Consider the following 56,443-nt stretch of genomic DNA (forward strand, 5'->3'; position numbering starts at 1 on the left):
ACACTACGCCCGAAATGCCGTCTATTTTCTCCCGCATTGTTGCCGGCGAGTTGCCCGCCTACAAAGTAGCCGAGGACGAACACCACCTGGCTTTTCTCGACATCACACCCCTGGTTGAAGGCCACACGTTGGTAATTCCCAAGCGCGAAGTCGACTACATCTTCGATTTGCCGGCCGATGAGCTGGCGGCCCTGCACCAGTTTGCGCAGCGCGTGGCCAAAGGGATGAAGGAAGTTGTGCCCTGCCGCCGCGTTGGCGTGGCGGTAATCGGCCTGGAGGTGCCGCACGCCCACATCCACCTGATTCCGATGAACCGGGTGTCGGACATGAACTTTGCCAACGAGAAAATCAAAGTGCGCGAAGAGCGCATGAAGGAGTTGGCCACGGCTATTTCGGCCAAGGTGGCCGAGGTGGGCGGCGGCCAAGCCCTAGGTGCGCAGCCAGCTTCGGCCGCTACGGGCCAAGCCCCGCAAGCGGCCCAAGCCGATGGCGCATCCGATGCGGTAGTGCAGCAGTTGCATGCCCTTACCGAGGGGCTCTACTTCATGAGCGAGTCGGAATCGGCGCTGACGCCCGTGAGCTACAACCTGCCCGCTGGCTTCGAGCTGAGCCCCGAGAGTGTGCTGCCGCTGCTGGGCCACTCGCCCGCTGGCGCCAAGGTAGAAACCCAGGAACTGACGTATTTCCTGCGCAACCACACCGCCGACCAAGGCGTGCTCGGCAACGTGGAGCTGGCCAACCGCTTCAAGGCCCTGCAGATGTTTATGATGCAGGAATTGGAGGATACCCAAGTGTACCGCGTAGGCAGCGGCCCACAAGTTGAGGCGTACGCCCTAGGTAAAACCTCGGAGGGTAAGCTGGCAGGCTTCAAAGCAACGCTCATCGAAACCTAAGCCCCTCACGAAAGGAAAACTGCACCACCCTCGGGCGCTTCGTGCTGCCTTCGCCTGAACAACTGCCCCGGTTGAAACACCTGCTTGCTTCTGCGTTCCGTCAGCTATTTGCCATACCTTATTTCAAGGACAAATACTTCGGCCTGTATAAGCGCGTGTTCCGGCCGTGGCAGTTGTTTAATGGGGTGCACAAAACGGTACGTTACCGCCACGGCCTGTTGCTGCGCTTGCATTTGGCCGACTGGATACCACAACACCTTTACTTTTTAGGCGACTACGAGGAGCGCGGCATCCTGTTTCTGGAGCAGCACTTACGCCCCGGCCACGTAGTGCTTGATGTGGGCGCCAACATGGGGTTGTACAGCCTCGTGGCCTCCAAGATGGTGGGCGGTACAGGGCAGGTGTATGCCTTTGAGCCGCTGCCGGCCAATGCCGATTTGCTCCGTGAGCACATAGCCATTAACCGGCTCAGCAACGTGCAGCTCGAGCAAAAAGCAGTGAGCAATGTGGCGGGGCTGATGCCGCTCTACACGCCGCCGCCCAACAACTCCGGCATGGCGTCGTTGCGGCGCTACTCCGATGAGCTGGGCGCACCCGTTCAGGTAGAGGTGGTTACGCTTGATGCGTATGCCGAAAGCTTACCGGCGGTGCACCTGATTAAGCTCGATATTGAAGGTGGTGAGTACCAAGCACTGCTGGGCATGCAACGCCTGTTGGCCCGGCACAAGCCCTTGCTGATGCTCGAGCTGCAGCCTAACATCCTAGGTGCGGCATCACAAACCGAGTTCGACATCCGCCAGTTGCTTTCGGCCTTAGGCTACCGGCAGTATTTCGTTGACAAACAAGGCCGACTAACGCACGATACTGCAGCCGGTGTGGGCTTCCACAATGTGGTGTTTGTGCCTGCCTAACCACTTCCACTCTATTTACACAGTTGATATTCTTTTTAGCTAACGCCTTACAATATGCTTCGAAGCTTTGTGCCTTTGTTGGTGCTGTTGCTGTTCAGCCACTTGGCGTTTGCTATTAAGCCCCTCCGCAAGTACTACCAAACTCCCGATTCGGTGGGTATGGCCTACCAGCCAACCCGCATCAGCACCCCCGATAAGCTGCACCTGCAGGCGTGGGACTGCAGTCCCGATGCCAAGCTCGATAAGCGTACCACCATTGTGCTGGCCAACGGCGACGCCGGCAACATGGGTGGCTGGGTGCACATGGCCAAGGAGCTAACTACCCAGGGGTACCGGGTGCTGCTATTCGATTACCGCGGCTTCGGCCAAAGCGACGATTTCGCCATGGATCAAGAGCGATTGTACTACAATGAGTTTGCCGACGACCTAGGTACCGCGTTGGCTTACGCCCGGCGGCAGTACCCGCGCAACCGGACCGGGGTGCTGGCCTTCTCCATGGGTACCATCTTGGCTACCAAAGTAGCTGCGCGCGAAAAGCTCGATTTCTTAATTGGAGAGGGCTACGTAGCCGATCCAACTTTGCATGTGGAGATTATAAAGCAGCTGAAGAACAAGACGATTAGCTTGCCAGCCGACGCCGATCAGTACAAACAGCTGCTGCCGCGCATTAGCTGCCCCGTGCTGTTGGTGGCCGGCACTACCGATGCGTTTACCCCATTGGCTCACTCGGAGCAGGTGGTAAACGCGGCTACCGGCAAGCAAGTGCGCCGCTTGGTGAAGTTTGAAGGCGGCCATCTCCAAGGCTCGGCCAAGCTAAGCCAGCAGCGATACGCCGATGCCTACGTGCAGATGATCAGTGATTTCATAACAGAAACAAGCTCCAGAGCCAAGCGGCGCAAAGCCTAAGCCCGCTTCTGCGTATGCTATCGGAAGCTAACCAAAGCCTAGGTGGGCTTATTGCATGTGCGCGTGCAGCAACCCATGGCTACCCCGGCGTTTACCGATGAGCAACGTGCCCAACAACCCCAATGAGCTTGACCTGCAGGTGCCGCATGGACTGTTGGGCATGCCGCGGCATTTGCGCATCAGCGGCAATACGCTCAGCTACACCGGGGCAAAATGGTTTAGCGGTATGGCGTACGAGTGGTTGCTGAGCGAGGTGGCGGGGGTGCGCTACAGCCACCAGTTGCTGGTGTTCTACCGGTTTAGGTTTGGCAACAGCTATACCATTGAGCTGCGGCACCAAACGGGCGAGTTGCTACGCATCCGGATGTACTCGTTTGATGCCGACGAGGACGACGAAGACTGGAACCGGTACGAGCAGATACTCGCTGCGCTGGAAGCGCCCGTGTTCGAGCGGCTCGAAGAGCAGGCCATGCGCAGCATCGAGGCCGGCGAAACGGTGTTGCTGGCCGGCGTGGCCGTAAACCACCTAGGGCTTAGCTGGGCCGTGGATCAACAGCTAACCTGGACCGATTGCGACCTGCTGCAAACGCCGCAGTCCTTTACGCTCAACTCGCGCCATAACAGCCGGCTGTTTACCACCATCAGCTACCAGCGCGAGTGGAATGCGGGGGTACTTTTGTCGGTAATTCAGACGATGTTGAAAAATCAAGCTGCCTGATACTCTTGAGCTTAAATAATTTTTATAATATAGCACTTTCATTAGCGTTCGGTTGTAATCATTAAGCACACTGTTCTTCTCCGTTTTATGTTCAAAGTATTACTTGTGCTGTTGAGCCTAGGTGCCATTAGCACTACCGGCCTTGCGCAGTCCACCAGTGGCTCGGTGCCCACGGCTACGGCTGCTGCCAACCCCAGCCCGGCTGATGTGGAGGCGTACATCAAGGCACAAACGGTGAAGGGCGGTGAACTCGACTTTAGCCAAATGTTGGCCACCCGCAAGCAAAGCATGTTCTTGCACCAGGGGGCCATGTACAATAAGCAGGAGTACGCCTTGGTGCTGTGGGGCATGCGCGCCAAAGCCTTAGGTGTACCCACCGCCGATAAAGCCTGTGCGCTGTTTGCCGCGGCCAACAATCGGCCCATCAGCAACGCCGAAAAGCAAGCCCTGACGAGCGGTTTCGATAGCGGCACCCGCGAATAACTGCAGCTGCCAGCACAAACAAAAAGCCCGAAACAACTGGTGTTTCGGGCTTTTTGTTTGCCGGATACCTAGGGCGGCTACCGGGTTGGGCCGCTGTCTACTTGCGCCTCTAGGCGGTCTTGCACCTCGGTGGGTAGTTTGCTGAGCAAATCGAGGCCGGTGGCGTTTTCGATGGCATCGACGCTCACGCGGTAGCGGCTCCAGTCGGGGTCGACGGAGTTGTCGTTGGGCGTGTCAATGGCCACAATGCGGATTTGGCCGCTGGCCATGCGCTGTAAGTCGTTGTCGCCCTCGGGCAGCACCACCAGCACTTTCCACACGCGCTTGGGCACGGTTACGCGGCCTTGGTCGAGAGTGGTGGCGGGACCGTTGGTGCCGGTGCCGCCTTTGCCGTAGCTGCCCATGAGCACGTACACCTCGTTGCCGGCTTTTACTAAGTCGCGCGAGTATTCCTCCAGGCTGTTCCAAGTGCGCTGGTTATTCATCGGCGCCTGCGGAATCATGTTCGTCATCAGGAAGGTAGCCGAGTTGTCGTCGAGGTCGTAGCTGCGGTCGGCTGAGGGGCAGTTGTGGCCGCGGTCGAAGCCCGAGCCGGAGTAGGAGCGGGGCGTAACCTGGTACCAGCCGCGGGGCAGGGCCGGGTCGGGGCGGAAATCATCCTGGCGCGGAGCCGAGCCCATCCAGGCTTTGCTCAGGTGCCACATTACCCAGTTCGGAATGCCCCGGTCGCGCGAGTAGCTCAGCACAAACTGCGGCTTCTGCATCAGGTAGTTATTGGGCGAAGCCGTGGGGTTGGCGGTGGCACCGCTGGGGTTGCCGAGGGTCAGCGGATCGTCGCGGCGGGTGGTGCCGGTGATGCCTGAGCGGTTTGGGGCCGGCGTAGCAGCCGGCGTGCGGCTCGGTTGGGCCGGGCTGCTGGGCGTGGTGGCCACGCTGGGTGCGCTGCCGCCGCGGTAAGGCTCCACGGTAAAGTCGTCGATGTTCAGGCGGTCGTCACCACCGTCTACTTTCCGAATTTCGAGGCGCAGCGGGCCGGGGCGGTTTACCGCCACATCGGTGGTGATGCCGGCGCCTTCAACTTTCACCTCGGTGCCGGCGGGTTGCCAGGAGCGGCCGCGGTCGGTGCTGAGCCACAGCTGCCAGCGCACCGAGCCATCGCGCCCGTAGCTGGCATTGAACACGCGCACCCGGCCTGCGCCGCTGCCTAGGTCAAAACGCATTTGGGCGCGGCCTTTGCCGCGGAGGCGCAGGGCTTTGTCGCCGCGTTTGTGGTCTTGCTCGGAGGTGCCAATCAGGGCATCATCGAGCAGCCAAGTACCCGAGGGCAGCTGCTCTTGCCCCGAGGCATACGAGCCTTTGCTGCCGACCTCAAAGTTTTCAGTGAGGGCGCGGGTTGTGCTCTGCACCGGTGAGGCGCCGGTTTCGGTGCCGACATCAGCATTGGAATTAGCTTGCACAACGGCCGTGTTCGAGGCCGAGTCATCGGACTTTTGCAAGCACGCGGCCAAAGCTCCGGTGAGCAACAAGCCGGAAAGGAGAGGGGAAGCGGAAAGACGCATGAGCGAAGGTATCAAGGGAAAACAACCCGGCAACCAGCCCAAGGTAGGGTTTGTGGCAGCCCAACCATAATACGCTAGGGCTGCGGCTACCGATTGCCTAATTTGCGGCTTGGAGCAACGGGGTTATGGCAGTTTTATTTACAAGTCCGGTTCGTACAGCGCGGGTAGCTGTGGCGCATTTGTTCGCCACCGGCGCCTACCGCCCCGATACCAAACACGGCTTGTTGCACCTAGGGGTACTGCCGCTTGAGCCCGGCGCCAAGGTGCAGCAGTGGCTGCTGAACCCCGAGCGCGACTACTCCGCCGCCGTAAGTACCGCCAGCGGGGTAGCCAACGCCCGCGCCAAAGAAGCGCCTACCTGGCCCGAAGTGGCCGAAGAGGCGCAAGCCGCCCTGGGTGCTTTCGATGCCTTACTGATTATGGACCGCGCCGGGCAGCCCTCGCCCGAACGGCTATGGCTGGAGCAGCACGTGCTGGCCGGCATGACCAAGCCGCCCATGTGCGTGGGGCTCGATGAGCTGCTGGCGTTCTTCCTGCCCAACGAAGTGCTCGACGATGCCGATGAGCTGCTCGAGAAACTGGTGGTGCAGGATAAAGCCGTCAGCGAAAAGCTCGGCTATGCCAAGCGCAACGACGATGGCGCCGTGCCCCAGCTGCCCTTTCTGCTGCACGCCATGCGCCGGGCCGTGCGCCGCGTGCTCGAGAGCTTGCTGCAGCCCCAGGGCCAAAACGGGCAACAGTGGCTGCCTGGCTACACCTTACTCGATGCGGTAATCAGCCTGGCGCCGCGCCGCCCCGAGTTGCGCGCCTTCCGGTTGCTGAAGGCCCTGGCCCAGCAACCCGATTGCTGCGACGATACCGCCCGCCGCGCCAACCCCAATGCGCCCAACCGCTTACCGCTGCCGCCTCCGCAACCCGCCTGGCCGCAGCTCGAGCAAATGGCGCTGCTCCTCAACAACTACCTGGCCCGTTGGCGCGACAAAGCCGACGACAGCGCCGCGCCCGAGTTGGGCCTAGGTGATGTATCGGAGCAGCAGGTAGAGGAGGCATTTGAGCAGCTGGCCAAGCGCATGAGCAGCGGCAAAAGCACCTTTCAGCCGCGCCCGCAGCAGCTGGAGTACGCCCGTTTTATAGCGCGTGCGGTGGGCAGCCACGGCGCTTACACTATCGAGGCCGGCACGGGTACGGGCAAAACGTTTGGCTACCTGGTGCCGTCGTTGGAGTACCTGCGCCACGCGCCCGAGGCCTTGGTGGTGGTGGCTACCTCCACCAAAAACCTGCAGGAGCAAATGCGCCAAGGCGAACTGCCGGCCCTGCTGCGCGAGGCCGATGGCCGCCGTACCGCCCGGTACAAAGCCATTCGGACGGCTACGCTCAAGGGCAAAAACTGCTACTTGTGCGTGGAGGCGCTCGGCCGCGCGTTCGACGACTGCCTGGGCCGCGGCGCCGAGTGGCCGGCGGCGTTGGCGTGGTTTTACCTGGCCCTGCGCCTGCGCGATACCGAAGGCGAAATCGAAGGCATTGCCCGCCCACTGAGCGCCCACCCGCAGCTCGGCCCGGCGTTGCGCCAGCTGCTGCGGCGCGTTACCGCCGACCGCGCCTGCCGCCACGGCGCCTTGCCCGGCCGCAAAGCCTGCGTGTACCCGGCCCACCGCCTGCGGGCCGAGCAGGCCAACTTGCTGATCGTCAACCACCACAAGCTGGCTTTGCTGCCGCCGAAAGTGGTGGAGCGGGCCACGGTGTGTATTATTGATGAGGCTGATCGCTTTCCGGATAACTTCCGCTCGGCGCTGGCCCGCAGCCTCGATGCCCGCGAGCTGCACGACGAGCTATTGGAGCCGTTGCTGCACGGCCAGCCTATGGCCAACCGCAATGCCCGCCAAACTGCTGAAGAATCCGAGGCCCCAGCCAAAGCCCTGCGCCGCTCCGAGCCCTTCCTGAACCAGTTGCGCGAGCGGCTGCGCGACGAGGAAGAAGCCCTGTGGCGGCAAGTGCCCGTGGCCGATCAGCCCGGCCCCGACGATGCCAGCCGCGCCGCTTACGAGGCCATCGAAGAAGCCCGCCTGGAAGAGCTGGGTGCTAAAGTGGCGCTGCTCGAGCAAGTAGCCGAGCTGATGCGCGAAACTCCTGCTGCTCTCGACGCCCGCCAAACCGCCGATGCTGCCTGGATGCGCTACGCCATTGAGGCCGCGCCCTACCGCCGCCGCCAAGCCGTGCGCACCGCGCTGCACGCCCTCACCGAGGCCGCCGTGCCGCTGCACGAATCATTAGCGGCCCTAGGTGCCGTGAGCAGCCAGTTCCAGAGCAAGGGTGGGCGGGCGGCTGCATTGCCATTCCCGCTCGGCGAGACGCACTGGCACGACAACGTGCGCGTGGAGCAGCCCGGCCGCGCGCCGTTGGCGCGCCCCTTTCACCGGGAGCTGGTGGCCGCGCTGCCCCCGCTGAGTGCCCCGCTCAAAACCTCGGCCAAGCACCTAGGGCAAGTGCGCCGGCACCTGGCAGTGGCCCTGAACATCAACCTAACCGAAGACGAAGACGGCGCGCCCATCAGCGATGACGAAGACAGCGGCGCCAGAAACTACGACGAACGCCTGTGCCGCCGCACCGAGCGTTTTGCCGAAATAGCCGAGGGCCAGGCCGATGTGCTGGAGCGGTTGCTCGAGGAGTTTCCGTGCCGCGAGTTTGTGCCCGTGGTAGTGCGCGAGGCCGAGGCCAACGGCCTAGGTTGGCAGCTGGTGCGGCAGCCCTACGCGCTGTGGCCCTACCTAGGCGCCACACCCGACCCCGAAACCGGCGAGCCGCTGCAACAAGCCCCCGACGAAACTTCCGAAGAGTACACCAAGCGCCTGCTGGCCGCCCGCGCCGCCTTGCGCCGCATGAGCGGGGAGCCGGCCACGACGCTGTTCGATCAGTTTCGGACGGTGGTGTTTACCTCGGCCACGCTTTACGTCGACAACCACCTGGGCTACTTCCGGCAGCTGCTCGATATGCGCGTACCCTTCGCGGCCGAGCAGCGCATTTTGCCCATTTTCGACTACGACAACCCCAAAGCCGAGCCGGTACTGGGCGGCGTGCCTACGTACCTGCCCATGTTCAGGGCCAGCGCGCCGCCACAGGAGCGCCGCGCCTGGTGCGAGGCGCAATTGCGCACTTTGTTGCCGCTGCTGATTACCCTGGAAGGCCGCACGCTGGTGCTGTTTACCTCAAACGAGGAAATGCGCTACGCCGCCGATTGGCTGGAGCCCCGCCTGGCCGAGCACGACATTGAGCTGCTGATGCAAAACGGCGCCAGCCAGTGGGAAATCCGCCGTTTCCGGCGCGTGGAGCAAACCGTGCTCCTGGGTGTCGACCGCATGTGGACGGGCGTGGACTTTGCTGGGCCTACGTTGTCGCAAGTGGTGGTGTGGCGGCTGCCGTTTCCGTCGTTGGGCGAGCCGCTTATCAGCCACCGCAAACGCTACGAAGCCGACGAAACTTTCTGGGGGCAGTTTTACCGGCCCGCCGCGCGGCTCAAGCTGCGCCAAGGGTTTGGCCGCCTGGTGCGCCGCCAGCGCGACCGGGGCGCGTTTATCATCCTCGACCGCCGCGTGGCCGCGGCTTTTTATGCTGATGTGCTATCGGAATTTGAGCTGAAGGACTTCCAACACTTCAGCTCGCCCGAACGGCTGCTCGAGCAAACCACCGGCCCCTTGCTGCACCTCCTCCGGCTGGGCGAAGATTTCAAGCGGCGCGAGCTAAGCGTGGAGCAGTTGCTGGAGCTGAGCCGCGGCTGGTACCCCGAGCTGGCGTAGGAGTGAGGCAACGCAACGGAATCGGTAAAACCGACGTCGTTGCTGCCATTGCCGAGCTTGCTGCTCGAAATCTACCTAGGGGCCACTACCTTGCTGCCTGCAATTCTACTCCCCCCACCGCACATGACCCCTCGTTACTCCTTGGCGCTGCTGAGCCTTGCCACGGCCGGCACGCTCGCCATGGCCAGCTGCCAAAGCAGCTCCGACAAACCCAACGGCGAAGCCAGCACCGCCGATGTGGGCTTCGACCGCTACAAGCAGCGCTTTGTCGATTCGCTGTGGTACTACAATCCCGGCTGGGCCTCGTCGGTTGGCTACCACAAGTACGACTCGTTGCTGGTGATACCCAACGCCGGCCGCCGGCAGCAAGAAGCCCAAGCTTATAATCGTTGGCAGAAGGAGCTGCGGGAGTTTGAGTTCGGGAAGCTGTCGGTGAACAACCAAACCGACTACCAACTGATGATGAACCTGCTGCAGTCGTCGCGTTGGTACGCCGATACGCTGCGCAACTGGGAGTGGAACCCGGCGCAGTACAACCTCAGCGAACCGGTAGCCGAAATCCTGAACGGCCGCTACCAGCCCCTCGACCGCCGTTTGCGCAGCGTATCGCTGAAAATCAGCCGCGCCGCCGAGTTTTACGAAGCAGCCAAGAGCAACCTGAAGAATCCAACCAAGGAGCACCTCGAGTTGGCCATTTTGCAGAACCGCGGCGGGCTGGAGGTATTCGGCAAGGCGCTGCAAGATTCCATTAACCGCTCGGGCCTGAGCGAGCAGGAGAAAACGCAGCTGCGCACCCGCGTGAACACCACGCGCATGGCCATCGAGAGCTACGTCAGCTTCTTGAACAAGGATGTACGCCCGCAGGCCACGCGCAGCTTCCGCATCGGCAAGCCTTTGTTTGACCGTAAGTTCTACTACGATATTCAGTCGAGCTCCACGGCCGACCAAGTCTACCAGAAAGCCCAAGCCCACAAAAAGGAGCTGCTGCGCGACATGGGCGTGCGGGCTACCCGCCTGTGGCCGAAGTACTTCGCGGGCAAGCCCATGCCCGCCGATACGCTCACGCGCATTCGGGAGGTAATCGGCAAGCTGTCGTCGGTGCACACCACGCAACAGGGCTTTGTAGATGCCGTGAAGCAGCAGATTCCGCAGCTCGTGAAGTTTGTGGACGAGCACAAGCTGCTGACGCAGGACCCCAGCAAGCCGCTGGTGGTGCGCGAAACGCCCTTGTACATGCGCGGCAGCGGTGCCGGTGCATCAGTTTCGGCTCCTGGGCCCTACGACAAAGGTGCCGACACCTACTACAACGTGGAGCCGATTGTGGACTGGAAACCCGAGCAGGCCGAAAGCTACCTGCGCGAGTACAACCAATACACGCTGCAAATCCTGAACATCCACGAGGCCATTCCGGGCCACTACACGCAGCTGGTATACGCCAACCAGTCGCCCAGCATCATCAAAGCGGTGCTCGGCAACGGCGCCATGATTGAGGGGTGGGCCGTGTACTCGGAGCGCATGATGCTGGAAAGCGGCTACGGCAACAACTCCGACGAAATCTGGCTGATGTGGGACAAATGGAACATGCGCGTAACGCTCAACACCATTCTCGACCACTTGGTACACGTGGGCAACATTTCGGAGCAAGACGCCGTGCAGATGCTCGTGCGCGACGGATTTCAGGAGCAAGCCGAAGCCACCAACAAGTGGCGCCGCGCCACGCTTAGCCAGGTGCAGCTCAGCTCGTATTTCACGGGCTACACCGAGATTTACGACCTGCGCGAAGAGCTCAAGCAGAAGCAAGGCAAAGACTTCGACCTGAAAGCCTTCAACGAGCAGTTCCTGAGCTACGGCAGCGCGCCGGTGAAGTACATCCGCGAGATGATGCTGAAAAAGTAAGCCGCCCTAGGTGCGGAATTGGCCCGGCGTCGGTAGCAGTAGCCACCGGCGCCGGGCTTTTTTGCTGCCCTAGGTGGCAAATGCGCATCAGCAGGAGGGGGCAGCCCGCTTTTGGTTGAGTGCACTTTGATTAGCCGAATAGTCCGGCGCGTGCGTATAGGATTGTCTATTGCATGCGCCGCGACCAACCAACCACCTAGGGCTACACCATGAATGTATTCGATACTGACGACACCGGGCTGCGCACCCTTATTCACGATCATCTGAAGGTTTTTGCCAAGTTTACCTCCTCGAGCGACTGCGAAGTATGCGAGTTGTTGTCGCCGCACTTCGAGCGGTTTGCCAACGACTCGGCTTACAAGGGTATCTACTTCCTGCGGCTCGACTCCGACCAGAATCCCGTGGCGCGGAAACTAATGAACGAACGCGTGGCGCCTTTTTTCGTGTCGTACTGCCAAGGCCGCATGATAGAGTGCGACACCCGGATCAGCGACGAAGAAGTGCAGCAACAGCTCGATCGGTTGCGGGCCTACATGCCGATACCAGGCGTGTAACCCCCTTCGGATAGCCTTGGCAACACAGTAGCCCAACTTTCGGCTAGCTTCGCGGCCGTGTTCTTCGTCCTTTCCAAGCTTCTCGATTTTGTTTTAGAGCCCGCCTTGTGGCTCGTGGGGCTGCCAGTTGCTGCGCTGGTGGCGCGTTCGGCCAAGTGGCGCTACCGGTTATTGCTGGCCGCAGTTGTCCTTGGCGTCGTGTTAACCAACCCTGGCCTGAGCAACGAGTTGCTGCGGCAGTGGGAGTTGCCGCCCATGCGCCTTTCGCAGCTGCAGCCGCAACCCTACGATGCGGCCGTGCTGCTCACCGGCATTACCGACTCGCGGCGTGGCCCCGCCGACCGCGTGTACCTAGACCGCGGCGCCGACCGATTCACGAATGCACTTTGGCTGTACCGCGCCGGTCGCGCCAAGCGCATCATCATCAGCGGTGGCTCGGGCAGCCTGCAGCCCAAGCCCGGTGTGCGCACCGAAGCGCAAGACCTAACCGTGCTGCTTCGCCTAGCGGGCGTACCTACCCAGCACATTTGGCTGGAAACGCAAAGCCGCAACACGCGCGAAAACGCCCAGAATACCAAAGCCTTGTTGCAACAGCGCTTGCCTAGTACCAAACCGCGCCTGCTGCTGGTTACATCAGCTTTCCACCAGCGCCGCGCCGTGGGGTGCTTCAACAAAGCCGGGCTGCAGGTAACGCCATTTCCGGCGGGTTACCTCACGGTGCAGCGGCAAACCACGCCTGCTTATTGGTTGCTGCCCAGCTCCGAGGCCTTACAGCAATGGAGCGTTTTGCTCCACGAAGTTGCAGGGTACATTGTGTATCGGCTATTGGGCTATGCCTGATGTGATGTAGCTAGGCGTAGCAATGCCAAGCCCCGCCGGAGTTATAGCCAATGTTGCAGTGGCTATAACTCCGGCGGGGCTAGTTTCAGCGGGCAGCTTATAAGCCTACTCCGCCAGGTTCTTTGGTGCTTCGGGCTTTTCGCCGGCTACCCAAATGCTCTTCTGGTTCACAAACTCTTTAATGCCCAGGTGCGAAAGCTCGCGGCCATAGCCCGACTTCTTCACACCGCCAAATGGCATTTCGGGCGACGACTTCACCAAGGCATTCACGAACACGGCGCCGGCCTCAAGCTCGCGGGCTACGCGTTGGCCGCGCTCCTCGTCGCGCGTCCACACGGCGGCACCTAGGCCGAAGCGCGAATCGTTGGCAAGGCGAATGGCCTGCTGCTCGTCGCGGGCTACCAGGATGCTGGCCACCGGGCCGAAGGTTTCTTCGTCGTAGGCGGGCATGCCGGGCTTTACGTTGGTGAGCATAACTGGCGCAAAACGGGCCGAGCCGGCTTTCGGTTGGCCGCCCTGCAACACCACTTTCGCTCCAGCAGCTACCGATTTCTGCACCTGCTGGGCTAGGTCGTCGGCGAGGTCGGGGCGGGCGAGGGGGCCGTATTGGGTTTGCTCCTCAAGCGGGTCGCCGGCCTGAAACGCCTTCAGGTGCTCCCGCATGCGGTCGATGAACTCGGCCGACACGGATTTTTCTACCACAAAGCGCTTGGCCGCAATGCAGCTCTGGCCCGCGTTGATCATGCGCGCTTGCGCGGCCGTTTTGGCAGCTAGCTCCAGGTCGGCGTCGGCCAGTACCACAAAGGCATCGGAGCCGCCCAGTTCCAGTACCGTTTTCTTGATGTAGCGGCCGGCCGCGGCGGCCACTTGGCTGCCTGCCCCTTCGCTGCCCGTAAGCGTAACGGCCCGCACGCGGTCGTCGGCAATCAGCGGCTCCACGGCTTTCGACTCGAGCAACAGCGTCCGGAAGCCCCCTTGCGGCAAGCCGGCATCCTGAAAGATCTTCTCCAGCGCCAGGGCGCATTGCGGCACGTTGGAGGCGTGTTTCAGCAGGCCCACGTTACCGGCCATCAGGGCCGGAGCGGCAAAGCGCACCACCTGCCACAGCGGGAAGTTCCAGGGCATTACGGCCAGTACGGCACCTAGGGGCTGGTGCGCAATGTAGCTACGGCGGGCTTCGGTTTGCACCGGCTCGTCGCGCAGCATTTGCTCGGCGTGCTCGGCGTAAAAGTCGCAGGTAAGGGCGCACTTCTGCGCTTCGGCGCGGCCATCGATTACGGGCTTACCCATTTCGAGGGCCATGATGCGGGCCAGCTCGTCCTGCCGCTCGCGCAGCAGCTCGGCGGCGCGGTGCAGCACCTGGGCCCGTTCCTGAAATGTGGTGCGGCGCCACTCCTGAAAGGTTTTATCGGCTTGGGCCAGCATGCGCTCTACTTGGGCGGCGCTGTGCGGCTTAAAGCGCCGCAACACTTTACCAGTATATGGGTTGTACGACTCGATGGGCATAAAACGAACGTTTGAGGGCCGAACCGGGGCAAAGTAAGCACGCAGCCCGGCAAGCAATGTTCCGTATAACTGCTGCCGACTACCTAGGGTTGGCCGCGGGCATGCCGCAGTGTCCGTTTTGTCATTACTTTTGACCGCCGTGCTACGCGCTTAAACTTGCGTTGCCCAGGGCATTCCACACCACACCGTGACCAATTTGCTACCCGAGCCGCCTTCCGTCGCCGAAGAACAGCTTATCGCCCGGCTTAAAGCCCAGGATGAATCGGCCATGGCGGAGTTCTACGACAAGTACTCGTCGGCCCTTTACGGCGTAATCCTGCGCATCGTGCGGCGCGAGGAAGAAGCCGAAGACGTGCTGCAGGAGAGTATGGTGAAAATCTGGCATTCCTTTCACAGCTACGACGCCTCCAAGGGGCGACTTTTTACGTGGGTGATGAACGTTTGCCGAAATCTTGCCATCGACAAAATCCGCTCGCGACAGTACCGCGTAGGTACTCGCACTCAGCCACTCGACGATAGCCCCGCTGAACGCCAGCCAGCCGTAGCCACCTTCCGCCCCGAGCACATCGGGCTGCAAGAGCTTACGCACCAGCTCACGCCCGATCAGCGCCAAGTTGTCGATAAGCTGTATTTCGAAGGCTATACCCAAAGCGAGGTAGCCGAAGAGTTGAATTTGCCGCTAGGAACCGTGAAAACCCGCGCCCGCGCCGCCCTTAAAGTCCTTTCCAAACTGATTCGGTAAGCCAAAGCAGTGAACATCGAGGAGTACATCGAATCAGGACAGCTGGAGCTGTATGTGCTGCAGCAGCTTACCCCGGCCGAAGCCGCCGAGGTGGAGCAGCTTGCCGCCCAACACCCGGCTATTCGTGCCGAGCTTAGCCGCATCGAGCTAACGCTTGGCGCCTACGCCGAAGCCCACGCCGTAACGCCACCTACTGGCATGCGCGAGCGGGTGCTAGGTGGTTGGCAGCAAGCCATTAGGCAGCAGGCCGAGCCTGGCGCCGCGGTGCCGCCGACTGCCCCTGCCCAACCCACCATGACGGTTTCGTCGGCGCCGCAAGAGCCTGCTTACCGCCCCGCATCCGCTACGGCCGAGCCCGTAGTGCGCACCATGCCCGCCGCCGAAAGCGGCCGTGGCTACCGCTGGTTAGCCGCCGCAGCCGCCGTGCTGCTGCTGCTAAGCATTGGCACCAACTGGCTGTTTTACAACCGTTGGCAGGAGGCGCAGTCGCAGTTGGTAATTGCCCAAAGCGAGCAGGCGCGCTATGCCGCTGCTACGCAGGCGGTGGAGAAGCGCTTGGCTACCCGCACCAACGAGCTGGCCATGATGCGCGACGAATCGTACCGCACCGTGGTGATGACCGGTACGCAAATCGCGCCCGGAGCCCGGGCCCGCGTGCACTTCAACCCCGCTACCAAGGCCGTATATGTTGATGTAAACAACCTGCCGCCCGCCCCCGAAGGCAAGCAATACCAACTGTGGGCCCTCGATAAGGGCAAGCCCGTGGATGCCGGTATGCTGGCCCAGCACACCGCCGCCGGCGACAGCCTGCAACGCATGAAAGACATTGTCAGCGCTCAGGCCTTTGCCGTAACACTGGAGCCTGCCGGTGGCCGCCCCGAGCCTACGCTCGCTGCCCTTACCGTAATGGGACAGATGCAATAACTAAACCGTTGAGGTTGCGTACTTTCCAGCCCCTGGCTCAAGCAGCCAGGGGCTTTTTGCTTATGCACGGCTCCATTTTCGCCCTCCTGAGGCGGTTTGTACAAACTCAGTACGACCACAGCATGTGGGTGCGCGTGCTCGAAGCCTCGGGGCTACCGGGGCCGACTTTGACCACAAAGAGGTGTACCCCGACCAACACATTAATGTGGTGTGGAGTACGTGTCGGAGCGCCGCATGGGGCCTTTGTGGGTATTGTGCGGGGCTTGGCGGCGTACTCCGACGAGGCCGAGCGCATCGATATTAAACCCACTACCCGCGACGACGGGCAGCACGTGCACATTCGGGTGCGCCGGTTACCGTAGTTTGCCCATTGCGACTAACTTGCCCGCCGCGGCTCCGGCCAAACTCTTAGTAGCATCCTTTGTTTTCTGCAGATATGGAAAAGACCTACTACAACCCCGCCGACCTTGCCAAGTTTGGCAACATCACCGAGTGGCAATCCGAAATGGGCCGCAAATTCTTCGACTACTACGGCGAAGTATTTAAGGAGGGAGCCCTCACCGAGCGCGAAAAGTCGCTCATCGCCTTGGCCGTAGCGCACGCCGTGCAGTGCCCGTATTGCATCGATGCCTACACCACCGACTCGCTCCAAAAAGGCGCCGACGAGGCCCAGATGATGGAAGCCGTGCACGTGGCAGCTGCCATTAAGGGCGGTGCCGCCTTGGTGCACGGCGTGCAAATGATGAACAAAGCCAAAGAGCTAACCATGTAGTTGGCCCCCGGTATGCTATGCCGCGACCAGGAACTGAGTGCAATGACTTGTTGTACTTAACTAACTATCAAATAGCATACTTGTCTAGCTCTATTTCGCGCAGCTCATGAAGTCCTTACACGCCCAGCACCACCCGCTCGCCGATACGAGCTACCAGCTTACCGTACTCAACTCGGCGCAGCAGGTGGGGAAGGCGTGGCCTGCTTTTGCCAGCAAGCTGCGCGAAACCGGTCTGTTGCCGCTGCGGCCAACGGGCATCAGCACTTTGCAGCTAAACGTGGGCAAAATGTGCAACCAAACCTGCAAGCACTGCCACGTGGATGCCGGCCCCGACCGCACCGAAATTATGACGCGCGAAACCATGGAGCTGTGCCTTGCAGCCCTGCGCCAAGCGCCCGACATGCAAGTGGTGGATATTACCGGCGGCGCCCCCGAAATGAACCCCGACTTCAGGTGGTTGGTGGAGCAGGTAGCGGCCCTAGGTAGGCAGCTGATTGTGCGCTGCAACCTCACAATTGTGGTGGCCAACAAAAAGTACCACGACTTGCCCGCCTTTTACCGTCAGCACGGCGTGCGGGTGGTGTCGTCGTTACCGCACTTTTCGGCGGCCCGCACCGATGCCCAGCGCGGCGAAGGTGTTTTCGAGCGCAGCATTCGGGCTCTGAAAATGCTGAACGCCGAGGGGTACGGGCAGGAGGAAAGCGGCTTGGTGCTCGACTTGGTGTATAACCCATCGGGTGCGTTTATGCCTGGTAGTCAGATGGCTTTGGAGCGCGACTTCAAGCAGCGCTTACGGCGCGAGCACGGCATCGAGTTCAACCATCTGCTAACCATAACCAACCTGCCGGTCAGCCGTTTTCTGGATTACCTCATGGAAAGCGGCAACTACGCGGCCTACATGGACAAGCTGGTGCAGAGTTACAACCCCGTGGCCGCCGCCAACGTGATGTGCCGCAGCACGCTCTCCGTAGGGTGGGACGGATACCTGTACGATTGCGACTTCAACCAAATGCTGGAGCTGCCCGTTGAGGCCGCTGCCCCGCAGCACATCCGCGACTTCGACCTAGGGCAGCTCAATGCCCGTAGCATTGTGCTCAACCAGCACTGCTACGGCTGCACAGCGGGGGCGGGCTCGAGCTGCGGCGGGGCAACAGCGTAAGTGTTCAGCCAAACAAATAACCCTTTGAAAAAGCTGATGTGGTCGGCACTGCTGGCATTGGTGGGGTGTGGGTCGTCGAACTCACCCACCTCGGAAGTGGCGCCTGCCTATGCCACCTTGCTCAAAACCATGTACAAGGGTACGGTGCCGCTCGTTACGGGTGAGGAACTTGTGGCGCTGCAGCACGTGCAACCCAAGGTCGTGTTGCTCGATGCGCGCAGCCCGGCCGAGTACAACGTAAGCCACTTGCCCGGCGCGCGGTTTGTCGATTACGACAGCTTCCGGCCCGAAACGTTGGCCGACGTACCTAGGGAACAGCCGGTAGTGGTGTATTGCTCGGTGGGGGTGCGCAGCGAGCGAGTTGGCGAACAGCTGAAAGCCCAGGGGTATACCAATGTACGCAACCTCTACGGCGGCATCTTTCAGTGGGTAAACGAGGCCCGGCCGGTGGTTAATACCCAAGGGCAGATTACCGAACGTGTGCACCCGTATTCAGCTCTGTGGGGCGCCTGGCTTACGCGGGGCGAAAAAACCTACCAGCCCTGATGGCGCCGCCCGCCGACCACCTGCTGGTGTTTGCCCGCTACCCCGAGCTGGGCAAAGTAAAAACCCGCCTTGCCGCCGGCCTGGGCGAGCCAGCCGCCCTTGCGGCTTACGAGCAGCTTCTCGTGCACACCCAAACCGCGGCCGCGCCCTTGGTGTGCAACCGCACGCTGTGGCTCGCTGCCGCGCCGCCCACCCACGCTGCGCCTTTGTGGCCGGGTTGGCCCCAACGGCTGCAGCCGCCCAACCCCGACCTAGGGCAGCGCATGCTGCATGCCTTTGAGCAGGCGTTTGCCGCGGGTGCCGCGCGGGTAGTTATCATCGGTACCGATTGCCCCGCGCTTAGCACCAGCCATTTGCAGCAAGCCTTTACCGAGCTGCAAACCCACGAGGTAGTGCTTGGCCCGGCGCACGATGGCGGTTATTACCTATTGGGCATGCGCAAACTGTACCCCGAGCTGTTCAGTGGCATTACGTGGAGCACCGATACCGTGCTTCGCGACACCTTGCGTATAGCCCACAACGGGCAACTGCAAGTAGCTCAGCTGCCAACCCTGCGCGACGTAGATACCGCCGCCGATTGGCAAGCCTGGCAACGCGCAAAGCACCTGGGCGTGCCGTACTTTTAGGCGACTTTCTAGGTGTTGTTCATGCGTAAGCCGCGTACCGTATTGTTTAGCTGCATGTTGGCAGCACTACCTGTGCTGTTGGGTGCTTGCTCCGCCGATGCGCCCCAAGAGCAAAAGCCGCAGGCGCCGGCTTCGAGCCTCGGCAACCTGCACAAGCATTTCAACCTGAACTGGGCCCAACACAAGCTCTGGGACGATGGCCTGGCTGAAGTAGCTACCTACTCCGCCGAACGGGTTGTATACAAAAAGCCAAGGCAGTACGAGCTGACGCTCATCACGGTTAAGGAAGATTTTAACGCCGAGTTCAACGTAAAAACCGACGACTACCAGCGCCCCGACTTGTTTGCCGTGATGAAGGTGAATCAGTTCGCCCGCATCCCAACGGATAACTATCCTTACCACTACCTCACCTCGGTGTTTTTCCGGCGCGAGCAGCCCTTGCAGGTGCACAAGCTCACCTCGTCGTCGCAGGAGTGGTGCGGCAATACCTTCAAGGCCCTCACCGACCTAGGCACGGCCTATCAGCTCAGCTACAACTCCTACTGGGATGGGCAGGGTACCGGGCAGCGCGAACTACAGCGCGACATACTACTTGAAGATGCCCTGCCGTACACGTTGCGGGCCTTGCGCTTTAACGATGAGCCGCTGTTCGAAGCCAACGTGCTAGAGTCGCAGCAAAGCAACAAGTCCGGCGAGCCGATGCTTTACCGTGCCGAGTTCAGGGTAGCACGCGCCCCGCTCAACGAGGCGCCCCGGCCGGCTTGGCGAGTAACGATGCGGCTGGAGCGCGGCAAGGAAAATGTGTACTGGTTTGATCAGCAGTACCCCCACTTGTTGGTTCGACAAGCCAATTGGGATGGCCGCTCGATGCGCCTGAAAGACGTGCGCCGCTACGCTTATTGGCAGCACTGATGCGCTAGGTGATTGGTTGTACCACACCGGCGGCTGCGGTGCCAATCAAGCCAGGCGAAAAGCAGCACCACCGCGTACTCCAATGCTACCAGCCCTAGGTGCTCGTGGTAAGCAGCCGTGCGGTAAGTGGCGTACGACAATACCGCTGCACCGGCCCAGGCAGCAGGGTAGCGCCACGTAGTAAAGCAGCTTAGCGCAACCAGCGGAGCCAGATACCAAGGGTGCACAGTGGTTGCAAAGGCATAATACAGCGTCAAGACTAGCAAGAATGTTTTGGGCAGGGTGGCAAGCCTAGGCGTTGTTTCGGTGGCGGCAATAGCTAAAATGCCCAGAAATGCGGCTGCGGCCAGCCAAGTACCAAGTAGGGCAATCTGGTTGTAGCCTGATAGCCAGTACCCAATGGTTCGCAGCAAATAATACACGCTGGCGTTGAACTCGAAAGAGTGAAAGTACAGATCGAGGCTGCGGCTGATATTGCTAACCAATACTGCCGAAGCGAAAGGAGCAAAGCTTAAGCCCAGCACTAAGGCTACCACGCTGCCAAAGCCAAATGCGTGCGCCCAACCCAGGCGCTTTATCAGCAACGGCAACAGCAACAGCGGGGTAAGTTTGGTAGCCGCAGCTAGGCCCAAGGCGGCTGCAGCCAAGCCCCAGCGGCCTTTTACGAGCAGCCACAAAACCAGCAGCACGCCAGTGATTACCAATGCCTCGAAGTGCAGGTTGCCCGCCAACTCGGTTATTACCAGCGGATGCAGCAAATACACGATGCAGTTGCTGGTGGGTATTTGCCAACGCCGGAGCAGCAAGCACAGCAGCACGGCCGTTGCCGCCTCGGCCAGTAGTAATACCATGCGCATAGCTACTACTTGCCCGAACTCGGAGCTCGGAAAAAGCCACACGGCCGCACCAAATACCGCTTGGCTAATTGGTGGATACACCGAGTAGTAGCGCGGCGAATTCAGCTTGCCGTACAGTTCCCGGGTAATGCCGGGCGGGTTAGCTAACATGCCACCACCAGCGCGGTACTCGTGGGGGCGGTGCTGGTAAGGGTTTTCGCCGGCAACGAGCAAAGCGCCATCCCAGCGAAACCGGTGGTAATCGTCGGAAAGGTTGGGCAAAACCGGGAGCCACAGCAAGCGCAGCAGCACTGCCAAAAGCAAGCCCGCGCGCAGCGGCAGGCGCCCGTGCAGCAGGCCTGCGTAAGCAACGGTAGCGGCACCAAACAACAGCAGCAGCTGGGCGGTATGCTGCCGCGGTGTAGCGTAGGCCAAAGCACCTAGGGCCAAGCACAGCACAATCACCGCCCCGCTTTGTAACCATGTGCGCAATGGCAGCCTCATGAGCGGCAGGTGTGCAACACGCTGTAGTACACCACGGCTCCGTAGCCTACCAGCAGCATCAGGTGAAACGGCATCAGGCCAAAAATTTCGTAATGAATACCTAAAGCCAAACCAGCGCCGAAGTACACTGCAAGCAAACCCTCGAGTACTAGCGGTTCGGCTGCAGAGTTTCGAACGAGGTAGCGCTGCCGGGCCATGTTGTTGCGATGAACCAAGCCAAGCTTGGGGGTGCGCACAAAAGGGGTACGGCGGCCGCCCCAACCCGCTAACACGGCCCAAGCATTGTGCCACGACAACCCCATTGACACGGTGAGGAATAGCAGAAACTTCGGCCCAAAGAGCAGGTCAGTGCCGCGCCCTCCGTTGTGCCGCCACGCTACATAGTAAAAGCCGGCCAACGGCAGCAAGCTCAGCACCGAAAAACCAGCTACCCAAAATGGCCACTGTAGCGCAGGGTTGCGGGCGCGCACCCACAGCAGGGGTACGCTCAGTAATGCCATCAGCAACACCGCCACAAATACCGAGCTATTGAGCAAGTGCACCGTAGCGTGCAGCTTGGTGCCAATGCTTAAACCAGGGTGCTGCCATACTCGGGCTAGGTGCTTGCGGGCGTTTTCGGCGGCGCCCTTGTTCCAGCGGTATTGCTGCGAGCGTAGGGCGGGCATTTCGGCGGGTAGCTCGGCAGGGGCTACTACCGTGGGCAAGTACCGGAACTGCCAGCCACGCAATTGGGCGCGGTAGCTTAGGTCTAGGTCTTCGGTGAGGGTATCGGCTTGCCAGCCGCCTGCATCGGCAATGCAACTGCGGCGCCAAATGCCGCCAGTGCCGTTGAAGTTGATGAAGTGGTGGCCCGCTAAGCGGCCCGTTTGCTCCACCAGAAAATGGGCGTTCAGGCCAAAGGCTTGCAGCTCAGTAAGCAGGGAGTATTCCTCGTTGAGGTGGCCCCAGCGCGTTTGCACCATGCCAACCTGGGCATCGGTAAAATAGGGAACGGTGCGGAGCAGAAAGTCAGCCGGGGGCACAAAATCGGCATCGAAAATGGCAACCAGCTCGCCGGTGGCGGTTTGCAGGCCGTGGGCCAAGGCCCCCGCTTTGTAACCGCTGCGGGTAGCGCGGCGCACATGCTCGATGCACATACCTTGGCTTAAGTAGGAAGCCACGCGCGCCGCAGCCAGGGCTACGCTTTCGTCGGTTGAGTCGTCGAGCACCTGAATTTGCAGCCGTGCGGGAGGGTACTGCAGCGCCGCAGCCGCGTCGATTATGCGCTCTACCACGTTGATTTCGTTATAGATGGGCAGCTGCACCGTTACCCTAGGCCACTCATCGGGGCTGGTGGGCAGGGCGGGGGCCGCAGGTTCGGGCTGGCGCAAGGCATGCCGCGCCAGGAGCGTGAGGGCAAGTTGGGCAAGGCTGAACCCAAACACCAGCAGCAGGCATAGCCCGTATAGCGCCAGTACGGCAACTTCCAGCCCGTTCATAAGCGCGAATGGCGGCAAACCCTAGCTGCGCGCATAGCGGAAAATCGTCCAGAGGATTTTGTAGCCGGCCCCAAGCGTACCCTTCACCGTACCCGAAACCTTCGAAACGCCAATGCGCCGGCGGTAGCGCACGGGCACCTCGGTGCTGCGCAGGCCGTGGCGGGCCGCTTTCAGCTGCATTTCAACCGTCCAGCCGTAGGTTTTGTCTTGCATCTGCAGGCGGTGCAAAGCGTCGGCCCGGATGGCCCGAAACGGACCTAGGTCGGTGAAGTGCGCCCCGTAGAGGCGGCGGAGCAGGGTAGTGGCCAGCCAGTTGCCGAAAATCTGCTGCGGCAGCATGGCGCCTTTTTCGCGCTGGCCCAGTGCACGCGAGCCAATTACCATATCGGCGGCGCCGCTCAAAATGGGCTGTACCAGCGCGGGCAGCTCTTCGGGGTAGTCGGAGTAGTCGCCATCCAAAAACACGATAATGCCGGGCTGCTCGTGCGCGTGCCGGGCGTAACAATGGGCCATGCCGCGCAGGCAGGCCCAGCCGTAGCCGGGGCGGTTTTCGCGCAGCACGGTGGCGCCGCCGGCTTGCGCCGCGGCGGCGGTATCGTCGGTCGAGGCGTTGTCAACCACAATTACCTCGCGCACCCAACCTGCAGGTATTTCGGCCAGCACGCGGCCAATGCTGCGGGCTTCGTTGTGGGCCGGAATAATAACGTCGACGAGGGGGAGCGAAGCAGGAGGAGGAAAGGACATGCGGGCGCGGAACTGAGCGCAAAAATGGCGATTAGCGCCGAAGCTAGCCCTAGGTGCCCTAAACGCTGCGCGAGCTGCGGCGCTGCAACACCCGCTTATGCCAGCGGCCGGAGCGGTTGCTGGTGTGCATGGCTGCTTCCTCATCCATCACCAGAAACAGGCAGTAGCCGAATACGGCGGCCGTAACGGCGCTCAGCAGCCAGCCCCAGCCGGCCGTAAAAGCCATATACACATCGTAGCCGGTAACCAAAGCCGGTACCGCCGCTGCCAGCAAGGCCACTCGCCGCGTAGGGCGCGGGTGCTCAAACAACAGCGTGAACAAGAACGCCGCGAGCAACACCGTTTGGTGAATGGCCTCGCCCATCCAAGGAGGGAGCAGCGTGTTCAGGCCAATAAAGCGCGACAACGCGCGGAGCACGTAGCCAATGGCGCCGGCCTCCAATGCGGCAAGTAGCAGCGGTAGGTAAGGACGCAGTACAAGTCGGGCCATAGGCACAGCTTTGGGCTGAAAATAACGACAATCGGCAGGGCACTATGCAAAACCTACCGCGCGGCCGGTAGGTTTGAACGCTGCTGCACTTACGCAATTGTTCAGCCCAACGGATGCTTCGGCGGGGCAGTTGTGGGCTAAGCAGCGTACCTTGTTGCCCTAATTTACTGATTTTGCCCATGTTGCAAGTTGGCGATGCTGCTCCCGATTTTACCCTGAAAACCACTGCTGGCGAGGCGTTTACCTTAAGCGCCCAGCGCGGCCGCGCCGTGGTATTGTACTTCTACCCCAAAGATGATACGCCTGGTTGCACCGCGCAGGCCTGCTCGTTTCGCGACCAGTACCAGGACTTTCAGGACCTAGGGGCCGAAGTGGTAGGTGTTAGTTCCGACTCCGAAGCTTCGCACCAGAAGTTCACCCAAAAACACCGCTTGCCTTTCCCGCTGCTCGCCGATGCCGGTGGGCGCGTACGTAAGCTCTACGAGGTGCCGCGCGCCATGCTGGGTCTGTTGCCCGGCCGCGTAACGTTTGTAATCGACGCCGAAGGCAAGGTTCGTTACATCTTCAATTCGATGAGCCGCGCCACCGACCACGTGGCCGAAGCCAAACGCGTGTTGCAAGAGCTGCAACCCTTAGGCTAATCAAACATCAACACGGGGTTCTCAACTTTGCGCTGAACTACACTGTCAAGCCTGCGTGTTGTAGTGAATCTTAATTCTTCCCGATGGCTTACGTTCAACCTACCTCACTGATACCTGATAATGAGCTCGACCGTTTGCGGACGCTGTATCATTATCAGATATTGAATACTACGCCCGAGAGGATTTTTGACGACTACGTAGCCTTAACTGCTCAGCTTTTCAACCTTCCGATTTCGCTGATTTCGTTGGTTGATAACGACGAAGTGTACTTCAAGGCCAACAGCGGCATGGACGGATTGCCGGCCACGCTGCCCCGCACCGACAGCCTGTGCTCGGCGGCCGTGCTCGAAGAAAACCCCGTCGTTTTCCCCAACCTCAGCCAGGAAAGCTGCAACCTCGTGAACCCGGCCGTGGCCGAATCGGCGGGCTTGCAGTGCTACGCCGGAGCGCCCCTGCGCATGCCCAACGGGCACAACATTGGTACGCTGTGCGTAATCGGGCGCGCAGCACGGCCGTTTACACTAGGCGAGGAAGACTTGCTGATGCGCTTAGCTAATCTGGTAAGCCTTTCCATTGAAGTGCGCGCGGCCTTTTTGCTGCACGAGCAAACCGAGAAGTGGCATGATGCGCAAACGCAATTGCAAAACCACTTGCTCGAGGCCTCTACGCTGGCCCGTTACTTGGCCGCCCGCACCAACGGAGCCGCTTACTTCAGCGAAGACGTGCAGCAAACCGTGGTGCGCCGCCTCGACGACATCGAGCTGGTACTGCGCCGGCACCTGGGCGCTGCGCAACACCATGCAAGCAACGTGCAGCTGTAGCCTTATGCAAAGCACCTAGCAGAACGTAGCGGTATATTCGACATTTTTGTCGCCTCAATTGTGTCGAGCCCCGGTGTGCCTGTTTCGAACCAGGCCACTGAGGCGGCTTGTCCGGTTGGGGTACCACCAACACTACTACTGCTGGCCCTTTCACTATGGGAGCTTTATTGGTTGATTTACTGCAGCGCGCCCAGCGCAACCGCCGGATGGTATCGGTGCAAACCGGTGGCGGAACGTTTCTGGGGTACGTACTCAGCTATAATCCCGAACTACTAATGATGCGCACCGTTACGCGGCAAGGCATGCTCACAAGCGTGCGCAGCATCAATCTGGGAGAAGTGTCGCAGGTGCACTTCGACGATAAGTACGTGCGCCTCATCGAGTTTAAAGAGCACAACCCCGATGCTGTGTTTGGCTTAGCCGCCGCCCCCGATGGCTTGGAGCATCAGTACCTAACCGTACCCGCGCTACTGCAAAGGGCCATGGAGGTGCGGCAGTTGGTGCAGCTCATTACCTCCTCCGATAACGACCCCTACGGCTACATCGTGCGCCTCACCGACGATGAGCTGCTGTTGGAGGCCTACACCACCTACGGCGACGCCGACGGCCACTCCGTGCTGCAAGTTGACGACGTGCGCAACGTGGTGTGGAGCGACGAAGACACCCGTACCATCGAGCTGCTGCTAAAGCAACGCGCTGCGGCAAGCCAGTAAGCTTCGTTGCGCCAGGTGTCAGCCAAGCTGGTTCGGGCCTTGGGTAGGTCGGCCATTGGGGCTGCCGGGCCGTAATGAGAGGGCAGGGGTTTAAAAGCCCCGCCCAACTCTCCATGAAGTACCTGCTCATATTGATGGCATGCTGGTTGGCCGTTGCGGCAAAGCCAGCGCTTGGCCAACCTGCGGCCACCATACCCAACGCACTCAATGCTACCCTCGAGGGTTACGAGTACCCGTACCCGGTTAAGTACCTGCCGTTGCGGCTTGAGGAGCAAGCGGTGCGTATGGCGTACATGGATGTGTCTCCTACCGGCAAAGCCAACGGGCGCACCGTGGTGCTGCTGCACGGCAAAAACTTCTTTGGGGCGTATTGGCGCGCTACCGTAGAGGCACTCAGCAAAGCCGGCTTCAGGGTGGTAGTGCCCGATCAGGTCGGTTTTGGCAAATCCGACAAGCCCAACATTCACTATTCCTTTCATCAGCTGGCCCGCAATACCAAGCGCCTGCTCGATACCCTAGGTGTTCAGCGGGCCGCGGTGGTGGGCCACAGCATGGGCGGCATGCTGGCCACACGCTTTGCTCTGGAGTATCCAAGCACCACCGAACGGCTGGTGCTCGAAAACCCCATTGGCCTCGAAGATTACCGCCGCGGGGTGCCCTTTCAGAGCGTAGATCAGGCCACGGCTACGGAGCTAAAAGCCACCGAAGAAAGCATCCGGAAGTACCATGCCACGTACTACCCGGCTGGCTACCCCAAGGCCCATGACCAATGGTTGTTGCCGCTGGCTGCCCAAACGCGCCACCCCGATTTTCCGCAGGTAGCCCTCGCAAGCGCCCTCACCTACGACATGATCTTTCAGCAGCCCGTTGCCTACGAGTTCGACCGCATACAGGTGCCCACGTTGCTGATCATCGGTCAGCAAGACCGCACCGTGGTTGGCAAAGGGCTGGTGAAAGACCCCAAGGTGCTGGTAACCCTAGGGCAGTACCCTGCATTAGGCAAACGCACTGCCGCCCAAATCAAAGGCAGCAAGTTGGTTGAGCTGCAGAAAGTTGGGCACATCCCTCACCTCGAGGCTCCGCAGCAGTTTCATGCAGCATTACTCGGGTTTTTGAAGTAGCAAAATTTGCTCGTGGTGCTGATCAATTGCTTCGGGCTAACTCGCCACCACCCTAGGTTAACCAATAAAAGCCCATTTGCCCCCGGTTAGGCATATCGTGAATGCGTAAGGGCGGAGCTGTTGGGCAAACATTAGCGCCCATGTATTCACGAATACACGTCTGTAGGGTAACTAGATGCTGGAATTCTGCCCTATTAAAAGCGTAGTCCCAGTAGGCATAGTATTGCAGCATAGTCACTAGTTCTGCATCGGCCGTACCGGTTTGCAACAAGGCGTCGAGCTGAGTAAGTACTAGCAATTCAGCCTCTGCGTCTAGCAAACCGATGCCTGTGAAGCATGACGGTTCAGCTAAGCTGTACCATTGAATAAATAAGGCTCGCTTCAGGGCTTCCTGATCGGTTTGGGCTGATGAGAGTTGCGCGTAAGCCTGATGGATAGCGCGGTAGTGGTCGAAAATGCCTCGTTGCTCAAGCTGAGCACCCATATCTTCCATGCGGCCGGTTAGGCAGTACACAAGCGTTAGCAGGTGCCTTTCGAGCAACGTCAGGTCGTCAAGGGTTAGCATGTCACGAAAGAATTCGCAGGCTCTCGGCTTGGATTAGTTGCGATGCTTGGTAACGGCCTTGGCGCGGTCCGTTCTCCAAGTTCAGCACGCCGCGGGGGCAAGCCGTGGCGCACATGCCGCAACCCACGCAAGCCGCCCGGATAATTGGCTCGCCGCGTTGGGCGTATTGCTTCACGTCGATGCCCATTTCGCACACGTTGGAGCAGTTGCCGCACGAAACGCACTGACCGCCGTTGGTGGTAATGCGGAAGCGCGAAAAATGCTTTTGCAGCAGCCCTAGGTAGGCGGCCATGGGGCAACCATAACGGCACCACACGCGGTTGCCCAAAATAGGGTAAAAGCCTACCCCCACCACTCCCGAGAACACCGAGCCGATAACGAAGCCATAAGTGCGCGAAAACTCATCGGAGAGCCGGCCCAGCAACGTCCCGCCTAGGTAGGTGTTCAGCCAAAGCAAGGCAGTCGTTACCACCACAAACCCCAGCACGGTATACACAATGCTCACCTCGTAGCGCCAGGCCCCACGGCGTTTGTCGCTGAGGTGGCGGTATGCGTCGCCGGCGGTTTCGGCAAGGCCGCCACAGCCGCACACCCACGAGCAGTACCAGCGCTTCCCGAAAAAGTAAGTGAGTACCGGAGTGGCCACTAGCGCCATTGCGGCGCCCCAAAACACCATGAATACACCTAGGGCCTGGCCATCGCGCACGAGGTACTCCACAGTGCCCGGAAACAAGTAGTCGTACTTTAGGGGCCAGAAGTAGCTGAAATAAAACTCCGGTTTTTGCAGGGCCAGCAGCAAGCCTGGCAGCAGCCAGGCAAAGCCCAGCTGAAAGAACACTACCGACAGCGTACGCACCCGGTGGTAGGGCGAGTGGCGGTACTTCAAGTAGGCCCGCGCCCCCATCAGCAGTACTGCTAGGGTGTAGAAAGTGCCGTACAGAAACCACTGATCGGCGGGCTTGCGGCGCAACGTTTGGCTGAGCCCATCGAGCGGGCGAATCAGGTTTTCGAGGTACTGCGGCCACCAGTAAAGCACAATGTAAAAACCCGTGAGGGCAACAGCGGTAAGCCAGGCCACCACACCGCGCGACGTGCTGCCGCGCTGCCACAAGTAGTTGTGGCGCACGCCTGCCGGGCCGCGGCCAAACTTAAGCCAGCTCCAACCTAGGGTGCCGGCACTCAGCAGCAGCAGCCCAAGCCAGAAAGCAGTGTCGCGCAGCAAGGTTGGGGCCACGGCAGCTACCGACAACCCCACCAAACCCAACGAAACAACGCTCAGCCACAGGCGCTCGGCCAGCGAGGTATCGGGCACGGGCGTAGCCAACGGTTGGGCAGATGTGGTGGCCAGATGAAGCATGTGATGTGGTAAAAAGCCGAGCAAGCGGTGTACGAACCAGCAACCAGGCCGGATTGCTAGCTGCCATCAGCCTGATGGGCAATGGCACCAGCTGCCGCTCGAGCAACCGATGATTAGCACCTAGGAACAGCAACCTGCAGCCTAACCTACCCAGCGGCGCCGTAAGGATTAGTGATGGTGATGGTCGTCGGGCTTGCCGTAGAGGTTGCTGAGCGAACCAAGCACGAAAAGCACCGCCCAGCACACGTAGAGCCAATAAAAACCTTGGGGGCGAGGCTGGTCGATCAGCATCAGAATTAGTTGGGCCGCTACACTCATCACTGCCCCCGTGAAGGCGATGTACTGCCACGCGTTGAACGCGGCTGGGTGATACAGCTTGCGGTAATCGGGTTTGTCGCTCATGAATGGGTTATACGGAAAGCAGGCGGGCAAGCAGGCCTTTGCGGCGTCGCAGGCGCAGTGGCGGTTGCTCGGGGTGCCGGGCGTTGTAAGCCGCAACGATGGCAGCTTCGTGTTCGGGATAAAATTCGGGGTCGAAGTTAGCTTGCCCTAGGTGCTCGAGCACGTACCGCACCGAAACACCTTGGCGCAACCAGGCGTCGCACGTCTCGTGGCGCAAGCGCAGCCCCATGCTGCTGATGCCAAGTAAAGTTTGGGTAGCATCGAGGCGGTAGTGCAGCCGCAAGGCGCAAGGAGCCGTAGCGTGCTGCCACCAAAAGCTGACTTCGCCGGGCACGGGTTGGGGCGGTACCCGGCCGTAAACCTGGTATTCCAAGGCAAAGAACTTCGCCGAGTTAAACCACGGTCCGCGGCGATAAGGCGTAGGCTGGCCACAGATGGTGTGGGCTACGGTTTCGCCCTGCATGCGGCCCGTGTACCACAACGGCTCAATGGCTGCTTCGCCGGCGGGTGGGTTGCGGCGCTGCGCGCAGTCGCCGGCGGCGTACACGTTGGCGGCCGATGTTTGCAGCAGCTCATCTACCAAAATGCCTCGCTCCGTGGCCAAACCGGCACCTAGGGCCAGCTCGATTTTGGGCTGCACCCCAGTGGCAATGCCAACCCACTGGCAAGGCAGCTCGGCCCCCGTGCTGGTGCGTACGGCCCGCACCTGTTCGGCCTCGTCGCCCAGCACCTCTGCCAGCTCAGTGTTATAAAGTACCTCAACACCATGGCGTTGCAATTGCTTGTGCACCATGGCGGCCTCCTCGGCGGGCAGCACCGAGCCCCAGTAGTGGGCGTCGCGCACGAGCATGGTTACGGCAATGCCACGGCTACGCAGCATTTCGGCCAGCTCAATGCCAATCAGCCCGCCGCCTACTACCACCGCTTGCCGCACCTTGGCGGTGGTGCGGGTCATGAGCTCTACATCCGGCAATGATACCAAGCCTTGCACGCCGCTCAAGTGCTGGCCGGGCCAGTTGTAGTACTGGGTGCCCGAGCCGGTAGCCAGCAGCAGCGAATTGTAGCGGAGCGGTGGGTGCCGCAATAAGTGCACCTGTTGGGCCAGTACATCAACGTGCGTAGCGCGGTCCTGCACAAGCTCCAGGCGGTTTTCAGCCCAATACCAATCTTCGTAAGGCTTGATGTCGATGGTGCGCAGGTGGCCCATGTAAAGGTACATCAGGGCCGGGCGCGAAATGTGGTGGGCGGTTTCGGCCGAAACAAGGGTGATGCGTGCATCAGGGCGCAGGCGCCGCACGGTTTGGGCGCAAGTAACGCCCGCAATGCCGTTGCCGATGATGACAAGGTGCATAAACGAAGGGGAGAAGTTCGAGCCGGAAAGTGTTGCCGGGCTTCGGCATGAACAGAAGCCGCAAGGCCCGGCTTTGGTTTGGCAAGGCAGTGCCGCAAACATACTCCGCTGCTGCCGTTAGCGAAGACGTGCAGCGGGTTTTGGCCGGGCTGCCAGCCTTGGCAAGCCAACGCGAATGCCGCCAGCGCGTAGAAGCTACCAGAACCTAACCGCTAAACCATATGCCTAATCCATTGAATTTTAACGTCGAGGGCACCGAAGGCGACGAAAACGAGCGCATCAAGCGCCAAAAAGACCAACCCAAGCGCGACGAGCAGCAAGAGCAGGAGCGCGACTTTGAGCAGGTTGTCAACAACAACACCGACGTTGATAAAGACCCCACGGCTTACCGCAACGCCGGCGCCCACGGCTACAGCCAGCGCACCGGCCAAATGGACCAGCTCGAAAACTTGCACATCGGCGGCAGCGATACCACTCCCTACGGCGGCAACGACCACGAAACCGACCCCGGCAAGCAGCAAGGGCCGGGCCACGAGGTGGAGGGCAGCTACGAGCTCGACTACGAAGCCAACCTGCGCACCCGCGAGCAAAAGTTTGGCGACAAAGAGCCCAGCGGCCCCAGCAACCCCGCACAGGATTAACCGCTCAGAACGTGTTAAATAGCAAGCCCCGGTGCCCTTGTGGCAGCGGGGCTTTTTTGTGGCCGAAATTCTTGTAGGAGTATTGCGGTATAATAGTATTTGCGCAATAAATTTAGGACGAGGACATGCTGGCCAAACCACAGTGCTGCTCGTATCTCATTGGTTTCTGCATTCTATTTCCCATCCTTCTTACCACCTACAGCTCAACTGCCTATGAAAGTTGATTACGAACCTACTAATACCGACGAGCAGAGCGAAATCGACGAGGAATCCTCGTTGGATTCGGGCAACCGCAAGCTTGGTATCATTGCTGGTGCAGTAGTGCTGCTGATTGGCGCCGCCATTGCCTTTGTGCCAGCCGAAAACCGCGAGCGGATTGCCAATGGCCAAATGCCCTCGTTTGAGCTAATGGGTGCCAGCGTGGTGGGCACGCGCGAGGCCGATGCGCCTACCGAGACCCCAGCTGCAACAGAAGCTCCGGCTACCGACGCGGCCGAAGCCGTAACGCCCAAAACGCCACCGAAACCAACCGCTAAGGGCAAACTAACTGCCGCGCCCGAAGCGAGCAGCTCGCAAGCGGTTGCGGAGGTTGCTACGGTTGCAGAGCCTGAGCCCGTTGCGGCGCCCGAACCTGCCGCCCCGGTTGTGGAGGAAGCCCCCCGCACGATTACGCTGGCTGGCCGCGTGCTCGATGAAAACGGCCGCCCCTTGGCCGGTGCTACGGTGTTTGTAAAAGGTACCCGCAAGTTTGTAAGCACCGACCAAAACGGGAAATACGCCGTGGAGGTACCTGCTGGCGACAATACGCTGGTGTACGGCTACGGTGGCTACGAAGACCAAGAGTTGCGCAGCCGCTCCGAGCAACCCATGAACGTTACGCTGATTCCGAGCGAAAACGCGGGCCGTCGTCGGCGCTAAGGTTTTAACAGCCTCCTAGGTACACGCCGCCCGCGCAACGCCAGTTTTGGCCGCGTGTGGGTGGCGTTCGGCTTCATAGGGTACGGCTGGCTGCCATCATCTGCCCGAGGCCTTGCTCACCTAGGGCAACAATCCCGCGAGGACCCATTAAAACGCCACGGCCGCTTACCCCAACTGGGGAAAGCGGCCGTGGCGTTTTATGCTTTGCTGCAGCTACCTAGGCGTGAGTTTCCTTGGAGGTTTTCTCAGCGGTATTGTTGGCAAAGCGGTGCCCAAAGAAGAAATACACCGGTACACCTAGGGCCACCAACAGCAGACCGCGGCGCGAAAACTCGGCGGTGGGCTCGGCAAACAACAGAATCAGACAGAACATGCTGGCCAGCAGCACATAAATAGCCGGCAGCACCGGGTAACCCCAAGCGCGGTAGGGGCGCGGCGCCTCGGGGCGCGTGCGGCGCAGCACGAAAATGCCCACGATGGTGATGACGTAGAACAGAATCACCGAGAACATTACGTAGTTCAGCAACTGCCCGTACGAGCCGCTCAGGCACAATAGGCAGGCCCACAGACACTGTGCCCACAGCGCCCGTGCCGGTACGCCAGCCGAGTTCAGCCGGGCCAGTCCCGGGAAGAAAAGGCCATCCTTGGCCATGGCAAAGTAGGCGCGGGCCCCCGAGAGAATGATGCCATTGTTGGCGCCAAACGTGCTGAGCATAATCAGCACGGCCAACACTACCGCGCCCGACGGCCCAAGCACGTGCTCGGCTACGGCGGTGGCTACGCGGTCGTCGGTGGCGTACATAATGCCGCGGCCGGCAATGGTAGTAGCGTCGGGCGAGCCACCTAGGGGCAGCACCAGCAGGTACACCACGTTGGAGAGGATGTACAGCGCCGTTACGATAGCCGTGCCGATGGCCATGCTGCGTACCAGCGTACGCTCGGGGTTTTTAATTTCTTCGCCGGCAAAACCGATGTTGTTCCAGGAATCAGACGAGAACAGAGAGCCCGTCATGGCCATGCCAATGGCCACTACCAGCCCACCCGTCGTGAGCGACTTGGGCAACCAACTCTCGCCGGGGGGCGGGAAGCTTAGCGACTGCCACATGTTTGAGAAGTTGGCTTGCACGGCTTCGGCATTGAGCCCGAGGGTAAGGCCACCCAGGATAAGCAGCGCCAGCGCCACCAGCTTGGTGCTGCCCAGCACGTTTTGGATGAGCTTGCCTGCGCGCACGCCACGGGCGTTGATGGCCGTAATGCCCACAATCAGCAGAATGGCGAGCAGCTGCACACTGCTGAACTCGAACGTGTACTCGCCGATGAAGGGCAGCGACATCGGCCCGGCGCTGAACAATACGTTCTTCACGCTAAACCACGGCACCAGCACCCCCGTGAACTTGGCAAACGCCACGGCTACCGCGGCAATTACCCCGGTTTGGATTACCAGAAACAGCGACCAGCCATACAAAAACGCGATGAGCTTGCTGTACGCCTCCTTCAGATACACATATTGCCCGCCTACTTTCGGGAACATGGAGGCCAGCTCGCCGTAGCTCACGGCCCCGGCCAACGTGATGACGCCTGTAAGCAGCCACACCACCAGCAGCCAGCCGCTCGAGCCTACCTGCCGGCCAATGTCGGCCGAGACGATAAAAATACCGGAGCCGATCATGCTGCCGGTTACAATCATAATGGCGTCAAACAGCCCGATGGCCCGTTGAAAGTGGCCTTGTTGTTCGCTCATGCAAATGGAGGAAGGTAGAAATGGGGCAGGAATATAGAGGTTTGGGTACAAAACCTTGCGTTGCTTGCTCCTAGGTTACGCCCAGCGCCAATTAACTATTTGGCAAGCGGAGCCTGAAAGCCGGCGCTGATGCGCTCGGCCGCTTCAGTATTGCCTAGGTCGGCGGCGCGCTGCCAATCGGCAGTAGCACCGGCAATGTTGCCGGTTTGCATGTGTAAGTCGCCGCGCTCGAGGTACAGCCAACCTTTGCTGGTTGCTTTAGCGGCCAGCTCGTCGTAGCGTTGCTGCGCTTGCGCCTGCTTGCCGCTCTTTTCGGCTACAAAGGCGCTAATCAGCTGCAGTTGCTCGTCGGCTGGCTTGAGCTTAAGCGCCTGTTCCGCATCCTGTTTCGCTTGGGTGGTGTTGTTGGCAATCAGCTGCAACAGGGCCCGGTTGGCATAGCCGTATGGGTCTTTGGGATGGCGCCGAATTTGCTCGGCGCTGCTGAACTTGGCCTCGGTGTACCGGCCAGCAACCATCTGCACAATGCAGCGGTACGTCCAAACTTCATCCTCGTTGGGGCCAAATTCAACGGCTTTGTTTAAGTCGAGCAATGCACCGGGCAGGTCGTTGGTGTACAGCCGGCACACCCCGCGGCATAGAAAGACAAGCGGCTGCCTCGGATGCGTGGTGGCAGCCTGGTTTAAATCGGTTAGGGCTTCGGGAAAGCGCCTCAACTGCATGTAAGCCGCCCCGCGCGAGGCCAGCAGCAGCCCGTCGTTTGGGGCGAAACGCTCGGCCTTGTTGTAGTCGAGCAGGGCTGCCTCGTGTTCCTTGAAGAACATTCGGCACTCGGCTCGCAAATACAAATAGTTGGGGTTTAGGCTATCGGTTTGCAGCAACCGATTTAGCTCGGGCAGGGCCTCGGCGTATTCTTCCTTAATCAGCTTGCGTTGCAACGCTGGCTTGACCGCTGACAGAGGATTAGAAAAGCGTTGAGCGGCGGCGGGCAACGCAAGTCCTAGGCCGATCATCAGCACCAACAGCCTGCTTAGGGTAAAACGCAGCAAATAATTGGGCGTAACATTCCAACGCATAGTCAACGGGTAGGGGAGGCGGTAGTGTATTCCTGCAAAGGTATGCCGCAGGCGTAGCGGCTACATGGGCTACGCTCAACTTTCGGCTACCGTGCCCCGAATACCTACCTTTGCCGCCGTTGTTCCTGATTGTTACTGCATGTCGCAACGCCTACTGGTATTGTTTTCGGGATTATTGCTGCTGTCGGCGTTGGCATCGTACGTGTACTACCGCCGCGCCGTAGCCAGTACTCCCGTCGACTTGTGGGCGCTTGTACCCGAGGATGCCGTGCTGGTAACCGCCACGCACGACCACCGCACACTGGTGCGCCACCTCAAGGAAACGCAGCTCTGGGACAACCTGGCCACGCTCAGCTACTTTCAGCAGGTAGAGGAGCACGTTGCCTTGCTCGATAGCCTCGGCGGCACACGCAATTCGGTGCTCGGCTTTCTGGGCTCCAAAACGGTGCTTACTTCAGTGCACGTAACGGGGCCACGGAGTTTCGATTTGCTGTTTGTGGTGCCCGTGCGCAGCGTGCGGGAGCACCGGCAGGTGCGCACCCTAGTGGAGGGCCTAGGTCGCGATGCGCGGTTTCAGGTAAGCCAACGCAATTACGAGGGTGCCCAACTCACGCAAATTCGGCAGCGCAGCACCGGCGAGGGTATCACCTATTTTAACTACCGCAACACCTTGGTGATGAGTGCCAATGGTGCTTTGGTTGAGGCCGTGGTACGCCGCACCGAGCAGGCGGAGCAACCCACGGTGGCCGCCGAGTTTGGCGACACCGACTACCTGAAAATCAAAGGAGTGGATGCGACGCTGCTCGTAAACTACCGGCAGCTGCCACCGTTTTTGGAAGTGTTTTTCCGGCCCGAGCTACGCTCCGAGTTTGAGGCCGTAGCCAGCCTCTGCGACAAAGGCATGCTGCAGATGAAGCTGACGAGCAACCGCGTGTTGTTCAACGGTTTCTCCAACCCCGAGCGGGCGGCAGGCTCCTTGCACCAGCAGCTCCGTACCCAGCCAGCGGGGCGTTTGCGCATGGCCGATGTGCTAAGCAACCGCACGGCCGTGTTGCTGCACATGGCCGCCACGCCGCAAGCCTTGCGCACCGCAAGGGCGCGTGCCAACGCCGATACGTTGGCTGCTGCGCTGGTAGATAGCACCACCGCTACCCTCGACGCGGAAGCCGCCCTATTCTACCTGGCTACACCCTCGGCCCGCGTTACGCCCGGCCGGTTGGTGCTGGTGCGCAGCCGCAACGCTGCCCGCACCGCCCAGTGGCTGGGCTTGCTACGGCGGCGCACTGGCACTAGCCCCAGCTTTGAGCGGGTAGGGCAGTACCAGCTGCACCAAGCGCCCATGCCGCAATTAGCGCAGCGGCTCCTAGGGCCGATGATCGGGGCTGGCGCACCTGGTGCTGGTACGGGTGCTACTGCGATGGTGGGCGACTACCTGGTGCTGTCGGAAGATGCGGCTGCGCTGCGCACGTACTTGGCCGACGTAGCCGCCGACCAGGTCTGGAGCCGCTCGCCTTCGCAAGTGGCTTTGCTGCAGGAAAATACCCCGCTGGCCCGCCTTAGCTTGCTGCTTGATACGCGCAACACCTGGAACCTGCTGCTGCGGGCCCTGGTGGAGGAGCGCCGCGCTGGCCTACTCCGCAACGAAACCCTGTTCAAGCGCTTCCCGCAAGTGGCGCTGCAGTTTGCCCCTGCCGATAACGGGCAGTACTACACGCAGTTGGTGCTGCGCCACCCGCCCGTAGGCCCGGCTATAGCCTCGCCGCAATCAAAGGATGGCAGCACCAGTAGCCTGAGCTTCGAGGCCGGCCTTACCGACCTAGGGCCGGTGCTGGTACCAACCACGGGCACCCGCTCGCCGGCTACCGTGGTGCAAGACCGCAACGGCGCCCTGCACTATATCACCCCCGATAACACGGTTGCCTGGTCCGACTCGCTTGGCGCCCCACTGGTGACCCCGCCGGGTTTGCTGCCAAGCGCGTTTGGCCCGCGCCCAGGGCTGCTGTTTGCTACGCCCAACCGTTTGCACCTGCTCGACGAGCGAGGTCAATCGGCGGCGCTTTTCCCCTTCAACCTACCCGATACCGTGCAGTTGGCCGGGCTTAGCAGTTTGCCCGCCGCCGAAGGGCAACCCACATACCTGCTGGCCGCCGACCGCTACGCCAACTTATTTCTCTTTAATACCCGCGGCAATGCCCCTGCGGCTTGGCAGCCCAAGCGGCTCGATTTTGCCCTGGCAGCCGCCCCGCAATTGCTACGGGTAGGGGGGCGCGTGGTGGTGGTAGCTCCGCTCGAAAACGGCTATATTTTCGCCTACGACCTCGAAGGCAATACCTTGCCCGGCTTCCCGATCAGCCTGGGGGCACGCCTGCACACGGCTGGCTTTGTGGAAAGCGGCCCCACCTTGCGGCGCACGCGCATTACGCTTGTCAACCAACACGGCGAGCTAATCAGCTTCAATCTTAGCGGCGAGATTACCCAGCGCCGCCGCCTTACTACCTGGAGCCGCACCAGTACCTTCCAAGTAATACCCGATCAGGATAAAACGCGCTTTGTGGTGCTGCGCGATGATGGCATGGGCCGCGTAACAGTGTTCGACGCCAACGGCCAGCGCCTGGTAGAGAAGCGCTTTGTTACCTCAGCCCCAAAGAGCTGCCAGGTCTTTAGTTTCGAGGAAGGCCGACGCGTTCTGGTGCTTTCCGAAAGCGGCCCTGGCAAGGCTTATATTTATGACACCCAGTACAAACTGGTAGGCGGGCAGCCCTTCGATAGCAATGCCGCCAATGTGGGCCTCACGTACGATGCCAGCGTTGGTATTTACCAGCTCTACCGCATAGTGGGCAACGAGCTGCGCCGCACCGCCCTACGCATGAACTGACCTAAAAGCATAGCACATGCGCCGGGGGCTGGTTGTAGGTAAGTTTGCACCTTTTCATCGCGGGCACCAGTACCTGCTGGAGGCCGCCGCCGCGCACTGCGACGAGCTACACGTGTGGGTGTACTCCAACCCCGACCCGAAAAGCATGCCCGCCCCGGTGCGTGCCCGTTGGATAGAGCTCATTTACGCCCAACCCCAGGGCCCAGCCATCGGCCGTACGCCGCTCCGGGTTCGTAGCTTCTTGCCGGAGCTCGATAACCTGCCGCCTAACTCAGCCCCCGATTACGCGCACCGCGAGTTTGTGCGCCAACAGCTGTTAGACTCAGGCATTTCCATTGACGTGGTATTCACCAGCGAAGCCTACGGCCCGGGCTTTGCCGAGCACCTAGGCGCCGAGCACGTGCTGGTTGATGCCAAGCGCCTGCGGGTGCCCATCTCGGGCACCCAGGTGCGGGCCGATGTGTACGGGCTGGCTAACTGGCTGCACCCGGTGGTGCAAGCGCACTTTACCTCGCCCGAGTACGTGCAGCGCGCGGTACTGCTCGGGGCCGAAAGCACCGGCAAATCAACGCTTGCAGCAGCCCTAGGTCGGCAGTATGGTACCAGCTGGGTGCCCGAGTACGGCCGCACTTTGTGGGAAGCACAACAGGGCCAATTGGCCTACCCCGATTTGCTGCGCATTGCGCATAGGCACCGCGAGCTGGAGGACGAGGCCCTAGCGAAGGCCCGCCACTGGCTGTTCGTCGACACCAACGCCGTTACCACGCTCTTCTATTCGTACGCCTACTACGGCCGCGCCGAAACCGAGCTGCACGCCTTGGCTCAGGAGTGCCGTACGCGTTACCAGCACACCTTTGTGTGCGCGCCCGATTTCCCGTTCGAGCAGGATGGTACCCGCGCTCCGGCCGCTGCCCAGGGCTTTCATCAGGCTGCCGTACTTATGCAGTTGGGCATGCTGAATATTCCTTACACTTTGCTTACGGGAAGCTTGGAGGAGCGCCTAAGGCAGGTATCGGCGGTGCTTGAAGTTGATCAGGATTCTAAATTATAGCTGCTTATTTGTCAGTTTGTTAGCCAACCTTTCTTATAGAAATAAACGAGCTGCCCCGTTACAATAACCAGCAGCACGCCCAGCAAAACAGGGTAACCCAGGGGGTGGTACAGCTCGGGCATATTTAGTGGGTTGATGCCGCCTTGCGGGTTCTCGCGCTGGAAGTTCATGCCGTACAAGCCCACCACAAAGCTCAGCGGAATAAAGATGCTGCTGATGATGGTGAGCACCTTCATTACCTCGTTCATGCGGTTGCTCTGGTCCGACATGTACAGGTCGATCAGGCTCGATACCGATTCGCGGTAGCTTTCCGTGAGGTCGAGGGCTTGGATGGCGTGGTCGTAACAGTCGCGGAAAAAAACCTTCATTTCTTCCGACACCACCTCATCGGGCATGCGCAGCAGTTCGGCAATCTTTTCGCGCTCGGGGTAAACCAGGCGGCGGAAGCGCACGATGTCCTTTTTAATCTGCAGAATGCGGGCAAGCAGGCGCTTGTTGGGGCGGCCGCGCAAAATCACGTTTTCTAGCTCCTCAATGTAGTCGCCAATGGCCGCCATGGTGGGGTAGTAGTGGTCGAGCACCACATCGGTGAGGGCGTAGGCGAGGTAGAGGGGTGGGCGTTGCTTGATTTGGCTGTAACCCGAGCGAATGCGCTGGCGCACAGTGTCGAGGCAGTCCTCGTAGTCGTCCTGAAACGAAAGCACGTAATTACTTCCCGTAAACAAGCTTAGCTGATCGTCGTCAATCTCGAGCTGGGAGGTAAACTCCGTCATGCGCGATACCAGGAACAGCTGCCCGTCATCGTTTAGCTCCACCTTGGCGCGTTGGTAGTCGCCTAGCACGTCTTCCATCTGCAGGGGGTGCAACCCAAAATCCTGCATGAAGCGCCGCATCAGCTCCACGTCGCCGTAGCCGCGTACATCAATCCAATGACGGCGTTCGGGCTGCCCCCGAAAGCGCTGCATCAGTTCGTCGTAGCTCGAGCATTCGCATTCGTCAAAGCCGTTGGCATCGTAGCTAAACAGAAACAGCTTGGGCGGCAGGGCATCGTCGGGGATGATGAGCGTGCCCGGACGCGCGCCAACGCCTTGGCTGTGTGCCTGCCGGGTGGCGTCGCGGTCCGAAACGCTGGTCGAGCGCATTTTGTCGTCGTCCTCATCGTCGTCGGCAACCGTTGGCGCAGCCGATGCAGCAGTAGGGGGAGTGGAAGTAGCAGGTTGCGGATTGCCCGCATTCAAATCAGACATACAAGCGGTAAGCTAAGGGCCCAGGGGCCATCCTTGGCGTAATGCTACGCAGCGGCGGCCATAAATGTGCTGCCCGATGCCGGCAAGTCTGACTTATCGACCTAGGGCCACAGGGGCTGGCAACCACTTACGGGCGTTTTTTACGTTACCTTCGCAGCCTTACAGTTTTGCCCGCGTGACTCATTTGCCTTCTTCCGACGTGTCTGCCGCTGCCGTTGCTGGCGAAGTGTGCGCGTTGCAGAGCGGCCACGGGCGCTACCAACTCCGCTGGCAGCACGAGTTTACGCCTGCCTACCCGCTGGCCGAGGAGCTGTACTTGTACCTGCAGCCCGACCAACTGGCCCACGCCAATGTGCCTGGCCAACGCCTACTGGTGCTGCTCGAAGATTTGCACCTAGGGCAAACTGTTGGCTGGTGGCCGGTGCTCATCGCCCCCAATGCCGAAGCGCGCAGCCCGTGGCAAGCACCGTTTGGAGGCCCGCAGCTGTTGCGCCCCGATGTGCCCGCCGGCGTGCTCGATGAGTGGCTTACGCAAGTGCACCTAGGGTTGGCCGCGCGGGGCGCCCAGCGGCTGGTGCAGCGCTTGGCTCCTTTTGCCTACGAGCCCCGCACCATGGGGCCGCTGGTAGCGGCCTTGCAACGTACCGGGCACACCATCAGCTTGGCCGAAATCGACAGCTACTTGCCATTGGAGCATGCCTATGATGCGCGCCTGCACCCCTCGGAGCGGCGGCGGCTACACAAGTGCCTGCGCCACGGCTTTCGGGTAGAGCAGGAGCCGCCCTTGCTGTTGCCGCTGGCTTACGAGTTTCTGAGGCGCTGCCGTGAAGAAAAGGGACAAACCCTTTCGCTTACGCAGGAGCAGCTGATGGACTTGTTCCGGCGGTTTCCGCGCGAGTACCTGCTGTTTTCGGTGCGCGATGCCGCGGGCGAGTGGGTAGCCCTAACCGTGGCCGTGCTGGCGGGCCGGGGCGTGCTCTACAACTTTTTTCCGGCTAGCCCGCTGCAATACAACTCGTTCAGCCCCGTGGTGCTGCTAAATGCCGGTTTGCACGCGTTTGCCCAGGCCAGCGGCTTGCGCTTGCTGGATTTGGGCACCTCCACACTGCCCACAGGCCACAACGAATCGTTGCTGCGGTTTAAGCGCCACCTAGGTGGCGTGTTCAGCCTGAAACTTACGCTGGAGCGCCCACTGTAACGAGGGCTTAGCGGCTTGCCTGCGGGCAGTGGTGCAGTGTACCCGCCTAGGGTAGTACTTTGCGCCTCCGTACTGCTACTGCATGAGCTTACCCGCCGCCGAAGACGAAACTACCGCCACCAGCCTGCCCGTGCCACCCAGCGGCATAGCCCGGTTTGTGCGGGGTTCCATTGGCTCGGGCATTTCGGTGGTGGCGCGAGCCGGCGGGGCGTTGGTGCTCAATAAGCTGCTGGCCGTGTACGGCGGGCCGGGCGGGCTAGCGTTGCTGGCGCACTTCCAAAACCTAATGGCCCTGCTCACCACCTTACCCAACGACGGTGTGCACGTAGGCATTGTGAAGTACCTAGCGCCGAAACGTGCTGGTACCGGTGCCTGGCGGGCTTGGTTTGGTGCCGGAGTGGGGCTTAACCTACTGGTGCTACTGATCGGTTTTGTGGCGTTGCCGCTGCTGCGGGGGGCCCTGCTACAAGCTTTTGAGCCTACGTGGCCGTGGGTTGCTGGCTTGGTAGTTGGCATTACGCTGCTTACTGCGCATGCTTACTTGGCGGCGGTGTTGCTGGCCGCCCATCGCCTAAAAGCTTACATTTGGCTTACGGTAACGCTCAGCGTACTGGGACCAAGTGCAGTGGCCCTGGCTTTGTGGGCGAAATGGCCCGTAGTATGGGTGCTGCTGGCGTATTTGCTGGCGCAGGGCCTTACGGTGGTACCAACAGCTTGGCTCTGCTTTCGTTACCAACTGCTGCCCCGGCACCCTAGGTTGCGCATCAGCCGGGTAGCGGTGCAAGAGCTAGGCAAGTACTTACTAATGGCGCTGAGCGTGTTGCTATGCAGCAAAGCCCTCGACTTTGCCGTGCGCGACTTGCTTATTGCCCGTTTTAGCCTCGCACAAACAGGGTTGTGGCAAGCCGTAGCCAAACTCTCCGACAACTACACCATGGTGTTTTCGGCCGTGATGGGGGCGGTATTTTACCCTAGGGTTGCGGCTTTGGCCGGGCAGCCTGCCGAGCAGCGCGCATTTGTACGGAGCGTATTTGCGTTGCTGGCGCTTGTGTTGGCGCTGGGCTTTGGGCTGCTGTGGTTGTTGCGCGATTGGCTGCTACCCTTGTTATTCGATGCCCGGTTTGCTGCCGCCCGCGAGCTACTGGCCCCGCAGCTGCTCGGCGACTGGGCCAAACTGCTGGCCTGGACGCTGCTTTACCTGCTGCTGGCGCAGGCCCAGGCCATTAGGTATGTGCTGGTGCAGTGCGCCTCGGCAGCGGTATATGCCGGAGCACTAGTGCTGCTGCTGCCGCAATGGGAGCTATACGGCGCCCCCTTGGCCCATGCGTTACGGTTTGGGGTGGTGCTGCTGTTCTGCCTGATATACTTCAGAAGGTATTTTCGCCGCTAAATGCTTGTGCCCGATACCCCAACCGCTCACGCTGTGGCCGAACCGCTGGTTACCATTGTGGCCTTATGCCATAACCACGCGCGTTTCCTGGCCGCTGCCCTTAATTCAATAGCTGCCCAAACGTATCCATACCTCGAGGTGTGGCTCGTGGATGACGCTAGCTCCGATGGCAGCCAGAAAATCTTACGCCAGTACGCCACGCAATATCCGCAGTGGCACTTGCTGCTGCTGCCCAGCAATGTGGGCAACTGCCAGGCTTTCAACCAAGCACTTCGCCAAAGCCAAGGCGCTTTCGTCATCGATTTTGCGACTGATGACGTACTGCTGCCCGAACGAGTGGCGCGGCAGGTTGCCTTTATGCAGGCGCAAGGCCCTAGGTGCGGGGTGGCCTACCACGACTGTGAGCTGATTGACGAACAAGGCCAGCACGTGCGGTACCATTTCCGCCGCGACGAGGCCGGGCGCCCCGTGCACCCGCTACCTGCCTCCGGCGACGTTTTTGCGGAGGTGCTACGGCGCTACTTCATCAGCACGCCTACCATGATGTTTCGGCGCACCATGCTCGACGAGCTGGGGGGTTACGACGAGTCGCTGGCTTACGAAGACTTCGACCTGTGGGTGCGCGCCTCACGCAACTGGCACTTCGGTTTTCAGGATGAAGTACTAACCCAAAAACGCCTGCACCCGCAGTCGATGTCGCGCAAAGCTTACCGCCCCGGCGACCCTTACGTAGCGTCTACCATTCGGGTGTGCGAAAAGGCACTAACCATGTGCCGCACCCCGCCTGAGTTGGCCGCCTTAGCTACCCGCTTGCGGTGGGAACTTCGCCAAGCCGTGCGCTTCCGCAACGGCCACGAAGCCCGCCATTTATTTCGGCTCCTCAGGCAAACCAACCAAGCTACACCCCTCGATTATGCTGTAGGGGTACTGAGTTATATGCTCAAGCAATAGTTGTCCATGGTTAGGATATGTCCTTTGGTTATTAGCTTGTTATTTCAGTTGTCGTCTAATTGCTTTAGCTAATTATTGCTGCTGAATTTGGTACAGCTCCACTGGGCCATCCTGCGCAATTAGCTGTCGTTTTGGGTACCAACTCAGCACACTATCGGCAGAGTAGCGAAGCAGCTTGCGCGTGAGCTCGGGGTTGCTGAGGGTAGCGCGGTTGAGCAGCAGCCAGGCCTGCGGAGCCGCCCGCAACTGTACCGAGTCGCGAGCCCAGTAGCGGCGGTACTGCAACCCACGAGGTACCTCGTAGCCGTAGTAAAAATCGTAGTTGCCGATCAGGTAGTCGTCGATGAATACTACTCCTAGTTGCTGCCCGGCAAGGTGCTGCCGGATGATCCGGTTCTGTGGAAAGTGCCCCGATACGCTGGGCTTGCGCATGAAATGCGCCGGGCGCAATGCCAGCACGAAGGCAATGCCCACCAAACCCAGGCTCACGTAAGCCGGGCCGCCGGCTTGCAAGCGTCGCAGACGCGGCGCGGCCCACAACGCGGCCATCACCACTGCCCAACCAACGTACAGAATGGCCGCGCTGCCGCGGTCGTAGGCAGCACAAGCGAGTAGCAACAGGGCGTAGAGCATTGCCCGCCGGCCGGTGCGCAGCAAGTCCGAGAGGCCGTAGCCCGCTGCTAGGCACAGCGGTGGTAGCAGCGGCGTGGCCATACGCGGCTGCAGCGTAATGGGGTTGTACTGCGACACGGAAGTGCTGCCAAACCAATAAAACGCCAGGGTGCTGAAAGCAAGCGCTAACCAGAAGCGCCGGTCGTCGCGGCCCGTGGCTTGGGCAGGAGCAAAGGCCGCGCCCACAGCCAGCAGCACCGCCAAGCCCAGCCCCGTGCCTACCAAAAACTGCACAGGGCCTAGGGTAAGGCGGGAGAGCAGCGCAGCGCGGTTGCCTAGCAAGTAGTTGCCCTCCTTCAAAAATTCGTTGGTGTTTTCTATCAGATGCACGCGGTAAAGCGCGTCGTTGGTTTGCACCTGATAGAAGCCCAAGTAGGTAATAAGCACCACGGCACCAATTGCAAAAGCCGCAAGCCAAAACTCACCATGTTGGCGCCGCACCACATCGAGCGTTAGCAGGCTTAGGTAAAAAGGCGCGTAGTACACCACGGTTTCTTTGCAGAGCAGGGCAGCAAAGTTGAGCAGCGCAAAACCAGCACCCCAACGCAGTTCGTTGCGGCCCATCTGCCTACCCGCCAACAGGGCCGAAGCGGCCGCAAAGCAGGCCAGCATGTTGATGTTATCGGGGTAGAGGTAGTTGGTGAGGTTGAGCGCAAAGTAGTGCAGTCCCAGTAGCAGCATGGCGCCGCAGGCTACTAATGGCTGGCGGTGGCGGTAGTGAGCCCAAATCAGCACCGAGCACAGTAGCGTAGCCAGCAATGGCCACAATGTTGTGCTCCAAATATTCACGCCAAACAACGCGTAGCAGAGCGCCACGGGCCCGAAAATCAGCCACCGCTCGTGCAGCGGGTCGTGCAGCAAGCCCTGCGGATCAGGCCCTAGGTGAAAGTTGCCGTGCAGCAGCTGGTGGGCGTAGCGCGAGTAGAAGTAGTCGTCGAGGGCGTACAGGCCTTCGTGGCTCAAAATGAAATACGCCACCGTAAACAGTACCACAAACCCCAGCGTGAGGGTAGGTAACCAGGAGCGCAAGCGGGTAAATGCATTCACCGGGGCAAGTTGCGCAGAAATCGGCAGCCCACGCCGCCGCTAAGGATGAGTTGCAGGCTGTACCTTGCGCGGCATGAATCACGAAGCTCGAGCAAATTGGCTGCGCATTTGGGGGCTGCCCCTGGCCTTGCTGTTGCTCGTGACTGTGGGCCTGGGCAGCTACTACGAAACCAACGACGACTTCGTCATCACGCTGTTGCTACGGGGGCGCACGGCAGCTGCGCCCGTCACCAACTTACACCTGTATTTCCACGGGTGGGCTTGGTTGCTGGCTACGCTTTACCAGCAATGGCCCATGGTGCCGTGGTATGGCCTGGTGCTGTACGCGCTGCTTTACCTGGCCTTGGTGCTGTTGGCGGCAGTGCTCGATGCCTTGCTGCGGCCGTACCTAGGCGGCCGTGCTCGCACGGCTTGCCTTGCGTTATTTCTGCTGATGGCGGGCCTCGAGCACTTCATGTGGTTTAACTACGTGCGCGTGCCGTTGCTGCTGGGCGGCGCAGCCGTACTGGCAGCGGCTCAGCGCCAAGCCGGGCGCAAATACCAAGGCAGGGTATTGCTGCTGGCCAGTTTGGCGTTTGCAGCGGCATGGGCCATAAGGCCGAGCGCGGCAGTGCTTGCTTTGGCCGTAGTGGCGCCGGTTGCTGCTTGGCTGGCTGGGTGGCAGCGGGGCTGGCGGGCGGTTGCCGCGGCAGCATGCATTGCCTTGGTTGGCGGGCTTGCCCTGCAACTTAACCGCACCGAGCAAACCAAGCGCTATCGTCAACTCGATGTACTTAAATCAAACGTCAACGATTACCAGCTGTACGTCTCAAAACCCAACAACCCTGCCGATGACCTAGGCGTGCGGGCCGTGCAGCAATGGGTGCTCGGCGACTCAACTCTCGTGAACGAGGCACTGTTTGAGCGGGCATTTCAACCCAATTCCAAGTTCTTTCCTTACACAGCGGCCACGAAGCTAAAAGCAGTGGCAAGCCAACTCGCTCGTGATTATTTCCAGTTGCTGCTGCTCAATGCACTACTTGGACTATGGGGCTGGTGGTGCTTGCCGCGGGCCAAACGCTGGCCATGGTTGCTGTACCTATTGGGGGCAGGGCTGTTGTTGCTTGGCTTGGGCGTGGTGCTCAAACTGCCACCCAGGCTGGCGGGCCCGTTGCTCACTTTGCTCACCGTTGCCAACGTGGCCGTTGTGCTGCAAGCTCCTCAAGACATGCATCAACTCCGCTACCTAGGGCCGCGGCGCATGCTGTTGGGCTTGGCGGTGATTGTGGGCGGCCTGTACGGCTACAAAGTGCTGCACCGCCGTAGTGTGCTGGCTGCCGAGGAGGCCGAGCATAGCCGCTTGCTCCAACGCGTGCAGCGGCAAGCGCAGGGCAAGGTGTTGGTGGCCGCAGGATTAGAAGAAGTTTTTAAATCCCTCTCTCCCTTCAGGCAATACGTAAATAGTTCAGGTACCCCGTGGCTGTTGGTGGTGGGTTGGAATACGCTCGACCCCTCGCAGGCCCGCCTGCGCCAGCACCTCACCGGCACCAGCAGCCAAGCCGAGGCGCTGCGGCGGCTAAGCATGCGCCCCGATGCCGTTTTGTACCTGCCGCAAGGAGCGGAGGTGGCTCCGTTCTGGCGAGCGTATTTGTATAATTGGGTGCGAGCCGAGTGGCCAACTGCCCGCACAGTATCCGAACCAGAGGTTCAGCCATAAACGGCTTTTGTACGTATGCAGGAAGCAAGTAGGAGGCTTTGGCAACAAGCTGCTGCCGATTGCCTACTTTTGAGCTTTCCCCAACTGCTCCTAACTACCCTCATCACCTCTTTTCCCCATCGTACATGATTGCCTCCATGACATCGCGCGGAGAAGTACTTCAGCACTTAGAAGTATTCCTGCGTGAGAACATTGGTACTTTCCTCAAGAAAGTTGAAGACAGCTGGCAGCCTTCCGACTTCCTGCCCGATTCGCGCCTCGACAACTTTTTCGACGAAGTGAAGGCCCTGCGCGAGCGGGCCAAGGAGCTGAGCTACGACCTGTTGGCCGTACTTATCGGCGACACCATAACCGAAGAAGCGCTGCCCAACTACGAGGCTTGGTTTCATCAGCTCGATAACCTCAACCGCGACCCCAACAACGGTTGGGCTCAGTGGATTCGGGGCTGGACGGCCGAGGAAAACCGCCACGGCGACCTGCTCAACCGCTACCTCTACCTGTGCGGCCGCGTAAACATGCGCGAGTTCGAAATCAGCACCCAGTACCTAATTGCCGATGGTTTCGACCTAGGCACCGCGCACGATCCGTACCGTGCCTTTGTATACACTTCGTACCAGGAGGCCGCTACCAACCTTTCGCACCGCCGCGTGGGCACCTTGGCTCGCAAAGCCGGCGACGGGGCCCTCTCCAAGCTCTGCGGTATGATTGCCGGCGATGAATCCCGCCATGCCCGCGTGTATCAAACCTTTGTAGAGAAGATCTTCGAAGTAGACCCGTCGGAAATGATGCTGGCCTTCGAAGACATGATGCGCAAGAAGATTGTAATGCCTGCGCACTACATGCGCGAGCTGGGCGTGGAAATGGGTAAAACCTTCGGCCACTTTACCGATGCCGCCCAACGCCTAGGTGTGTACACCAGCCAAGATTACACCGACATTCTGGAGGGCCTGATCAACACCTGGAAAATCGACCAGGTTACGGGCCTGAACGGCCAAGCCGAAAAAGCCCGCGACTACATTATGGCCCTGCCGGCCCGTTTGCGCCGCGTAGCCGACCGCATGCCCGTACCGAAGCTCGAATACAAGTTCAAGTGGATTGAGTAGCCCTCCGCGAGCTACTAAGCACAAACGCAACGCCCCGGCCTGTAACAGGCCGGGGCGTTGCGTTTGTAATGGGTGCCGAGTACTTAGGGCAGGGTGCGGTGGGTAACCATGGTCAGCAGGCCTTCTTTCTTGGGCATTTCGTACTCCACTACGCGCGTACCGCCCGAGGGCGAACTGTTGGGGTCGGTGGGCAAGTACACCGGAAACGTCCGAATGATTTTGCGGTCCTCCACCCGGAACGAGTCGTGCCCTAGGTACCCCACGGCGGCGGGGCCATCCAAGGCGGGCAACGCGAGGTTACGGCGGCCCCGGTTAAGAAACTCATACCCCACAAGCCTGCCATACGAGCCGCTGCCGGCTGCATTCACAAACACCAGCAATTCGGGGTAGTCGTCGTTGTTGAGGTTGGTAACTACCGCATCGGTTACCACGCCCTCAATGTTGGTGGTACTGGCCATCAGCTCCCGACCTAGGCGCTTGGCTTCCAGCAGTAGTTGGCGTTGCGTACCTGTGCCCAGGGTGCGCACAGCAAAATTGTAGTCGCCGCGGCTTAGCTCCTTCCGAAAGCTCTCGTTGGGGGCAGGCACAGCGCTGCTGGCCGTGGGGTTGGGGTCGGCCGTTTCGGTGGCTGAGCGCTGCGAGTCGCAGTTGCTGAGCAAGGCCGCAGCAAGCAGGCCTAGGGCAGCCGGGCGCAGGCTAAGGGTAGGTGCAGTCATAGGGCAGGCAAATGGTTGGGCGAAAGCCTCTGCGGCGCAACTGCTTTTTACAAACGCCTTGCAGCCCATGAGGTTGCGTAACAAGCGGCGGGTATTGCAGCAGCAACAAAAAGCCCACCTGGCCAGGTGGGCTTTTTTGTTGACAAAACCGTGACCCGCGCTAGCGCTTGTTGTCGGTGCTGGCAGGGGTGTTTACGGGCATCAGCATGCCATCCTTGTTCAGGGTGTACTCAATGGTGCGCGTGCTACCCGTGGCCGTAGTGCCGGCATCGCCCGCAGTGGTGGTGCCGCTGGCCGTGCCGGTAGCAGCTACCGGGAAAGTGCGCACCAGACGGTTGCCGCGGATTTCGTACTTATCCTGGCCGTTGTAACCAGCAGCCAGGTCGTTGCTCAGTTTGGGAGGAGCTTGCACGGGGCGGAATGCGCGTTCAACAAACTCGTAGGCCTCTACGCCACCAAACGAACCCGAGCCGCTGGTAATCACGTAGAGCTCGGGGTTGCCGTTGCCGTTCAGGTCACCCATGATGGCATCGGTAACGTTGCCCTTCACGTTCATGCGGATGGGGTCGGTAACGAGCGCGTCGCCGCGGCGGGTGCGGATGGTGAGCTGCTGCCCGTTATCAATGCTAGCCGACTGTACTTGGAAGCGGTAATCACCCTGCGTGAGGTCGCGGCTGAACGTCACATCGGCAGGGGTGGTGGATTCAACTGCAGTCGAAACGGCGGCGTCGCTCGTGGCATCGTCGGTAGCGTTGCGCGCTGAGTCGCAACTGGCCGTGAGGAGCAAAGCGGCGGCACCAAACCACCAGGCCGTAGCGGAAAATTTCATGGGTTGCTAAAAAAGGAGTGGAGAAGAAGTAGCAAAGCAAATATTGAAAATTATATATGCAAACGCGAGTGCCGCCAGCGGGTTACAAAATCCGCTACGGAATCACTTGCACACCTTTCCAAAATGCCACGCGATTACGAATATTTTCGGCCGCAGGTTTAGGATCGGGGTAGTACCAGGCGGCGTCCTTGTTCAGCTCGCCGCTCACGCGCACCGAGTAATAGCTGGCGCGGCCCTTCCAGGGGCAAGTAGTTTGGGCAATGCTGCTTTCGAAAAATTCCTGCTTCAGCGACTCCGGCGGAAAGTAATGGTTGTTTTCAACCACAACAGTATCATTGCTTTCGGCCAACACGGCGTTGTTCCAAATGGCTTTCATGGGTAAGAAGTAATGAGGTGACAAGTAACTCGCAGCAAAAGAAAACGAGCTGCCAACGGCTTGTTATGCGTTTGCTATGTGGGCTAGCTCACGCTAAAACGAACATTGCCGCTACGCCCGTTGTTTTCTGGTACATTCCTCTGAATTATGGCAGTTGGCTTCCGTTTCCGCGATTACGTGCCCGAAGAATCCACCGAGAAAGGCTTCGACACGCTATTTAAGTTGTTTATGCAGTTGGTCACCATCACGTCGGGCGACGTGGCGGAGGCCCTTTCCTGGCTTAACGAGCTCGACAAGCAATACGGCCTTACCGACGACGAGTACGGTATGGGCGACTTCATCGAAGACCTGAAAAAGAAAGGCTACATCGATGAAAACGAGCAGCAACTCGGCGAGCTGCGCATCACGGCCAAATCGGAGCAACTCATCCGCAAATCGGCGCTCGAAGAAATCTTTGGCAAGCTGAAGCGGGGCACGCAGGGCAACCACCGTACCCCGCACGCCGGCCAGGGCGACGAGCTGACCACCGATTTGCGCGACTACCAGTTCGGCGACACCATCGAGCAAATCGAAATGACTGAGAGCTTGCGCAATGCCCAGCTCAACCACGGCCTCGATGGCAATTACCTGCTCACAGAAGGCGACCTGGAGGTACGCGACACCGAGCACAAAACCCAGACCTCGACGGTGCTGATGATTGACATCTCGCACTCGATGATTTTGTACGGCGAAGACCGCATTACCCCGGCCAAAAAGGTAGCCATGGCCCTGGCCGAACTGGTGAAGCAGAAGTACCCCAAAGACTTCCTCGACATCATCGTGTTTGGCAACGATGCCTGGCAAATTGAGGTGAAAGACTTGCCCTACCTGCAAGTTGGACCCTACCACACCAATACCGTAGCGGGCCTGGAGCTGGCCATGGATTTGTTGCGCAAGCGCAAAACCGCCAACAAGCAAATCTTCATGATTACCGACGGCAAGCCCACCTGCCTGAAGGAGCCCGGCGGCTACTACAAAAACTCCTTCGGCCTCGACCGCAAAGTGGTGAACAAGACGCTGAACCTGGCCGCAGCGGCCCGGCGTCTCAAAATCCCGATTACCACCTTCATGATTGCCTCCGACCCGTACCTGCAGCAGTTCGTGCGCGAGTTCACCGAGACCAACCAGGGCAAAGCATACTACAGCTCGCTGAAGGGCCTAGGTGGTTTGATCTTCGAAGACTACAAGCGCAACCGTCGCAAGAGCTTGTAAGCCTAGCACACCAAGGTCGTGCTCCTGCGCTTAGCCACCCAAGAGGCACCTAGGGCCACAAACCAAAACGGCCGCCCAACATGGGCGGCCGTTTTTTGTGCCGGGCAGGTGTTTTCCCTAACGCGTAGCCACGGCAGTACCGCCGCCATCTTCGGGGGTGGCGTTCTTTATTACGGGCACGGTGCGCAAATAGGCGTAAATCGCCTTGGCCTCAGCCTCATCCATGAGGGTAAATTTGGGCATGGGCAGCTTAAGCGTGCCATTAGGCCCTTGGCCGTAGCGCACCGATTGCACAAACTGCGCCTCCGTCCAGTCGCCGATGCCTGTTTCGGGGTCCATGGTGATGTTGCGGCTGGGAATCTGCTCCCCGTCGGGGGTAATGAACGCGGTGCCGCCGCCTAGGTAGCCCTCCGACTTTTCGGGCTCGAGGGCATTGTTCGACTTGTGGTCTTTGGAGTGGCAGTCGTAGCACTTGTAGCGGCCCACCACCAAGTAGCGCCCGTAAGCCACAGCATCGGAGGCCGGCGGCGTTACCACGGCTGAGGTGGGCACGGGCGTGGGCTTCATCACGGTGTTCACCAAGGCTTTGGCCAGGAACGACGGTTCCTGTTCGTGCGAGGGAGTGGGATTGGCCTTTACTTGCGCATCGTTGGAGCGCAGGTAGGCCACCACGCTGGCCACATCCTCGTCGGACATGTGCACGAAGTTGGGCATGACGATGCGGAAGCGCCCATCGCGGCCGATGCCGGTGCGCAGCAGCGCAATCAGCTCGGCGTCGCTCCAGGCTCCGATGCCGTGAGTTTTGTCTTGGGTGATGTTGGCTGAATACAGCTTGCCAAATTCGGGCGGCACTTCGGTGAGTAACTTGCCAGAGAGGGCACCCGTTTTGCGGTCCATGTGGCAGTCGGCGCACAGGGCATTCACGATTTTATGGCCTTGTGCCACCCGTGTAGGCGTTATGGCTACGGTTTGTGCCTGTACTTTCGGCACCTCATACTTCGGAATGCCGCGCACCTGCACAAACGCAGCGGCGCATACAGCCACGAAGAATACCGCAGCCAGGGCCAGGCCGATGTACTTCAGGACTTTTTTCATGATAGGAGAGTGGTTGAGAGAGTGTGACAAAAGTAATTTTGTCTTGCACCTAAGGCACTAGCATAATCATGTGATAGACGATAAGGTGTTAATATTCAGTTGTTAATACTCGGCTTTGGGCAATGGGCTAGGCCTCAGTTGCTAGCAACCGCCGCCGATACACCATCCTCGGGGGTAGCATTGCGCACCGGGCGCAACGAACGCAGGTAGGCATAGATGGCGCGGGCTTCGTCGTCGGTTACCACCGAGTACTTGGGCATGGGCGAGCGGAGCGGGCCGTGCGGCGATTGACCATACTTCATGGCCTTAACGAACTGGTCGGGCGTCCAGTCGCCGATGCCGGTTTCGGGCTCGGGCGTAAGGTTTCGGCTCACAATGTCCCGGCCATCGGGCATCACCATGTGGGTGCCACCAGCCATGTAGCCCTCCGACTTTTCGGGGTTGTCGGGGTCGAGGTCGGTGCCGTCTTTGCAGTGGCAGTCATAGCATTTGTAGCGGGCCGTTACGAGGTAGCGGCCAAGCTCCACGGGTTTGTTGGCTGCAGGCGTAGCAATGGGCCCCGTAGGCATAGGTTGGGGCTTCATCATCGTGTTCAGAATGACTTTGCCCATAAACGAGGGCTCCTGCGCCGCCGAGGCTATAGCTTGGGGCTGCACCCACTCGTGGTTAGAGCGCAGAAAGGCCACAAGGCTGTAGAGGTCTTCGTCGGAGAGCTGCCGGAAATTGGGCATGATGATGCGCAGGCGGCCATCGGGCCCTAGGTTGGTGCGCAGCAAGCCCACCAGTTGTTCGTCGGTCCAGTTGCCAATGCCTAGCTGCTTATCCTGCGTGATGTTGGCCGAGAAGAAATGACCAAACTGCTCAGGTACCTCTTGCAGCGGCTTGCCAGCTAATGAGTTGGTTTTCTTATCGAGGTGGCACTCGGCGCAGATGTTGGTGGCAATGCGCAGGCCGTGCGCCACGCGCTCGGGGGTGTAGGCAATGCTTTGCTTAGCTACCCTAGGTGCTTTGTAGGTGGGTATGCCGCGCACCTGCACGTACATGGCCGCGCAGGCGACCAGAAAGAGCAGGCCGGCCACCACCAACCCAACAATTCGAAGGACTTTTTTCATGGCTGCAGAAAGGCGTGGAACAGAACTCGGAGCGGTGTTCCAAAGCTAGGTTTTCAGGCAGCCGAAGTCAGTAGCATATACATGTGAATGCTAGCCTGTTGAAGCCATAGCCGAGTCAGATGTTCACCTGAACAAGCCCTAGGTGGGCTGGCCGCTAAACGGGCAGGAGTACTGGCTCCTGATGAAACGGATGTTGTGCCCCGAGTGGTTGTCAGGTGGTGTAGCTCCGGGAGGCAACCGTCGCCTATAACACACGCCTCACCCATTGATGTGAGTAGCTCTGCCGCAAGGTGGCCGGGCAGCAGCTGTTTACGTAAACTGCGCATCGCCTTCGAACCTAGGTGCCTACCTCGTGGTTTAGAGCCAGGGGGCATGTGCCCACCCATTCCGCACTACCTGATGAATCACAAACAAATCAGCACCCTCGGCCAACTCAAAGCCGCGGGTTATCAGTCGCGCTCCGTGCGCGAGGAACTGCGCGATAACCTTATTCAGAAACTCCGCCGGCGCGAAAACGCCTTCCCAGGCATCCACGGCTACGAAGAAACCGTTATTCCCGACCTGCAGCGCGCTATCCTGAGCCTGCACCACATCAACCTGCTGGGCTTGCGCGGCCAGGCCAAAACCCGCATTGCCCGCCAATTGGTGGAGTTGCTCGATGAGTACATTCCGGTGGTGGAGGGCTCGGAGCTGAACGACGACCCGCTACAGCCTCTCTCGCGCTACGCCCGCGACCTGGTAGCCGAGCGCGGCGACGACACGCCCATTGCCTGGGTGCACCGCGCCGAGCGCTACACCGAAAAGTTGGCCACGCCGGATGTATCCGTGGCCGACCTCATCGGCGACGCCGACCCCATTAAAGCGGCTACTCTGAAGTTGCCCTACTCGGATGAGCGCGTAATCCATTTCGGCCTGATACCGAGGGCACACCGCGGCATTTTCGTGATCAACGAATTGCCCGACTTGCAGGCCCGTATTCAGGTGGCGCTGTTCAACATTCTGCAAGAAGGCGACATCCAGATCCGCGGCTTTAAGGTGCGCCTCCCGCTCGATCTGCAGTTTGTATTCACGGCCAACCCCGAAGACTATACCAATCGCGGCTCCATCGTAACGCCCCTCAAGGACCGTATCGACGCGCAGATCATCACGCACTACCCCAAAACCATCGACATCGGCAAGCGCATTACCCGCCAGGAGGCCCGCCTTCGGCCCGAGCAGCAGGAGCGCGTCACCGGCAACGAGGTAGTGCTTGATTTGGTGGAGCAGGTGGCCATTGAGGCCCGCGGCTCGGAGTACGTCGATGCTAAATCGGGCGTATCGGCGCGCCTTACCATTTCGGCCTACGAGCAAGTGGTGGCTGCCGCCGAGCGCCGCGCCCTCATCAACGGCGAAGATGCCACGCGCATTCGGGTGGCCGATTTTCTGGCCGCCGTGCCGGCCATTACTGGTAAGGTAGAGTTGGTGTACGAGGGCGAGCAAGAGGGAGCCGGCATTGTGGCTGAAAAGCTCATGGGCAAAGCCCTGCGCACCCAGTTTCTGCAGTACTTCCCCGACCCCGAAAAGGTGAAGAAGCAGAAAGACAAGCCCAACACATACAAGCCCGTGCAGGATTGGTTTGGCTCGCACACGATCGATGTACTGAACGATGCATCCGAAGCCGATTACCGCACGGCCCTTGAAGCCGTGCCCGGCCTGCGCGACCTGGTGCAGCAAAGTGTACCGGCCGAGCTGCTCAAAAACGACCAGTACTTCTGGATGGAGTTTGCCTTGCACGGCATGGCCGAGATGAGCCTTATCTCGCGCAACCGCCTCACGGCCGGCACCCAGTTTAAAGATCTGTTCTCGTCGATGTTCACGATGCCCAGCTTCGGAGCCGACGACGACGATGAAGACGAGGAAGACTTCGGCTCGCGCAAGCGCCGCCGCCGTTAAGCAGCTTAGCAGCCCCTGACCTGGGAATAGCAAAAGCCCGTAACCTAGTGTTTCGGGCTTTTGCTGTTTAAGCAAGTAGAGCAATCAGCAGTATCGCAGAGTAAAACCTTGTATTGGCATAGCTGAATATTCTGTTGGCCTAAAAGCCTACTGCTGGCCGACTCGAGCGCTATTCCTTTGTGCTGTTCTCGACGACGAACCCGCTCCGGAACAACCGCTTCAATACACACCGCCCTAATTCCGAACTTGTTATGAACACCGCAGTTGCCGCCCGCCTCGCTTCGTTTTTCTTTGTAGTAGCCCTGCTGTTGGGCAGTGTTGCCACGGCCGAGGTCAAAGGCAATACGCCTTTCACGCGCGCCAAAATGAAAGGCCAGCGCTACACGCACCGGCCTTACTACAAAGCCTACCGAGCCGGCAAAGGCACGTGGTTCTTCAACAAGAAATAGTTTTCCCCGTTTTCTGAACGCACTATTGCAACACGGGGCCGGCTGCATACGCAGCCGGCCCCGCTCGTTTTTAGGAAACCAGGTGCAGCAAAGACTATTCTTCGTTTACCACAATTTTATCAATGCTGTCGTTGGCTTTGATCTGGTCGATTACATCTAGGCCATCTACCACTTTGCCGAACACGGTGTGCTGGCGGTCGAGGTGGGCAGTGTTGTCGCGCGAGTGGCAGATGAAGAACTGCGAACCGCCGGTGTTGCGGCCAGCATGGGCCATCGACAGAATGCCGCGGTCGTGACGCTGGTTGCCGCCCGAGGT

Annotated in this window: 53 protein-coding genes (1 of these 53 cut by a window edge); 33 read left to right on the forward strand and 20 right to left on the reverse strand. The window is 60.1% G+C overall.

From position 1 onward, the window contains the following. Nucleotides 1-14: 14 nt before the first annotated feature. From ASU33_RS21930 to ASU33_RS12440, 5 genes are all read left to right on the forward strand, one after another. Nucleotides 15-893: a nuclease A inhibitor family protein gene (locus tag ASU33_RS21930; RefSeq protein ID WP_160328184.1), complete on the forward strand. Its 879-nt coding sequence runs from the start codon at nt 15-17 to the stop codon at nt 891-893. Between the two features lie 71 nt (nt 894-964). Next, complete coding sequence (locus ASU33_RS12425; RefSeq protein WP_059071156.1) at nt 965-1,804, forward strand: FkbM family methyltransferase; 840 nt, start codon at nt 965-967, stop codon at nt 1,802-1,804. A gap of 54 nt (nt 1,805-1,858) precedes the next feature. Next, nucleotides 1,859-2,710 carry an alpha/beta hydrolase gene (locus ASU33_RS12430; RefSeq protein ID WP_059071157.1) on the forward strand — a complete coding sequence of 284 codons (852 nt, stop codon included), beginning with the start codon at nt 1,859-1,861 and terminating at the stop codon, nt 2,708-2,710. 97 nt (nt 2,711-2,807) lie between these two features. Then, nucleotides 2,808-3,428, forward strand: coding sequence for a hypothetical protein (locus ASU33_RS12435; RefSeq protein ID WP_059071158.1), 621 nt, complete (start codon nt 2,808-2,810; stop codon nt 3,426-3,428). An 87-nt stretch (nt 3,429-3,515) separates the two neighbouring features. Further along, nucleotides 3,516-3,911, forward strand: a complete 396-nt coding sequence (locus tag ASU33_RS12440; RefSeq protein WP_059071159.1) for a hypothetical protein — start codon at nt 3,516-3,518, stop codon at nt 3,909-3,911. 77 nt (nt 3,912-3,988) lie between these two features. On the opposite strand, the gene ASU33_RS12445 is transcribed toward ASU33_RS12440, so the two are convergent. Continuing rightward, nucleotides 3,989-5,470 (reverse strand): DNA/RNA non-specific endonuclease, encoded by a 1,482-nt coding sequence (locus tag ASU33_RS12445; protein WP_286130522.1) that lies wholly within the window; start codon nt 5,468-5,470, stop codon nt 3,989-3,991. A gap of 170 nt (nt 5,471-5,640) precedes the next feature. On the opposite strand from ASU33_RS12445, the gene ASU33_RS12450 reads away from it, so the two are divergent. The 4 genes from ASU33_RS12450 (at nt 5,641) to ASU33_RS12465 (ending at nt 12,551) form a co-directional block, all read left to right on the forward strand. Beyond that, nucleotides 5,641-9,261: an ATP-dependent DNA helicase gene (locus tag ASU33_RS12450; protein WP_160328185.1), complete on the forward strand. Its 3,621-nt coding sequence runs from the start codon at nt 5,641-5,643 to the stop codon at nt 9,259-9,261. Nucleotides 9,262-9,384: 123 nt separating this feature from the next. After that, nucleotides 9,385-11,157: a DUF885 domain-containing protein gene (locus tag ASU33_RS12455; RefSeq protein WP_059071473.1), complete on the forward strand. Its 1,773-nt coding sequence runs from the start codon at nt 9,385-9,387 to the stop codon at nt 11,155-11,157. A gap of 209 nt (nt 11,158-11,366) precedes the next feature. Beyond that, on the forward strand, nt 11,367-11,711 hold the full coding sequence (locus ASU33_RS12460; RefSeq protein WP_059071161.1) for a thioredoxin family protein: 345 nt from the start codon (nt 11,367-11,369) through the stop codon (nt 11,709-11,711). A gap of 57 nt (nt 11,712-11,768) precedes the next feature. Then, nucleotides 11,769-12,551, forward strand: coding sequence for a YdcF family protein (locus ASU33_RS12465; protein ID WP_059071162.1), 783 nt, complete (start codon nt 11,769-11,771; stop codon nt 12,549-12,551). A 105-nt stretch (nt 12,552-12,656) separates the two neighbouring features. Here the strand turns inward: ASU33_RS12465 and ASU33_RS12470 are convergent, their stop codons facing one another. Continuing rightward, the gene (locus tag ASU33_RS12470; RefSeq protein WP_173664841.1) at nt 12,657-14,057 is read right to left on the reverse strand and encodes an NAD-dependent succinate-semialdehyde dehydrogenase; all 1,401 of its coding nucleotides are present in this window, start codon (nt 14,055-14,057) and stop codon (nt 12,657-12,659) included. Nucleotides 14,058-14,244: 187 nt separating this feature from the next. On the opposite strand from ASU33_RS12470, the gene ASU33_RS12475 reads away from it, so the two are divergent. The 8 genes from ASU33_RS12475 to ASU33_RS12510 all read left to right on the forward strand — a co-directional run bounded on the left by ASU33_RS12475 (nt 14,245) and on the right by ASU33_RS12510 (nt 19,738). Next, entirely contained in the window at nt 14,245-14,799 is a 555-nt protein-coding gene (locus ASU33_RS12475; RefSeq protein WP_286130523.1) for an RNA polymerase sigma factor, read from the forward strand. Nucleotides 14,800-14,808: 9 nt separating this feature from the next. Then, a complete protein-coding gene (locus ASU33_RS12480) occupies nt 14,809-15,723 on the forward strand; it encodes an anti-sigma factor (RefSeq protein ID WP_059071163.1) in 915 nt (304 codons plus the stop codon). Nucleotides 15,724-15,926: 203 nt separating this feature from the next. Further along, nucleotides 15,927-16,085 carry a hypothetical protein gene (locus ASU33_RS21485; protein WP_160328186.1) on the forward strand — a complete coding sequence of 53 codons (159 nt, stop codon included), beginning with the start codon at nt 15,927-15,929 and terminating at the stop codon, nt 16,083-16,085. A 74-nt stretch (nt 16,086-16,159) separates the two neighbouring features. Then, entirely contained in the window at nt 16,160-16,495 is a 336-nt protein-coding gene (locus tag ASU33_RS12490) for an arsenosugar biosynthesis-associated peroxidase-like protein (protein WP_059071165.1), read from the forward strand. A 106-nt stretch (nt 16,496-16,601) separates the two neighbouring features. Continuing rightward, on the forward strand, nt 16,602-17,654 hold the full coding sequence (gene arsS, locus ASU33_RS12495) for an arsenosugar biosynthesis radical SAM (seleno)protein ArsS (protein ID WP_059071166.1): 1,053 nt from the start codon (nt 16,602-16,604) through the stop codon (nt 17,652-17,654). A gap of 24 nt (nt 17,655-17,678) precedes the next feature. Beyond that, nucleotides 17,679-18,200 (forward strand): rhodanese-like domain-containing protein, encoded by a 522-nt coding sequence (locus ASU33_RS12500; protein WP_059071167.1) that lies wholly within the window; start codon nt 17,679-17,681, stop codon nt 18,198-18,200. Beyond that, on the forward strand, nt 18,200-18,826 hold the full coding sequence (locus ASU33_RS12505; protein WP_059071168.1) for a TIGR04282 family arsenosugar biosynthesis glycosyltransferase: 627 nt from the start codon (nt 18,200-18,202) through the stop codon (nt 18,824-18,826). The genes ASU33_RS12500 and ASU33_RS12505 overlap by 1 nt, the downstream gene beginning before the upstream one ends. Before the next feature lie 54 nt (nt 18,827-18,880). Continuing rightward, nucleotides 18,881-19,738 (forward strand): hypothetical protein, encoded by an 858-nt coding sequence (locus tag ASU33_RS12510; protein ID WP_286130524.1) that lies wholly within the window; start codon nt 18,881-18,883, stop codon nt 19,736-19,738. Here ASU33_RS12510 and ASU33_RS12515 read toward each other — a convergent pair. From ASU33_RS12515 to ASU33_RS12530, 4 genes are read right to left on the reverse strand one after another with little or no spacing between them, the layout of a single operon-like run. Next, entirely contained in the window at nt 19,723-21,066 is a 1,344-nt protein-coding gene (locus ASU33_RS12515; protein ID WP_160328187.1) for an MptA/MptB family glycosyltransferase, read from the reverse strand. The two genes, ASU33_RS12510 and ASU33_RS12515, sit on opposite strands and share 16 nt — an antisense overlap. A gap of 8 nt (nt 21,067-21,074) precedes the next feature. Next, the gene (locus ASU33_RS12520; protein WP_059071170.1) at nt 21,075-22,556 is read right to left on the reverse strand and encodes a cellulose synthase family protein; all 1,482 of its coding nucleotides are present in this window, start codon (nt 22,554-22,556) and stop codon (nt 21,075-21,077) included. Between the two features lie 21 nt (nt 22,557-22,577). Beyond that, a complete protein-coding gene (locus ASU33_RS12525; RefSeq protein WP_059071171.1) occupies nt 22,578-23,300 on the reverse strand; it encodes a glycosyltransferase family 2 protein in 723 nt (240 codons plus the stop codon). A 58-nt stretch (nt 23,301-23,358) separates the two neighbouring features. Continuing rightward, nucleotides 23,359-23,790 (reverse strand): hypothetical protein, encoded by a 432-nt coding sequence (locus tag ASU33_RS12530; protein WP_059071172.1) that lies wholly within the window; start codon nt 23,788-23,790, stop codon nt 23,359-23,361. Between the two features lie 179 nt (nt 23,791-23,969). On the opposite strand from ASU33_RS12530, the gene ASU33_RS12535 reads away from it, so the two are divergent. The 4 genes from ASU33_RS12535 to ASU33_RS12550 all read left to right on the forward strand — a co-directional run bounded on the left by ASU33_RS12535 (nt 23,970) and on the right by ASU33_RS12550 (nt 27,086). After that, nucleotides 23,970-24,431 carry a peroxiredoxin gene (locus ASU33_RS12535; RefSeq protein WP_059071173.1) on the forward strand — a complete coding sequence of 154 codons (462 nt, stop codon included), beginning with the start codon at nt 23,970-23,972 and terminating at the stop codon, nt 24,429-24,431. 83 nt (nt 24,432-24,514) lie between these two features. Then, on the forward strand, nt 24,515-25,252 hold the full coding sequence (locus ASU33_RS12540) for a GAF domain-containing protein (RefSeq protein ID WP_078063095.1): 738 nt from the start codon (nt 24,515-24,517) through the stop codon (nt 25,250-25,252). A 155-nt stretch (nt 25,253-25,407) separates the two neighbouring features. Then, nucleotides 25,408-25,965: a hypothetical protein gene (locus ASU33_RS12545; RefSeq protein WP_149867196.1), complete on the forward strand. Its 558-nt coding sequence runs from the start codon at nt 25,408-25,410 to the stop codon at nt 25,963-25,965. A gap of 113 nt (nt 25,966-26,078) precedes the next feature. Next, nucleotides 26,079-27,086 carry an alpha/beta fold hydrolase gene (locus tag ASU33_RS12550; protein WP_059071176.1) on the forward strand — a complete coding sequence of 336 codons (1,008 nt, stop codon included), beginning with the start codon at nt 26,079-26,081 and terminating at the stop codon, nt 27,084-27,086. A gap of 52 nt (nt 27,087-27,138) precedes the next feature. Here the strand turns inward: ASU33_RS12550 and ASU33_RS12555 are convergent, their stop codons facing one another. The 4 genes from ASU33_RS12555 to ASU33_RS12570 all read right to left on the reverse strand — a co-directional run bounded on the left by ASU33_RS12555 (nt 27,139) and on the right by ASU33_RS12570 (nt 30,761). Further along, complete coding sequence (locus ASU33_RS12555) at nt 27,139-27,579, reverse strand: hypothetical protein (protein WP_149867197.1); 441 nt, start codon at nt 27,577-27,579, stop codon at nt 27,139-27,141. 73 nt (nt 27,580-27,652) lie between these two features. After that, nucleotides 27,653-29,008: a 4Fe-4S binding protein gene (locus ASU33_RS12560; RefSeq protein ID WP_059071178.1), complete on the reverse strand. Its 1,356-nt coding sequence runs from the start codon at nt 29,006-29,008 to the stop codon at nt 27,653-27,655. Between the two features lie 168 nt (nt 29,009-29,176). Further along, entirely contained in the window at nt 29,177-29,410 is a 234-nt protein-coding gene (locus tag ASU33_RS12565; RefSeq protein WP_059071179.1) for a hypothetical protein, read from the reverse strand. Nucleotides 29,411-29,417: 7 nt separating this feature from the next. Beyond that, complete coding sequence (locus ASU33_RS12570; RefSeq protein WP_059071180.1) at nt 29,418-30,761, reverse strand: NAD(P)/FAD-dependent oxidoreductase; 1,344 nt, start codon at nt 30,759-30,761, stop codon at nt 29,418-29,420. Between the two features lie 221 nt (nt 30,762-30,982). On the opposite strand from ASU33_RS12570, the gene ASU33_RS12575 reads away from it, so the two are divergent. Both ASU33_RS12575 and ASU33_RS12580 read left to right on the forward strand, forming a co-directional pair. Beyond that, nucleotides 30,983-31,402 (forward strand): hypothetical protein, encoded by a 420-nt coding sequence (locus ASU33_RS12575; protein ID WP_149867198.1) that lies wholly within the window; start codon nt 30,983-30,985, stop codon nt 31,400-31,402. A gap of 213 nt (nt 31,403-31,615) precedes the next feature. Next, a complete protein-coding gene (locus ASU33_RS12580; protein ID WP_059071182.1) occupies nt 31,616-32,320 on the forward strand; it encodes a carboxypeptidase-like regulatory domain-containing protein in 705 nt (234 codons plus the stop codon). A gap of 217 nt (nt 32,321-32,537) precedes the next feature. Here the strand turns inward: ASU33_RS12580 and ASU33_RS12585 are convergent, their stop codons facing one another. After that, nucleotides 32,538-34,061, reverse strand: coding sequence for an APC family permease (locus ASU33_RS12585; protein WP_059071183.1), 1,524 nt, complete (start codon nt 34,059-34,061; stop codon nt 32,538-32,540). A 95-nt stretch (nt 34,062-34,156) separates the two neighbouring features. Continuing rightward, the gene (locus ASU33_RS12590) at nt 34,157-35,137 is read right to left on the reverse strand and encodes a tetratricopeptide repeat protein (protein ID WP_059071184.1); all 981 of its coding nucleotides are present in this window, start codon (nt 35,135-35,137) and stop codon (nt 34,157-34,159) included. 139 nt (nt 35,138-35,276) lie between these two features. Between ASU33_RS12590 and ASU33_RS12595 the strand changes: the two genes are divergently transcribed. Then, nucleotides 35,277-38,012, forward strand: coding sequence for a hypothetical protein (locus ASU33_RS12595; RefSeq protein ID WP_059071185.1), 2,736 nt, complete (start codon nt 35,277-35,279; stop codon nt 38,010-38,012). A gap of 16 nt (nt 38,013-38,028) precedes the next feature. Beyond that, on the forward strand, nt 38,029-39,063 hold the full coding sequence (locus ASU33_RS12600; protein WP_059071186.1) for an AAA family ATPase: 1,035 nt from the start codon (nt 38,029-38,031) through the stop codon (nt 39,061-39,063). Nucleotides 39,064-39,074: 11 nt separating this feature from the next. Here ASU33_RS12600 and corA read toward each other — a convergent pair whose 3' ends face one another. Further along, on the reverse strand, nt 39,075-40,310 hold the full coding sequence (gene corA / locus ASU33_RS12605) for a magnesium/cobalt transporter CorA (protein ID WP_078063096.1): 1,236 nt from the start codon (nt 40,308-40,310) through the stop codon (nt 39,075-39,077). Nucleotides 40,311-40,485: 175 nt separating this feature from the next. Here corA and ASU33_RS12610 point away from each other — a divergent pair, with 175 nt between their 5' ends. The 3 genes from ASU33_RS12610 (at nt 40,486) to ASU33_RS12620 (ending at nt 43,849) form a co-directional block, all read left to right on the forward strand. After that, complete coding sequence (locus ASU33_RS12610) at nt 40,486-41,508, forward strand: GNAT family N-acetyltransferase (RefSeq protein WP_160328188.1); 1,023 nt, start codon at nt 40,486-40,488, stop codon at nt 41,506-41,508. An 82-nt stretch (nt 41,509-41,590) separates the two neighbouring features. After that, nucleotides 41,591-42,898, forward strand: a complete 1,308-nt coding sequence (locus tag ASU33_RS12615) for an MATE family efflux transporter (RefSeq protein ID WP_059071188.1) — start codon at nt 41,591-41,593, stop codon at nt 42,896-42,898. Nucleotides 42,899-42,931: 33 nt separating this feature from the next. After that, nucleotides 42,932-43,849, forward strand: coding sequence for a glycosyltransferase family 2 protein (locus tag ASU33_RS12620; RefSeq protein ID WP_160328189.1), 918 nt, complete (start codon nt 42,932-42,934; stop codon nt 43,847-43,849). A 72-nt stretch (nt 43,850-43,921) separates the two neighbouring features. On the opposite strand, the gene ASU33_RS12625 is transcribed toward ASU33_RS12620, so the two are convergent. Continuing rightward, nucleotides 43,922-45,568 (reverse strand): ArnT family glycosyltransferase, encoded by a 1,647-nt coding sequence (locus tag ASU33_RS12625; protein ID WP_059071190.1) that lies wholly within the window; start codon nt 45,566-45,568, stop codon nt 43,922-43,924. A 73-nt stretch (nt 45,569-45,641) separates the two neighbouring features. Here ASU33_RS12625 and ASU33_RS12630 point away from each other — a divergent pair, with 73 nt between their 5' ends. Together ASU33_RS12630 and ASU33_RS12635 are read left to right on the forward strand one after the other, a co-directional pair. After that, nucleotides 45,642-47,264 carry a hypothetical protein gene (locus ASU33_RS12630; protein ID WP_059071191.1) on the forward strand — a complete coding sequence of 541 codons (1,623 nt, stop codon included), beginning with the start codon at nt 45,642-45,644 and terminating at the stop codon, nt 47,262-47,264. A gap of 125 nt (nt 47,265-47,389) precedes the next feature. Further along, nucleotides 47,390-48,367 (forward strand): acyl-ACP desaturase, encoded by a 978-nt coding sequence (locus ASU33_RS12635; protein WP_059071192.1) that lies wholly within the window; start codon nt 47,390-47,392, stop codon nt 48,365-48,367. Between the two features lie 83 nt (nt 48,368-48,450). On the opposite strand, the gene ASU33_RS12640 is transcribed toward ASU33_RS12635, so the two are convergent. The 3 genes from ASU33_RS12640 to ASU33_RS12650 form a co-directional block, all read right to left on the reverse strand. After that, nucleotides 48,451-49,083, reverse strand: coding sequence for a hypothetical protein (locus ASU33_RS12640; protein ID WP_059071193.1), 633 nt, complete (start codon nt 49,081-49,083; stop codon nt 48,451-48,453). Between the two features lie 160 nt (nt 49,084-49,243). Continuing rightward, nucleotides 49,244-49,912, reverse strand: coding sequence for a hypothetical protein (locus tag ASU33_RS12645; protein WP_059071194.1), 669 nt, complete (start codon nt 49,910-49,912; stop codon nt 49,244-49,246). Between the two features lie 94 nt (nt 49,913-50,006). After that, nucleotides 50,007-50,288: a DUF427 domain-containing protein gene (locus ASU33_RS12650; protein WP_059071195.1), complete on the reverse strand. Its 282-nt coding sequence runs from the start codon at nt 50,286-50,288 to the stop codon at nt 50,007-50,009. Nucleotides 50,289-50,435: 147 nt separating this feature from the next. On the opposite strand from ASU33_RS12650, the gene ASU33_RS12655 reads away from it, so the two are divergent. Then, on the forward strand, nt 50,436-51,539 hold the full coding sequence (locus tag ASU33_RS12655; RefSeq protein ID WP_059071196.1) for a vWA domain-containing protein: 1,104 nt from the start codon (nt 50,436-50,438) through the stop codon (nt 51,537-51,539). Nucleotides 51,540-51,656: 117 nt separating this feature from the next. On the opposite strand, the gene ASU33_RS12660 is transcribed toward ASU33_RS12655, so the two are convergent. Together ASU33_RS12660 and ASU33_RS12665 are read right to left on the reverse strand one after the other, a co-directional pair. Beyond that, nucleotides 51,657-52,634: a c-type cytochrome gene (locus ASU33_RS12660; RefSeq protein ID WP_059071197.1), complete on the reverse strand. Its 978-nt coding sequence runs from the start codon at nt 52,632-52,634 to the stop codon at nt 51,657-51,659. A gap of 134 nt (nt 52,635-52,768) precedes the next feature. Further along, the gene (locus ASU33_RS12665) at nt 52,769-53,746 is read right to left on the reverse strand and encodes a c-type cytochrome (RefSeq protein ID WP_149867199.1); all 978 of its coding nucleotides are present in this window, start codon (nt 53,744-53,746) and stop codon (nt 52,769-52,771) included. Between the two features lie 399 nt (nt 53,747-54,145). Between ASU33_RS12665 and ASU33_RS12670 the strand changes: the two genes are divergently transcribed. Together ASU33_RS12670 and ASU33_RS12675 are read left to right on the forward strand one after the other, a co-directional pair. Next, nucleotides 54,146-55,678, forward strand: a complete 1,533-nt coding sequence (locus ASU33_RS12670) for a sigma 54-interacting transcriptional regulator (RefSeq protein ID WP_059071478.1) — start codon at nt 54,146-54,148, stop codon at nt 55,676-55,678. A gap of 251 nt (nt 55,679-55,929) precedes the next feature. Then, a complete protein-coding gene (locus tag ASU33_RS12675; protein WP_059071199.1) occupies nt 55,930-56,127 on the forward strand; it encodes a hypothetical protein in 198 nt (65 codons plus the stop codon). 94 nt (nt 56,128-56,221) lie between these two features. Here the strand turns inward: ASU33_RS12675 and ASU33_RS12680 are convergent, their stop codons facing one another. Continuing rightward, nucleotides 56,222-56,443: the end of a peptidylprolyl isomerase gene (locus ASU33_RS12680; RefSeq protein ID WP_059071200.1), read on the reverse strand. It continues 237 nt past the right edge of the window; the window shows 222 of its 459 coding nt (coding positions 238-459); the start codon falls outside the window, past its right edge; its stop codon occupies nt 56,222-56,224.

The sequence above is a fragment of the Solirubrum puertoriconensis genome, from assembly GCF_001483135.1.
In the GTDB taxonomy this organism is placed as follows: Bacteria; Bacteroidota; Bacteroidia; order Cytophagales; family Hymenobacteraceae; genus Solirubrum; species Solirubrum puertoriconensis.

What these genes read in the sequence shown, in the direction of transcription:
- ASU33_RS21930 (WP_160328184.1), top strand. Translation starts at nt 15, where the DNA reads ATGCCGTCTATTTTCTCCCGCATTGTTGCCGGCGAGTTGCCCGCCTAC.
- ASU33_RS12430 (WP_059071157.1), top strand. Translation starts at nt 1,859, where the DNA reads ATGCTTCGAAGCTTTGTGCCTTTGTTGGTGCTGTTGCTGTTCAGCCAC.
- ASU33_RS12435 (WP_059071158.1), top strand. Translation starts at nt 2,808, where the DNA reads ATGAGCAACGTGCCCAACAACCCCAATGAGCTTGACCTGCAGGTGCCG.
- ASU33_RS12440 (WP_059071159.1), top strand. Translation starts at nt 3,516, where the DNA reads ATGTTCAAAGTATTACTTGTGCTGTTGAGCCTAGGTGCCATTAGCACT.
- ASU33_RS12445 (WP_286130522.1), bottom strand. Translation starts at nt 5,470, where the DNA reads ATGCGTCTTTCCGCTTCCCCTCTCCTTTCCGGCTTGTTGCTCACCGGA.
- ASU33_RS12455 (WP_059071473.1), top strand. Translation starts at nt 9,385, where the DNA reads ATGACCCCTCGTTACTCCTTGGCGCTGCTGAGCCTTGCCACGGCCGGC.
- ASU33_RS12460 (WP_059071161.1), top strand. Translation starts at nt 11,367, where the DNA reads ATGAATGTATTCGATACTGACGACACCGGGCTGCGCACCCTTATTCAC.
- ASU33_RS12470 (WP_173664841.1), bottom strand. Translation starts at nt 14,057, where the DNA reads ATGCCCATCGAGTCGTACAACCCATATACTGGTAAAGTGTTGCGGCGC.
- ASU33_RS21485 (WP_160328186.1), top strand. Translation starts at nt 15,927, where the DNA reads ATGTGGTGTGGAGTACGTGTCGGAGCGCCGCATGGGGCCTTTGTGGGT.
- ASU33_RS12490 (WP_059071165.1), top strand. Translation starts at nt 16,160, where the DNA reads ATGGAAAAGACCTACTACAACCCCGCCGACCTTGCCAAGTTTGGCAAC.
- arsS (WP_059071166.1), top strand. Translation starts at nt 16,602, where the DNA reads ATGAAGTCCTTACACGCCCAGCACCACCCGCTCGCCGATACGAGCTAC.
- ASU33_RS12505 (WP_059071168.1), top strand. Translation starts at nt 18,200, where the DNA reads ATGGCGCCGCCCGCCGACCACCTGCTGGTGTTTGCCCGCTACCCCGAG.
- ASU33_RS12510 (WP_286130524.1), top strand. Translation starts at nt 18,881, where the DNA reads ATGTTGGCAGCACTACCTGTGCTGTTGGGTGCTTGCTCCGCCGATGCG.
- ASU33_RS12520 (WP_059071170.1), bottom strand. Translation starts at nt 22,556, where the DNA reads ATGAACGGGCTGGAAGTTGCCGTACTGGCGCTATACGGGCTATGCCTG.
- ASU33_RS12525 (WP_059071171.1), bottom strand. Translation starts at nt 23,300, where the DNA reads ATGTCCTTTCCTCCTCCTGCTTCGCTCCCCCTCGTCGACGTTATTATT.
- ASU33_RS12530 (WP_059071172.1), bottom strand. Translation starts at nt 23,790, where the DNA reads ATGGCCCGACTTGTACTGCGTCCTTACCTACCGCTGCTACTTGCCGCA.
- ASU33_RS12535 (WP_059071173.1), top strand. Translation starts at nt 23,970, where the DNA reads ATGTTGCAAGTTGGCGATGCTGCTCCCGATTTTACCCTGAAAACCACT.
- ASU33_RS12540 (WP_078063095.1), top strand. Translation starts at nt 24,515, where the DNA reads ATGGCTTACGTTCAACCTACCTCACTGATACCTGATAATGAGCTCGAC.
- ASU33_RS12545 (WP_149867196.1), top strand. Translation starts at nt 25,408, where the DNA reads ATGGGAGCTTTATTGGTTGATTTACTGCAGCGCGCCCAGCGCAACCGC.
- ASU33_RS12550 (WP_059071176.1), top strand. Translation starts at nt 26,079, where the DNA reads ATGAAGTACCTGCTCATATTGATGGCATGCTGGTTGGCCGTTGCGGCA.
- ASU33_RS12555 (WP_149867197.1), bottom strand. Translation starts at nt 27,579, where the DNA reads ATGGAAGATATGGGTGCTCAGCTTGAGCAACGAGGCATTTTCGACCAC.
- ASU33_RS12560 (WP_059071178.1), bottom strand. Translation starts at nt 29,008, where the DNA reads ATGCTTCATCTGGCCACCACATCTGCCCAACCGTTGGCTACGCCCGTG.
- ASU33_RS12565 (WP_059071179.1), bottom strand. Translation starts at nt 29,410, where the DNA reads ATGAGCGACAAACCCGATTACCGCAAGCTGTATCACCCAGCCGCGTTC.
- ASU33_RS12570 (WP_059071180.1), bottom strand. Translation starts at nt 30,761, where the DNA reads ATGCACCTTGTCATCATCGGCAACGGCATTGCGGGCGTTACTTGCGCC.
- ASU33_RS12575 (WP_149867198.1), top strand. Translation starts at nt 30,983, where the DNA reads ATGCCTAATCCATTGAATTTTAACGTCGAGGGCACCGAAGGCGACGAA.
- ASU33_RS12580 (WP_059071182.1), top strand. Translation starts at nt 31,616, where the DNA reads ATGAAAGTTGATTACGAACCTACTAATACCGACGAGCAGAGCGAAATC.
- ASU33_RS12585 (WP_059071183.1), bottom strand. Translation starts at nt 34,061, where the DNA reads ATGAGCGAACAACAAGGCCACTTTCAACGGGCCATCGGGCTGTTTGAC.
- ASU33_RS12590 (WP_059071184.1), bottom strand. Translation starts at nt 35,137, where the DNA reads ATGCGTTGGAATGTTACGCCCAATTATTTGCTGCGTTTTACCCTAAGC.
- ASU33_RS12595 (WP_059071185.1), top strand. Translation starts at nt 35,277, where the DNA reads ATGTCGCAACGCCTACTGGTATTGTTTTCGGGATTATTGCTGCTGTCG.
- ASU33_RS12600 (WP_059071186.1), top strand. Translation starts at nt 38,029, where the DNA reads ATGCGCCGGGGGCTGGTTGTAGGTAAGTTTGCACCTTTTCATCGCGGG.
- corA (WP_078063096.1), bottom strand. Translation starts at nt 40,310, where the DNA reads ATGTCTGATTTGAATGCGGGCAATCCGCAACCTGCTACTTCCACTCCC.
- ASU33_RS12615 (WP_059071188.1), top strand. Translation starts at nt 41,591, where the DNA reads ATGAGCTTACCCGCCGCCGAAGACGAAACTACCGCCACCAGCCTGCCC.
- ASU33_RS12630 (WP_059071191.1), top strand. Translation starts at nt 45,642, where the DNA reads ATGAATCACGAAGCTCGAGCAAATTGGCTGCGCATTTGGGGGCTGCCC.
- ASU33_RS12635 (WP_059071192.1), top strand. Translation starts at nt 47,390, where the DNA reads ATGATTGCCTCCATGACATCGCGCGGAGAAGTACTTCAGCACTTAGAA.
- ASU33_RS12640 (WP_059071193.1), bottom strand. Translation starts at nt 49,083, where the DNA reads ATGACTGCACCTACCCTTAGCCTGCGCCCGGCTGCCCTAGGCCTGCTT.
- ASU33_RS12645 (WP_059071194.1), bottom strand. Translation starts at nt 49,912, where the DNA reads ATGAAATTTTCCGCTACGGCCTGGTGGTTTGGTGCCGCCGCTTTGCTC.
- ASU33_RS12650 (WP_059071195.1), bottom strand. Translation starts at nt 50,288, where the DNA reads ATGAAAGCCATTTGGAACAACGCCGTGTTGGCCGAAAGCAATGATACT.
- ASU33_RS12655 (WP_059071196.1), top strand. Translation starts at nt 50,436, where the DNA reads ATGGCAGTTGGCTTCCGTTTCCGCGATTACGTGCCCGAAGAATCCACC.
- ASU33_RS12660 (WP_059071197.1), bottom strand. Translation starts at nt 52,634, where the DNA reads ATGAAAAAAGTCCTGAAGTACATCGGCCTGGCCCTGGCTGCGGTATTC.
- ASU33_RS12665 (WP_149867199.1), bottom strand. Translation starts at nt 53,746, where the DNA reads ATGAAAAAAGTCCTTCGAATTGTTGGGTTGGTGGTGGCCGGCCTGCTC.
- ASU33_RS12670 (WP_059071478.1), top strand. Translation starts at nt 54,146, where the DNA reads ATGAATCACAAACAAATCAGCACCCTCGGCCAACTCAAAGCCGCGGGT.
- ASU33_RS12675 (WP_059071199.1), top strand. Translation starts at nt 55,930, where the DNA reads ATGAACACCGCAGTTGCCGCCCGCCTCGCTTCGTTTTTCTTTGTAGTA.